We start from the raw sequence: 44,363 nt of genomic DNA, 5'->3' as shown, positions 1-44,363 counted from the left end.
AATCGTAGCCCCGCGCACCCAGGCCGCCGCCGCGCCGGGCGTCTAAAGAACCCACCCCGCACCAACGCACGCCCCCCCTCGCACCCTGCTCCTGTTGTCAGCCAAACAAAGACCGGGCCAACTCTGACCCACCCGAGCCAATTCCGACCCGCCATTTTCCGCTTTGTTTTTAAAGACTTAAAAAACCCCGAGCCACAACTGACCCGAATCCCCGCAGAAAAAATCACTTTCCCGTTTTTCGAGCAATCCGTAATCAGCGAACAGCACGAAAGCCGCCAAACAAGTCATTGATAAAAAAGAGGAAACCGGCATTCAAACAAAACCTGGCACGGACTTTGCAATTAAGCACTTGTCATCCCAGATGGCGCACCGGCCCATAAGGCCACTTCGCAAACCAAACCAGGAAACAGCAAATGCCGACTCCCGCCTATATCAGCATCCAGGGCAAGACCCAGGGCAACATCACGCAAGGCGCATTCACTGCCGACTCCGTCGGCAACGTCTATCAGGAAGGTCATGAAGACCAGATCCTGGTCCAGGAAATCGAACACCTGATCGCCACGCCCACCGACCCGCAAAGCGGCCAGCCTTCGGGTCAGCGCGTCCACAAGCCCTTCGTCTTCACCGCGCCCCTGAACAAGGCCACCCCCCTCATGTACCAGGCCCTCGCCTCCGGCGAAATGCTGCCTGAAGTCGAAGTGAAGTGGTATCGCACCTCCACCGAAGGCAAGCAAGAGCACTTCTTCACCACCAAGCTCGAAGACGCCACCATCGTCAACATCAACACCGTGCTGCCGCACGCCCAGGATCCCAGCAAGGCCGAGTACACCCAGTTGGTCAAGGTTGCCATGGCCTACCGCAAGATCACCTGGACCCACGCCATCGCCGGCACCGAAGCTTCCGACGACTGGCGCAAGCCGCAAGAAGCCTGATCCCAGGTCTCCCAACAACAAGGCCGGCGCATCACGCGCCGGCCTTGCCGGTTCTGATCTGACTTTGTTCCAAACGGGGCCCCTCAAGAGCCCCTCACGTCAGGAAGCCAAACATGAAACCCATCGTTCTAGTAGGCCATCGCCATAGCTGCCCCATCCATGGCAACGGGACCGTCGTCACTGGCGCAAGCGAAGCCATCGTGAACGGCCGCGCCATCGCCCGCATCGGCGACCGCATCAGTTGCGGCGCGATCATTCAGACCGGCTCACCCGGCACCATCATCGAAGGACAACCCGTTGCGCGCCAAGGCGACAAAACCTCCCATGGCGGCACCCTGGTCGAAGGCGAGGCCGGTTGGCTGGTTGAATGATCCATCCAGCCATAGCAGCGCTACAGCGTTGCCACGCTTCCCCCCGCATCATTGCCCCGCACGCCATCTTCCAGAAGCGTCTGCGGCAGCGCAAACCCCTTGAACAACGGCTGCGTAAACGGATTGTTCGCCTTCTCCGTACTGATGCGGTAACGCATGCCACCGTCCGGTGCGGCAAAGCTGATGTCAACGCTCGTGCTGGTCGCGCCATTCAGACGGGCTTGGCTAAGCAACCGGTACAGCGACCACGGGCCGCGATAGGCCAGTCCGCTGCTACTGCCCCCCGCATGCACCAGCGTCATGCGGCTTTCATTGCTCGACGCCAGCGTGTTCGGCCAGATCAGCGCCGTGCTCGTCGCCGGACCGTGGTTGTACGTCACCAACTGCCCTTCCACGCTAAGCGAGCTGCTGCGTTTGCTCGGCGCCATCCCCAGCGGCTCAACATGGAACTGCACACCCAACGTGCCGCGGCTATTGAAAAACGCGTCCCGGATCTTCTCGGCCGCCTCAAGCTGCGTCAACACATCCGCGCGCACCAGATAGCCGCCCAACCGCTCCGAATACAACGCCTCCAGGTTGTCCTCGATGAACAGATTCAGATACTTGTCGCGGAACTGCTGCAAACGTCCCTGCGGGCCGAAAAACGCCGTGAAATCGTCCAGCGCCACTTCCTCGCGGCTGGCCGGGTTGAACGGATAACGGTTTGCCAACCGCTCGCGGTAGAAGCGATACACGTCGATGTCCCAACGACGCTCGAGCTCACGCAGTGCCTCAACCAGAATCACCCGCGACGACTCGTCCGCCAGCTTGCCCACCTGACGATTCAACGGTTCGGGCAACCCGGCGGCAATGCGCTGCAGATTGCTGATCGGGTCCGGGCCCTTCAGCCCAAAGCGCTCCAGCACCACGCCAAGCGCCGTCTTGCCGCGGTCCGGGCTGTCGTGCACCGTGCGCACCTTGTCCTGCACGCTGCCGATCGCCACCAACGTCTCATCCAGGTACGACGCCCGATCGCCCTTCGCCTGCAGCAGTTGGCCCATGGGTGCAAACGCCCGCGCAATTCCGAACACCGCGCCCGTTTCGTCCTGACCGGCCGCCACCTTATCCGCCACGCCTGAGGCCCGCGCAACCACCGCGCCCTTCCCGTCGACCGCACCCGTGACCGCCGTGGGATCCGCGCCAAGTTCACTGTTGTCCCGCACAGTCTCCACCAGCCGGCGCAAGGGCGCCGCCGGGCTGGTCACCGTGCCCAGGACATTGACCGCCTCGGCGATGTCATGAAAATCACGAACTTCGAGCTGATTCAGGTTCCGCTGCCAGGTGTCGATGTAATCACGGCCGTAGATGGCCTGGATTCGCTCGGCCAGCGCACGCTTGTCGGCCTCGGAATAATCGATATTGCGCCGCTCGCCCAGCGCCCACTGATCGATCATCGCCAGTTCGGTCAGATCCTGGCTGTGCGGCGCGAAATAGCTATGAAACCCTTTGGCCGTCAACAGCGCGTCGATCCGGCCATCGGAAGCAAGTCGCTCTGCTTCCCCTTTACCTGCAGCCGAAGGCTGATAGACCACATCAAACGCCGGGCCGATCTCATTACGCAGGTCCAGCGGCGCCCTCAAGTACTCGCCCGCCTGCCGGCGCATCGTCATGTAAACGCGCTGCGGCAACGGGATCTGCCGGAGGTCGCGCTGCACGACGGACACGCGCTGCTGAAACTGAGGCAGCAGCGTATCGGCGTACTTCATCGCATAGTCCAGGTGCCGCATCAACGCGTGCTGCACCTGGTCTTCGCCGGGGAACGCCCGCGCCCACTGCTGCCCCATCCAACGCTCCACCACGGGCGGCCGGCGATTGGGACGGTCTTCGATCATGCGGTACACGCGCAATGCCTCAAGCTGTGCGTCGCTGTCCACCGAGGTGCCGTCAAGATGCGCCATCACCCCGTTGGCCAGCGCAGGCAGAAAGCGCTGGGACAGCAGCGTCAGATACGCCTGGTCGACCTTCGGACCGATCTGCCATCCCTGATACAGGCCCATGTCCGCCACAAGCGGCCACGCCTCGCGATAATCGCCATACACCGCCACCGCGCTGCTGATCTGATCCAGCGGCTGAAGCAGGTTGCGGCCGGTTGTGTCCAGCTTGCCGTCGATGGCGTGGGCGCTGTAAGCGCGGCTGCGCTCCAGCACACTCATGGCCTTGTCCCGGTTTACCGCGTAGTAGTGATACCAGCCGCCGACAATGACCGCGCTGCCCAACGACGCCACACCGAAGCGCAGGGCCAGCGCGCGCCGCTTTTCAGCCCGCACGCGCGGGTTGTCGCCCGCCAGGCCTGACTCGGGATAGATGACGCGCTGAAATAGCTGCTGGGCAAAATAGACCATCGCGCGGCCGCTGGGATGCGTGGCCGGCACGGGCTCGCGGATATCGTAATTCTGCGACGCAGAAGCCACGAAGGCGTTGGTCAACACACCCTGCTGATAGACCGACGACAAAAAGACGCCACGCGGCAACGCCGGCGTAATGTATCGATCGCTGCCCAGTACATCGGTCAGAAACTCCATCAAGAGCGGCCGCATGCCGGTCAGTTGCCGAACCAGGGAATACAGGGCTTCGCGTTGGCTCAATTCGCGGACATCGGCCAGCGCATCGAACACCTGCTCGTTCAGGCGCGTCAGGAACTCGTCGTATCGCGCGCCCAGTTCGTCCCGCCACGCGTCATAACGCTGCACGGAGTCCAGCGTAAAGGTGAAGCCAAAGATATCCTCGCGCGCAGACTTGGGTAGCCGTGCGAACAGCGGTTCGAAGCCTTCAAGCAAGTCGAACTTGCTCAGGACGACGTACAGCGGCGGACGCGTCCCAAGCTGACGGCTCAGTTCGGCCAACCTGGCGCGCAGCAACGAGGCCAACGCCTTGCGGTCGCTGGGCTGCTGATTCAGCAACGTGACCAGGCTGACCATCAGCACGACGCCATTCAGCGGACGGCGGCTGCGATTGCGCCCCAGCCATCCCACAAAGCTATCCCACAGGCGGGAATGGAGCTCCTGCGGCAAGAGCGCGGGTCCCGCAGCGTCTCCCGGTTGCAGCGGTTCCGTGTTTCCTGAAGCGGCAGACTGTTCAAGTTCTGCCGTCATCCGGGGCTGGCTGATCAGTTCGCCCGGCGGGTCGATAAGCACCGCGTCATCGCCAATCCACCAGTCAATGCGATAGATCCTGTCGGGATCGTCTTGCAGGCGCTGGCTGCCGGCCTTGACTTCGCCCGTCAGCGAGAACGTCTGGCTGGACCGGTTGACGAAGCTGGTCTTGCCCGCGTTCTCCTGACCCAGCACCAGATACCAAGGCAGCTGGTAAAGCGCGTTGCGGCCCTTCAGATTGGCGTGGAGAACGCCCAGGCTCTTGTCCAGATCCCGCTCCTGCGCCTGCACGTAGCGCAGGCAGGGATCGTCCTGCTGTTTCTGCGATTTCGCGCGCTCGGCTTCCAGCGTCAGATTGCGGTTGCGCAGCCCGATGGCCCAGATCAGCAAGGGCAGCGCAATCAGCACGACCGTGGCCAGCACGCGCGCGGTGATACTTGCCAGCGGGTGATGTTCCTCCCATGTCCACATCGGCCCCAGCCACCAGATGGCGGCCAAGGCGAGCGCCAGCATCAGCAGCAACGCCACTGGCATGCCCTGCTTTGCCCATTTCAGTAGGGGCTGGCCATAGCGTTTTACTTTCGACCAAATCTTAAACATGGGGTTGCTCCTGTTTCTTGTATTCGATTGCGGCGTTCACCTGCCGCTCAAGCAGGTCGAACAGACTCGGCTCCCATTGCGCAGCGCGAGCGCCCTGCATGATGTGATGCGCCCGGGCGTACAAGCCATCCGCCAGCCACGCCAAGCCACGCGCGCCAAGCAGTTCGGCGGCGATCGTGATGACATGACAGCCATGACGCGGATCCGCCGACGCCTTCTGGATGGTTTCCAGCCGCTTGAGCATCGATTCCACCCCCGTGGCTTCCAGCGCCTCGCGCAGCTCTTCGCGCAACGCGGGGTACTCGTGTCCGGCGCCCAGCTTCGCGGTGTCCGCATCCGCGCCGCTGATCCACGACTGCGTTTCGCCATCGACGAACGCGCGGCCATCGGCAAACTGCAACTTCACCAGCGCCGGCAGCTTTGCCACAAAGCGCCCGGTGGATTGGCGGATGGCCTCGGCGACGTTCTGCATTTCCAGCCGGCGCGCGATACCGGCAGCCAGGAAGCTGCCACGCAGCCAGTACGGTGACGAGGTAATGCTTCTTTCGACGCGCTGCAACAGCGCGGGATCGACCGCATTGGCTTTCAGCGCATCCCAATACGCCTCGGCGGTTTCGGCGGGAACCGCCATCAGCTCGGTGCGCATCGTGTCTTTGCGCGTCGACGGCGCAATGCTCAGATGCGCCCACAAGGCAAAGCGGCGCAGCAGGTAGCCCGTCGGGTCATAGGCGTCTTGCTGGTTGATGAGATCGGCCACGGTCAATAACGAACGGCGCGTTTCACGTTCGTTGCCGGGCGCCATGGCCACGGGCGTAAAGAAAGCCTCGGTAATCCCGGACGGCTGCGCCGCCAGCTCGAGTTGCGCATCGGCGAGCTCGGGCGCGCGTGCCGCCTCGGCCTTCAGCCGTAGCTGCGCCTCCAGGCGGGTCAGCGCCGGCACGTCTAACCTGGTTTCGTTCGCGCAGGCCTGTAGCTTGTCCAACGCATGTTGGCCGGATTTGTAGAATTCGTCGGCGTACCCCTTGCCGTCAAGTTTGGCCAGCGCCTCTTCCAGGCGCTCCAGTTGCTGAGACAGCAGACGCCGCTTGGCCATCAACCCCGCCGCGCCCGGTTTTGGGTGGCTTGTGCTCCAGTACTGGCTGGTTATGCCAGCCAACACGCCTGCCGCCTCGGCCCACCCGCGCCAGCCGCCTGAGCGCATGCGGGCCGTTGCCAATTGCGCGGCAATGCGCAGGTGCTTGCACTGCGACTGCAGATACTGGCGCGACGCCGTATCGACATAACCCCAATCGATGGTCGCCTCTTGCAGCCCGCCCAGCTTCATCATTTCGCTTTCGATGCCCTGGTAGGCGTTGTCTTCGTCGTCGAAATCGCCGGCCGGCTGTTGCGGCGATATGGGTGACAGGATGGCGTCGAGATCCAGCGCGGAAAACGTGCTCACCAATGACAAGCCTCGCGTTGTTGCACCATCAGCGCATGGAGCGCCGCCGTGTCGAACGACAGTCCGTCGAACGACGCGTGGTCGCTTTCAAGCTGAATCTGCTGGGATGCACGAGTCAGATGGCGAAGCTGTTCGATGGCGACCAGACCACGGCCTGCATCCGTTACCGTGCCGTCGTCCAGGACCTGCCAGGGCCGGCGGCCCGAAATCGGCCGTCCGTCCAGCAACACGCGGATGCTCACGCGGCTGACATCCAGCGGCTCGGCGGTAATCAGCTGCAAGCGCGAAATGTTTTGCAGGCAACTGATCGCCAGCAGCGGCCGCGGCTCGCTACCGGCCAGGGCCGGCGCGGAGATCACGACCTTGTCCTGGCCCGGTATCGCGTCGCCGACGCGCAGCAGCAGCACGCCCGCGTCATCTGCCTTGCGGCGGGACTCATTGCGTTGCACGAGCCCGACAATATCCGGCACCCGAACCAGCTCGAATGGTGCGGCGGCCACCGCGGCACCGGCCGCCGCGGCATCGGCCGCAGATGCCGAAGATTCCGCGTTGGCGGTCGGCGGCGTGCCCGCCTCGGCGTCAAAACAGGCCAGCCGCTCGATTGCCGACACGATGGTCGTGCAACGACGGCCCGCCGCTACCGCATCCGTGGCTGCGTAGCCGGCCACAAGCACGGCGGCAACGAGCAGGAGCGCCCAGAATGGCTTCATATTGCTTCCTCTCCAGTCAGATTCAGATCGAGGCACTTGCGCGCCAAGGTGCGTTTGGGGATGCCCAGACTTTGCGCGGCCACCCGGCGCGACCCCCCGGCCTGGCGCAAGCGGTCTTCCAACAGCAAGCGCTCGAACGCCGCCAGCGCTTCGGGCAGGCTTTCGGTACGCCACAAGCGCTGCAGGCTGGCTTGGCCGGTCTCATCGTTCATGGCCTTATGCGTGCCGCTTGCCAGCTCGACCAGCCGGTTGGTCTGGATGCGCTTGCCCGGCGGCGTTCGCTCTGCCGCCGCAAGCACCAGACTGCGCAGTTCCCTGACGTTGCCGGGGAACCGATGGCGTTGGAGCTGTGCAATGGCGTTGTCGGAGATGCCGGCGACGCGGCCGGGAAATGACCGGTTGTGCTCGAGCAGAATGTGCGCCACCAGGGCGGGAACGTCTTCAAGACGTTCGCGCAGGGGGGCAATGTGCAGCGTCAGTTGGCAAATGCGGAAGTACAGGTCTTCGCGGAACTGGCCGTCACGCACCAGCTCAAGCAACGGCCGATGGGTTGCGCAGACCAGCCGGAAATCGGACGGCAACTCTCGCGTAGCGCCCACCGGCCTGTATTTTTTTTCGTTGAGCAGGCGCAGCAGCGCGCCCTGCAGGCCCAACGGCATATCCCCGATTTCATCAAGGAACAACGTGCCGCCGTCGGCTTCCGCGACCAGGCCTACCCGCGCCTGCACGGCCCCGGTATAGGCGCCGCGGGTCGCGCCGAAAAGTTCTGCTTCGATCAGGTCTTTGGGAATGGCCGCGCAGTTGACCGGCACGAACTTGCCCTTGCGCGCGGACGCCTGATGGATAAGCCAGGCGGCATGGTCCTTGCCCGAGCCCGTCTCTCCGGTCACGAGCAACGACAGGGAAGAGTCGGCGAAGCGCAGCATGTCTTCGCGCAGCCGCCGTGCGGTCGGTCCTGTGCCGACAAAACCGGTGGACAGCAAACGCCGGCGTCCACGCGTCTCGGATTGCTCGTCCAGCATCGTCTGGCGCGTCTGCGTCAGCGCCTCTGAGCCGAACCGTTCAAGCAGGCCATTCAAGACAGCGTCGTACAGCCTGCAGAGCTCCTGCCACGCGGGGTCGGCCGTCCAGGCTCTGAGCCCGGGTTCAGTCCCGGCCAGAAACAGCACCGCCACGGCATTCTGGCGCTTATCAAACAACGGCGTCACCAGCCACGCATCCGCCGCCGCCAGCCGTTCGCGAAGTTCCTCGTACCCCCCGGCGACGCCGAACAAGCTGTCCAGGCGAGCCACGTGGCGTGCCTGGCCGGTGGTCAAGCAATAAACGATGGGGTTGTCGAGATCGTGCAAGGGGCAGGCGGGAAGCAGGTCCAGCGCGACGCCATGACTGGCGATCGGCCGGATGCTGTCCCCCGCCGCCTCGCGCCAGTAGCAGACCCCGTAACGTATCCCGGGCACCGAACAAACGGCTTTGAGGAACCGGTCGGCCAGGGACGCAATGCCGGTGGCCTGGACCAATGTCCGTGCGAGCGCTGCGGCGCCTTGGGCACTCAAAGACATTGCACTTACTCCACCACGGCGTCGAAGGCAGCACCGTTCCAACTGATAGTGGAACGCCGGAATCGCTGCCCGCTGGCCAGACACTTCAGCACCGCCAGCGACAACGGCGGCAGCATGTCGCCGTCAATGCTGGCATCCAGCAACCGCGCGCCGTTCTGATGACGCAGGCAACGTGCGCGCAATTCATCTCGCGCAGACGCCTCGATCGTCAATGGCGCGTTGTAGCGGTCGCTAAACTGCCTTTCGATGCGCTGCAGACGGCTTTCGACGATTTCGGCAAGCGTGGCCTCGTCGAGATAGCAGAACGGCACGACCTGCATGCGCGCCAATAGCGCCGGCTTGAAAAATTTAGCAAGATGTTCGCGCAGCGCCTCGCTGCCGAGGTCGGTAAGCGGACCGCCGTCTTGATCGAAGCCCAGATTGGATGTCAGGAAGAACAGCACGTTCTGGCAGTCGATGCGGCGCCCTTCGCCGTCGGCAAGCTCGCCTTTGTCGAAGGCCTGATAGAAGATGTTCAGCACCTCGGGATGCGCTTTCTCGACTTCGTCCAGCAGCACCACGGAGTACGGCCTTTTACGAATGGCCTCGGTCAGTACACCGCCTTCTCCGTATCCGACATATCCCGGCGGGGCGCCCAGCAACCGCGATACGGTGTGCTTCTCTTGGTATTCCGACATATTGATGGTGGTCAGAAACTGCTCGCCGCCAAAAAGCGCGTCTGCGACGGCCAAGCCCGTCTCTGTTTTTCCCACCCCACTCGGCCCCACCAGCAGGAACGCGCCCATGGGAGTGCCGGGCCGCCGCAGATCGGCCATGGCTGTCAGCAACCGGCGATGCACCGTGTCGATCGCGGCGTTCTGTCCCTTGACGCGGAGCCTTAGCGTCTCGGGCAGCTTGTCCAGCCGATGGAACTGATCGCTGCTGAGGGTGGCGGCGGGAATCCCGGTCCAGTCCGCAATCACCTGCGCAATCTGCTGGGCGCCCACGTCCGCGTGCAACAGGGCGCCGTTGCGTTGAAGGTCAGCCAATTGCGCGACCAGCGCTTCCAGCCGCAACGACGTGTCTTCCTGGGTCTCGCCCGCGCGTAGCAAGTTGATCTGGTCTATCAGCGCCTTCTGCTGCTGCCAGGCGGCCTGCAACTGTTCGATGGAATCCCGAATCTGCTGCCGCGTCACGTCCAGCGCGGCCAGCCTGGCGGTTTCCGGCGGTCGTCCGGCACGAGCATCCCGCCATAGCTGGTCGGCCTCGGCATCAACCTGCCGCAGTTCGCTTTCCAGCGACGCGAGGCTTCGCGGTGACTCGGCCAGCGCCGTTGCAACCCGGGCGCAGGCAGTGTCCAGAACGTCGATCGCCTTGTCCGGCAATTGCCGGCCCGACAGGTAACGTGCCGAAAGCGCTGCAGCAGCCTTCAGGGCATCATCGGCGATGTAGACCTGATGAGCGTCTTCATAAACGCCGCGCAGGCCGCGCAGGATGTGCACGGCCTGCTCCACGCTGGGCGCATCCAGTTTCACCAGTTGAAAGCGCCGTGTCAGCGCGGGATCTTTTTCGAAATACTTTTTGTATTCGGACCAGGTCGTGGCGGCGATCGTGCGTAGCTCGCCGCGCGCAAGAGCAGGCTTCAAGAGGTTCGCCGCGTCGCTACCGCCTGCCGCGTTGCCGGCCCCGATCAAGGTGTGCGCCTCGTCGATAAACAGGATGATCGGCTTGGCCGCGTGCTTGACCTCGTCGATGACCGCCTTCAGGCGCTTCTCGAATTCCCCTTTGACAGAGGCGCCGGCTTGCAGGGCGCCTAGATCCAGCCCCCACAACGTCACATCGCGCAGCGGCTCGGGAACGCGTTGCTCGACGATGCGCCGTGCCAGACCCTCGACAACAGCACTTTTTCCCACGCCTGCTTCACCCACCACAATCGGGTTGTTTTTGCGGCGGCGCGAAAGAATGTCGATCATCAAGTCGATTTCGGCATCCCGGCACAGAACCGGGTCGATGGTGCCCGCGCGCGCCTGGGCTGTGAAATCGTGTCCGTATTTGCTCAATGCGCTGTCGGAAGCTGCTGCCGCCGATTGGTTTGGCGATGGATCCTCTAAAACCGGGGCTTCCGAGGAACCGGCCAGCAATTCGCGAAAACGCTTGCGCAGTGTCTCGCGATTAATGGATTCGAATAACCGGATTGTGGGAAAGGGCAGGTAGCGGGCCGGGTTCGACAACGCGGCCAACAGCAGCGCTCCAGTTCGGATTTCGGTTTGCGCCAATTCCACCGAGCTCAGTAACCAGGCGTCCTGCATCAACTCAAGCAGCAATGGCGAGAACGAGGGGTATGCGTACCCTGGCCCTGCGTCGAGTTTAGGAAACGTGCTGGCAAGCGCCTCGCGCAATGCATCCGGATCCAATTCCGTGTTTGCCAAAATGCAGCGCACGTCGCATTTCGGTTGATCCATGAACTGGTATAGCAAGTGGGCAACCGTGACCTCTGCCCCATGCTGGCGGATGCAGAGACTGCCGGCTTCCTCCAGCGCGTGCCGCGCCACCGCGTGCAACCGGTCTAGCAGTGCGGACAGATCAATGGAAATCATGCCGGATTTTCCTCGTGGCCATGGGTTTTCTCACCATTTATTGTTTAAGCGCTACAGAAAACAAGCGCATTAAGAAACCATAGCCACAGACAAGTATCAATCGGACTAATTCGAATATCGGTTATCTGTCTTTCATTTCTTATGACCGCTCATATTTTCAATATGAATCCGATCAATCCGATTAGATTTTCGAACTTTTCATATGTTCGAAGCTTTGAATCGCGCATCAGAATAGGCAGCTTTTTTTGCTTCATCTCACCATGCGCTAGCGTCGTTTGATTTTTCGAAACCTTGCCAGAAGACCTGATATTCCGTTTTTGATCGGGGCGGCCTGTCATGCCTTGCGGGACGGACGCGTAAATGGCTCGAATATCTATAAGGAGTGACCCATGGCATCGAAAGTTGGTTCAGTTGCACCGAAAGAGCGGATCAATATCCGCTACATCCCCGCGACAGGCGACGAGCAGGAAGAAATCGAACTCCCGCTGAAAGTAATGGTGCTCGGAGATTTCAAGGGGCATGCCGACGAAACCCCGTTGGAAGATCGCCCTGCTGTCCAGATCAATAAGGACACCTTCAACGAAGTCATGGCCGAAGCCGGCCTGAGCCTGAAAGTCGACGTCCCGGCCACGCTCGAAGAAGGCAGCGAAAGCGACACGCTCAGCGTCAACCTGCAATTCAAGAACATCAAGGACTTCGGTCCTGACGCCATCGCCCGCCAAGTCCCCGAATTGAAGAGCCTGCTGGAACTGCGCGAAGCGCTGGTGGCGCTGAAGGGACCCATGGGCAACATCCCGGCGTTCCGCAAGCAGATCCAGACCCTGCTTGGTGACGACAGCGCGCGCGGCAAGCTGGCCCAGGAACTCGATCAACTCCTGGCGGCGCCGCAGGCGTGACGCCCGGCCCCGTCTCAACCTCTCTCTTCAGGTTTTCAAGGACGCACCGATGACCAAAGCCCAAACTGCCAAGATTCAAGAACATGCCAGCAGCCCGCCTCCGGGTGGACTGCTGGCGCAGATCATGGCCCAGACCCGCATCGAGCCCAGCCAGGAAGGCTATGCGGTTGCCGAGCGCGGTGTCGCCGCATTCGTGTCCGAGATGCTCAAGTCGGACTCCCGCGAGCAGCCGATCAACAAGCAACTGGTGGACCAGATGCTCGCCGCGATCGACCGCAAGCTCAGCAAGCAGATGGATGCCATCCTTCATCAGCCGGAATTTCAGCAGCTTGAATCCATCTGGCGCGCATTGTTCGACTTCGTGCAGCGCACCGACTTCCGGGAAAATATCCAGGTCGTGTTCGTTCCGGTCACCAAGGACGAGCTGCTGGAAGACTTTGAAAGCGCTGCCGACATTACCCGCAGCGGCTTGTACAAGCACGTGTACACGGCGGGCTACGGCCAGTTCGGCGGCCAGCCGATCGGCTGCATGATCGGCAACTACAACTTCGGTCCCTCCGCGCCCGACATCAAGCTTCTGGGCTACCTCGCGTCCGTCGGCGCCATGGCGCACGCGCCCTTCCTTGGCGCGGCCGGACCCGAAATGCTCAATCTGGAATCCTTCGAAGAGCTGCCCAACCTGAAGGAAGTCAAAGACATTTTCGAAGGCCCGCGCTTTGCCAAGTGGCGCAGCCTGCGTGAATCCGAAGACTCGCGCTACCTGGGCCTGACCATGCCGCGCTACCTGCTGCGCCAGCCGTACGATCCGCTGGAAAACCCCGTGCGCAGCTTCGCCTACGAAGAAGCCATCGATGGCGACCACCGCAACTACCTGTGGGGCAACACGGCATTCCTGATGGGCAGCCGGGTCACCAACAGTTTCGCCAAGTTCCGCTGGTGTCCGAACATCATCGGCCCGCAGTCCGGCGGCGCAGTGGAAGATCTGCCGATGCACCTGTTCGAGTCGTTGGGACAGTTGCAAGCCAAGATCCCCACGGAAGTCCTGGTCTCCGACCGCAAGGAGTTCGAACTGTCCAGCGAAGGCTTCATTCCGCTGACCATGCGCAAAGACAGCGACAACGCCGCGTTCTTCTCGGCCAACTCGGTGCAAAAGCCCAAGGTGTTCCAGAAAACGCCCGAAGGCCTGGCCGCGCAGACCAACTACATGCTGGGCACGCAGCTTCCGTACATGTTCATCATCAACCGCCTGGCGCACTACATCAAGGTGCTGCAGCGCGAGCAGATCGGTAGCTGGAAGGAACGCCAGGACCTGGAGCGCGAACTCAACAACTGGCTGCGCCAGTATGTCGCCGACCAGGAAAGCCCCACCAGCGACGTCCGAAGCCGCCGTCCGCTGCGTGCCGCCCGGGTCGTCGTGCAAGACGTCGCCGGCAATCCTGGCTGGTATCAGGTCGCGCTGTCGGTTCGCCCGCATTTCAAGTACATGGGCGCCAGCTTCGAACTGTCGCTGGTCGGCCGCCTGGACAAGGACTGAGGGAGCTGAGCCATGCCCCGGTCCCCAGGGCGCGGAAGTCTGTTCGAACGCCTCGATCCAGACCTTCCGCCACGGCGCAATCGCACCCGCCAGGAAATGGCGGCCGAGCGTATCCGCGCCATCAAGCGCCAATTGGAATGGATCCTCAATTCCCGCCAGGGCAGCTCGCAGAGCAGCCCTGGTTTGGGGTTGCGCGATCTGAACGACGCGGCGATCGGCGCCGTGGACCTGCGTCGACAGGCCTGCCTGGACATTCATGCCGCGGTGGCCGAGTACGAGCCCCGCGCGCGCGTTGTCGAGGTCAGACCGCTGCCCGGGACGGATGCATCGTTGAATCTCGGCTTTCGGCTGGTCTGCCGGGTGCCGGTGAACAACCTGGAAGAGCAGGTGGAAATCAGCCTGCTCTTTCACCATCAAGGCCGACAGGTCAGGGTGACCTAGTACGAAGCCAAGGGAGGCTGACCGGATGCCACTGAAGGGAAAATTCCGCGAGGAACTGGACTACCTGCGCCGCTTGCGGCGCGTCTTCGCACGCAACAACCCGCAGTTGGCGCCGTTTCTGGGTGAGGAGGCGACGGACCCCGACGTGGAGCGCCTGATGGAAGGCTTTGCCTTCCTGACGGCAAAACTGCGCCTCAAGATCGAGGACGATTTTCCTGAGCTGACCCACTCACTGCTGCAAATGCTGTGGCCCAACTACCTGCGGCCGTTGCCCAGCGCCACCATCATGCAGTTCGAGCCCACCGACCATTCCATCACCGGCCGCCAGACCGTGCCACGCGGCACCAGTATCCAGTCGCGCCCCGTGGACGGCGTGCAGTGCCAATTCCGTACCTGCCAGGACGTCTCGATATTCCCGTTGGAGATCGCGGACGTCAATGACGGCCATTCGCTGGAGAAGTCGATTGTCCGCGTCGACCTGGCCACCCTGAGCCAGAATCCGCCCAACACCTTTGGCTGCGACAAACTCGAGTTCTACCTGAGCGGCAGCGACTACACGGCGCAGACGCTCTACCTGTGGCTGGCGAAGTACCTGAGCGAGATCCGCCTGGAATCCTCAGGCGTGGTTCGTCACATACCGGTCAACCAGATTGGTTTTCCGGGGTTCCAATCCGACGCCGCACTGCTGCCGTATCCCAAGAACGCCATGGATGGATACCGCATCCTCCAGGAATACTTTCTCTTTCCCCGGCGCTTCTACTTCTTTTCCCTGACGCATCTGCTCGGGCTCTGGCCGGACCAGCCCACGACAGGCGTGCGCCTCGAATTTCACTTCAGCCGGCCCATGCCGTCGGACGTGCGCGTGCGCAAGGGAGATATCGCGCTGTACTGCACGCCGGCGGTCAACCTGTTCGAACACGATGCCGAGCCCATCCGCCTGACCGGTAAGGCCGCCGAACACCGTCTCATGCCGGGCGGCCAGCGGGCCGATGCGTACGAGATCTTCAGCATCGACAAAGTCGATGGGTGGAAGAACGGCGACAGCGCCCAACCCGGGGAATGGCTACGCACCTACGAGCCCTTCGAGTCCCTGCGCCATCAGATCGAACATGAACGTGGCCGGACCACGCTGTATTACCGCACGCGATTGTCCTCATCCCTGGTCGATTCCGGCGTCGAGCACCGCATCGCATTCGTGCGGGGGGACGATCACCACTACATCGGGCGGGAAGAGACGGTGTCGCTCGCGCTGACCTGCACCAACCGCGATTATCCGCTGGCGTTGGGCGTTGGAGATATCCGAGAGGGATTGCGGGACACCCCCGCGTTTGTTCGCTTCAAGAACCTGACCACACCCACGCCGCCGTACCGTCCGGTTCTGGATGGCGATCTGCATTGGAGCCTGATCTCCAACCTGTCGCCGACTTACCTGTCATTGCTGTCGGCCGAACCCCTGAAAGCGATCATCGGCAATTACGACTTCTCGGCGCATCACGACATTCAGCGCGCCAGGACGACAAAAAAGCGCCTGGACGGCCTGCAGGAAGTCGTCAGCAAACCCATTGACCGGATGTACAAGGGCTTGCCGATTCGAGGCACCCGCACCCTCTTGAAGCTGGACCAGGAAGGCTTCGCCTGCGAAGGCGATCTGTACCTCTTTGGAACGGTGCTCAGCCACTTCCTGTCGTTGTACGCCAGCCTGTCTTCGTTCCACGTGCTGGAAGCGATCAACACCACCAATCAGGAGCACTACGCATGGCCCATGCGCAGCGGTACGCAGCCCCTGATCTGAGCGACACCCTGTTGGCCGAGGCCAAGAGGCATGACTTCTTCTGCCTTCTGGAACGCCTGCACGCGCTGCACGAGGACGATCTGGAATCGCCCGACAGCTTCGATGCAGACCACCAGCGCGTTCTCCTCGGCAACCACGCCGGCCTGGGCTTTCCGGCGTCTGACGTCGCGCTGGCCGAACGCCTGGACGATCACGTTCCGCATCAGTACCGCGTGCAGGCAACGTTCTTCGGCATGCACGGCACGGATTCTCCCCTGCCCAGCTATTACCTTGATCGCCTGGCCTACGAGGCCGGCCAAGGCGTCGGCATCCGCCCGGCGTTTCTGGATTTCTTCAATCACCGCCTGTTGACGCTGCTGCATCAAGCGTGGCGCAAGTATCGGTATTACATCCGCTTTCGGCGTGGCGCGGACGACCAGTTCTCGCGCCGGATCTTCGCGCTTATCGGCCTGAAGCACGACGCGACCCGGGGTGACACGCCCATCGCCTGGAGCCGCCTGCTGAGCTTTGCCGGCGCCGTGGTTCTGCGCAGCCGCTCGCCCACCATGCTGGCCGGACTGATCGCGCATTGCTTCGACCTGAAGGACGTGCAGATTCGCGACTTCGAGCTGCGCTACGCGGTTATCGACGAATCCGATCGGATCCGGCTGGGCCGAAACAACGGCCAGCTTAGCGAAAGCTTCCAGATCGGCGACAGCGTCCGCACGCGGCACTGCAGCTTCGTCATCGTGATATCGGGCCTGAGCCAGTCGCGCTTCCGTGAGTTCCTGCCGGAAGGCGAGAACTTCGAGCGCCTGCGCCAGCTCGTCGTGTTTCTGCTCCGCGACCCGGTGCCCTGTGACCTCGAACTTGGCCTGCGTCAGGACGAAGTCCCTCCCTTCAATCTTCGGCACGCCGACGGCACTCAATTGGGGTGGACCAGCTTTCTTGAACAGCCGGCCACAACCCTTCCGCCGCCCGTCAGAGTTTCCCTGCGTACATGAATCCGACATCTTCCACTCCTCGCCTCGCCCTGGTCGTCGACAATCCCCAAGCCCTGCAAAAGGGCAGCCAGCCACGTTGCATGTTTGACACCGCTGGCGGCACGATCGGCGCCCACGGGGCGGACTGGATCCTGCATGACCGGTCCGGCGGCGTGCAATCCATTCACTGCGAAATCCGCCATGAAGACGGCCGCTACTTCGTCATTGACCGCAGCGGCCAGACGCGCGTGAACGACCAGATGGGCCCGCTGGGCTCGCTCGTCAGCGTCCAGCTTCGCGGGGGAGACATCCTCCATGTCGGCCCCTACCGCCTGACCGTCAACCTGGATGACGAGGCATACACCCTGCCTGACCCTGCCCGGCATCTGGCTGAACATGATGTGGCCGAACTGCTGGGTACGTCGAACGAGCCTATCGAAGGCCTGCCCCATGAGCGCGATGGCGTTCCTGCGCCAAACCTGTCGCCCGAGCGCGGTTGGCACGAGTTCAACGCCTTGTCCGAGCCCTCATCGCAAGGCCGGCTTGACCCCTTGCTCGCACTCGAAGAGGCCGGCCGCGCGGATTCAGCCTTATCCGGCAACGCGGCTGTGCTGGATTCCCGGCACTACGGGCAAACCCAGTTGGCCGCACAGGCCGATTTGTCCACCACCCGATTCGAAGCCGTTTCCGGCTCCCCTTTGCATGCCTTCGGAGATCCCCCCATGTCGGGACACCCCCCCTCTTCTGCAGCCCCTGGCGCATCCGCGCAATGGATCCAGGAACAGTTCAATCAACGTGGCGATGCAGCGGGCCTGGTGGCGCCCCTGGTCGAGGGTCTGGGCGCGCCGGTGGGCGCTTTGGACCCGCACGCCGCTCACACTTTGCTGTTCGAGGCTGGCACCACCCTGGCCGCGCTCATTCGCGGACTCGCCGCACTGAACCGCGCGCCGGAAGGCCAAGGAATGGCGTTGGCCAAACGCACCCTGCAGCCCATCGAAGACAACCCGCTGCGACTTGCGCAGTCCTATCCCGAAACCGTGCGCGCGCTCTTCTCCCGCGATCGCAGCATGGTTCACCTGTCTCCCACTGCCGCGGTCGAAGAATCGCTTGAGCAGATTGGCGAACAGCATCGGGCGATGATCGAGGCCGTGGCCGCGGGACTCAATGCCCTCTTGCAAGCATTCGCGCCCGATCAGCTCGAACGCCGCTTTTCCCGCTACCGGTCCGGCCAGCACCCCGAGGCACTGCCCGGAGACTGGGCCTGGCAGATGTACCGGCATTACTACGACGAGCTGAAATCCAGCCGGCAACAGGGTTTCGACAAGCTGTTCTGGGAGGTCTTTGACCAGGCCTACGACCAGGCGCTGCGCAAGGAAGCGCCATGAGGCCAACCGTTGCACTGCTGTGCGGCGCGGCGTTGCTGTCCGGCTGCAGCACCGTGGGCAACGTGCTCACCAAGACGGGTCAGGTCCTGATGGATCCCGGCATTCAGGTGGGTCCGCCCGAGGATCAGCCCACGCAGGTGGCGTTGAGTCTGTACGCCGCCAAGGACGTGAATCCGAATCCCGTTGCCGAGCCGGACGTGGATCCGGATCCCGCGGCGCCAGATGAACGCGCGTTCACCGTCAATGTGCATGGCGAATCCCGCGAAGACCTGGTCCACAGCTTGCACGCGTTGCTTGAGCACCTGCATCAGGAGGCCTCGCCGGCACAGGACTCTGAAGACGGCTCAAGCACGTCGGTCAGACCCGCCTTCACCAAGGTTTTCAAGCCTCGTTCCATCGCCGTTAGCCCCGCGTTTGACCGGCTGCGGGCGGCCAGCGTGGCGACGAGCCGGGCTCCCTTTCCGGTGCCGTGGCAACTACGCCAAGGTGAAACCGCGCAAGGCTCGGCCTCCGCGGCTGGCGATGCGTCTGGCGATACCGCGGGCAGCCACGGCGAGGGTGTGGCGCTGGGCCAATATCGCGATGGCGTTCCGTTGGCCCCCGCCGCCGCGCTTGCCGCCCAGAATCATGTCAACGCCACGCCGATTGCATTTCGCGTGATTCAGCTCAAGGACGATTCGCTGCTGGAAAACGCCGATCCCGATCTGGTCCGCAGTGCTCCCAAGAAGGCGCTCGGAAGCACGTACATCACGGCCGACGACTACATGCTCGCACCCGGTCAGTTCAAGTTCATCAACTATCACGACCTGGACGAAGACACCCATTACGTCGCCGTCGTGGCCGCCTTCAACGCGCCCAACGCCGACCGCTGGTACGACATCTTCCGTGTGGAACCGAGAAGCCGCAAATACGCTTTGCTGGTGACCTTGCAAGACACGCGCGTTGCCATCACCGACGAACACTACCGGCCAGAAAAGGTCACTCAACGCGCCCGCAACCAAGCGAGAAAATAGCCATGACCAGCCGCAATCCCGTCGTTTGGGGCGAAGGGCAATTCGTCAAACCCCAGCATTTCCAGCAGACCGACCGATACCTTGAGCACTACATCAATGTGCGCATGGGCAGCCGGTACTGCTATGGATTTTCCGAACTGGAGCTGAATCAGGAGTTTCTGTCGTTCGGCAAGATCTCCATCGTGCGCGCCCGCGGCATCATGCCCGACGGCACCGCCTTCAACATTCCGCACGACCAGCCGCCACCCGAACCCCTGTCGATTCTTGACGCAACCGCCGCCAACCAGACGGTTTACCTGACCTTGCCGCTGCGTTCGGACGGAATTTCCGAGGTGCGTTGGCCCGATATGCTGGGGAACACGCGCTACATCCATCGCACCGAAGACATCCGCGATACCCATAGCCATCAAGGCAATCACACACCCATCGCCTTGGCCGTGCCCAACCTGCAACTGGCGCTGGACCGCGACGACCGCAGCGCCTTCACCGGCTTGGCGCTCAGCCGCATTCTTGATCGGCGCCCCGACGGCAGCCTGCTTCTGGACAGCGACTTTCACATCACGGGCATGTATTTGCAGGCCATCCGTCCGCTGGCGCATTTCATGGAAGAAATCGCCGCGCTGATGCACGAGCGCGCGAAAAGCATCGCTCACCGGATCGGGTCTCCTGGCCAATCCGGGGTCGCGGACATCACCGACTTCAACCTGTTGCAGGCGCTGAACCGATGGCAACACCTGTTCCGCCATCTGGCCCGTGATGCGGATGTGCGTCCGGTCGATGCGTATCTGGCCTGCGGTCAGGCGTGCGGCGAACTCACCACCTTCACCGACGAGGGCCGGTTGCCGCAGGACTACCCCGCCTATCAGCACGACTCGCCGCAGACCTCGTTCCGCATGCTGAAGGAGACGCTGCGCCGCGTGCTCAGCACCGTGTTGCAGCCACGCGCCGTGTCGCTGCCCTTGGACATGCAGGGTCACGGCGTGTACACCGCGCAGATCCACGACCCCAGCTTGTTGCAGAGCGCCGACTTCATCCTGGCGGTCCGCGCGCGCATGCCCTTGGAACAGATGCGGCAACAGTTCGTGCGTCAGGCCAAGGTGGCGTCGCATCAGCTGCTGCAGGAGCTGATCCGCCTGCAATTGCCGGGGGTTCCGTTGATGACGTTACCCGTCGCACCCCGCCATCTGCCGTTCCATGCCGGTTTCACCTACTTCCAGCTCGACCGGTCGCATCCCCATTGGCAGCGCTTGATGCCACAAGGGTCAACCGGCTTCGGCTTCCACATCACCGGCGACTTCCCAGAGCTGGACTTGCAGTTCTGGGCCATTCGGAGTCAATGAGATGAGCCAAACCGTGTTGGTCGGCAACGACCGTATCGACAATCCTTCCAAGCGTTCCGCCCTGCCCGCCGTGCCCGACGATTTCATGCGCGCGCCGCGCGAACCCGTTGTGCATGACCCCGAACGTGTCCTATACGACGGCGTCTTCCGCATCAACGCGGACGAGGACCTGCGGTTTCAATTGCGCGGTCATAGCATCAATCCGCTGGTAGACATCGCCCAGCCGCTCTTCGGCCTGGTGATGCGCCTTCGCCGCATGATGGACCTGCCGCAAGAAGATGTCAGCCGGCTCTACGAGAACGTCCGCGACCACATCACCGCTTTATCCGAAGAGGTGCGGCAGCTTGGCTACGACGGGGCGACGCAGTTGTCATTTCGCTACGCCTTGTGTGCGTTCATCGACGAGGCGGTGATGGCCACGCCGTGGGGTGTGGGATCGCGCTGGAAGGGCCGGTCACTGCTCAGCTACCACCACAACGAAACCTGGGGCGGCGAAAAGTTCTTCACGGTGTTGGCCCGAATGCAGATGGATGCAGCCAAATACCGTGATGCGCTTGAGTTCAAGTATCTGTGCCTGTGCCTGGGTTACCAGGGAAAGTATGGCCAGCAGCACAACAACAAGGACATGCTCAACGCCATCATCACCAAGCTTCACGAGCAATTGCGCCAACTGCGAGGAGACGCGCCAGAGCGGCTGGTGGACGCACCCGCGAACATAGCCCGGCTGCGCCGCAAGCTTCACCGGCAATGGCCGCTGTGGACCCCTTGGGCGGTGGCGGCGGTCGTTATTGTCGGCGCGTATATGTACTTCTCCCTGAAACTTGGCGCTGCCACACAGATGGTGCTGGATTCGCTAGAGAGCATTCTCAAGCAGTGACCCGACTCGCTACGAATTGAGATAAAGACATCATGCCCACGCAATCCGATCTGCGCTTTACGTTTTCCATTGGCGGCGAGTCCTTCGAAGTCGTTGAGTTCACGCTGCAGGAAGGGCTTTCCGAGACCTTCCTGCTTGACGTAGACCTTGCCAGCGCCAACGCCGCCATCGACTTCGGCACGGTGCTGGACCGGGCCGCCTTGCTCACGATCTGGCACGGCTCGGCGCCCGTGCGCTACGTGCACGGCGCCGTCTCGTCGTTCGTGCAAGGCGACACGGGGTTTCGCCGTACGCGCTACTCGGCCGTCGTCGAGCCGCGTCTGGCGCGTCTCAAGCTCAGTTCGGATTGGCGCATCTTTCAGGCGGTCACTGTTCCGCAGATCGCCGAGACTGTGCTCAAGGCGCATGGGCTTACCCAGGATTACGAGCAACGCAGCACTACCGAGCATCAGGCGCGTGAATACTGCGTGCAGGCCGGTGACACCGATTACCACTTCGTCGAGCGCATCATGCGCGAGGAAGGCTTCTTCTATTCCTTTCGCCATACCGCCGAGGGCCATCAATTGGTCCACAGCGACCGCCTGTTCATCCATGGCCGCGTCGGTGATGAACCGGTGCAGTACAACCCCACCCCCGGTGGCGACCAACCGCAGCCCGCATTGCGGCGATTCGCCTATATCGAAAACGTGCGCACTGCGCGCCAGACGCAGCGCGACTACACGTTCCACAATCCGCGATACACCCACCAGCACAGCCGCGACGGCCAGGACCTTGACCATCAAGGCCGCCGCTACGAGCGCTACGACTATCCGGCACGCGCCAAGTTCGACGAGGCCGGCAAGCCCTTCGCCGAGAACCGCCTGCGCGGGCACCGGCAGGATGCGCGCATCGCACGGGTCGAAGGCGATGACCCGCGCTTGCAGCCGGGCATTTCATTCACGCTGGCCGGTCATCCCCGCGAAGACATGAACCGCGGCTGGCGCCCGGTCCGCATCGTCCACCGCGGCACACAACACACCAGCCAAGCCGAGGAAAGCACGGAGGCCGCGCTGGGAACCCACTACCAGTACGAGGCTGAGCTGGTGCCGGACGACGCCGAATGGCGCGCCGAGCCGCTGTCCCGGCCACACATCGATGGACCGCAGAACGCCGTCGTCGTCGGCCCGCCCAATGAAGAAATCTATACCGATGAATATGGCCGCGTGAAGGTCCAGTTTCCGTGGGACCGCCTGGGCAAGCAGGATGAGTTCAGCTCCTGCTGGATCCGCGTCTCGCAGAACATCGCCGGGGCGACGTGGGGCCACATCGCCATCCCGCGTATTGGACAAGAGGTCATCGTCTCGCATTTCGACGGCGACCCCGACCAGCCCGTGATCACCGGCCGCGTCTACAACCGCCTGCAATTGCCGCCCTACGAACTGCCGCGCCACAAGACGCGGATGACGATCAAGAGCAAGACGCACAAGGGCGAGGGATACAACGAACTGCGCTTCGAGGACGAGAAGGACCAGGAGGAGATCTACGTCCACGCGCAGAAAGACCAGAACATCCACGTCAACAACGACGAAACCACGTTTGTGGGACATGACCGCAGCGAGCAGGTTGAAAACGATGAAACCATCACCATCGGCCACGACCGCAAGGAGACCGTTGGGAACGATGAGCAGGTGAACATCGGCCAGGACCGGCGGCACGACATCGGGCGAGATGACTTTTTAACAGTGGGGCGTAACCACACCATCTACACCACCAAGGACCGCACTGAAGAAGTGGGCAACAACCGCCGCGACAAGACTGCGGCGAATCATTGGGTGAATATCGGCGGACATCAGGAGCATACGGTCGAGGGGCATTCGGAACTGCAGGCGGGGCAAGCGATTCGGCAGCGCACGAAGGTTTATGAGGTGCAGGCGGCGGAGAGCCTGACCATCAAGGGGCCTGGCGGCACGATACGTATCGATGGGTCTGGAATCACGCTTGATGGGGTCGCTATTTTGATCAAGGGGCCGATGAGTCAGAAGGGGGGTGGCGCGAGCAACCCGTTTTCCATCCCGGGTGAACCCGCGATCGGCAAGCCCATCGATCGCCTATGCGGACGCCGTCCGGACGGCACCTGCCCGTTGGAGGATTGCCGCTGCATCGGGGGGCTTGCGCGATGACTCTGCCCAAAGCGCCGCGTTGGGTCACATCCCTGGGCAAGGACATCACGCAGAACGCACTTGCCCGCACGCCATTTCGGTATCTGTTGCTGATGACGGTGCCATTACAAAACTGGGCCTACCGCCCTGTCCCGCAAGAGGGCGAATATCGCCCGGCGTATGCGCCGGGAGCATTGGATATGGTGAAGGAGTTCGATCCCCTGCCCTGGCATGCCTGGGTCTGGCAAGGCACGTCACTGGATGAACAGTTTGACCGTGGCCCGCTGCTGGTTGACGCAACGAACCAGCCTGGGCTGATGAATCAGGCGCTCACACACTGGGCGCCCGCGGGCGGCGCGATTGTCATCGGTTCGGCGGCCGATCTCGGCGCTCTGTCGGCACACCTCAGGGGTCTGGTGCAACTTGACCTGCCTTGTGAGGGCGAAGCCACCCTCAACGTCCAGCCGCATCACCTTGCCGCCTGGCTGGAGGCGTTGGACAACGACCAGCGGGATGCGTGGCTCGGCCCGATCAGCGCCTTGCTTTGGCGCGCCAGTTGGGGTCCAGTTCACGACTGGCGCCGCGTGGACCGGGAGGTCTCCGGATATGTTGGCGGTAAGACGGATGTGCTGATGCTGCGCCCTCACGAACTTGAACGCTTCGACGCCAACACAAGAGAGCACTTTGTGCTTAGGAAAGCGTCTCGACAAGGCCATGTACCAGCGGTTCCTGGCCGAGCGCGATGAGGTGGAGAGCCGACTGGGACATCTCCACGCCATCGTGGCCAAGGCCAGCGAAGATCATGATCAGTGGCTTGCCACTGCCGAAAACGCACATGAGAACGATCCGAACAGCCTGGCGGTGGCTCTGACCGCATACGATCGCAACAACCGAATATCAGCGATAGGGCTGGAAGTGTCCCTGTCCATGCTGATTCATCCCATGAGCCAATCGTTGCCCGGCACCGAGGACGACGACCCTCGTTTCATGCGGTTGAATGCGTGGCTCGACAAGGATGACAGCCCGATCTACACGGCGTTGGCGCCATTCAACCCCTTCAAGGAAAAAGCCGATGCGGTAGGGTCCTTGCTGGGCGCCGCGGATTACATCATTGAGGATCTGGCGGGACGCTTTCCCGCCACAGCGGGCGTCACGGACCTGACAGCACAAACGGTGACCACCGTGGTGCTTAAACGCATGCGCGGAAAGACCCGCTGGGATGCCAGCCGCACCCTGCGGCAGCAGGTACTTGCCGCCGCTGAAGAGGCCAACGCAAGCAAGGCCATGGGCTTGCTGAACGGTCGCTACCGTATCACCAACGAGGCTGTGCGCACGGATGCCTTTAGCAGAGAATTCGACAGGCTCATCAAGTCTGGCATGGCGAACGTCGAGGAGATAAAGAAGGTTCGAGTCCACGGCAGACGCACGGTGACCATCCAGGAAACTCTGACGCGGCGTGTGAAGCCGAATGTTGCATCGCTGCTCAACACGACGGGCGGAGGAGCGCTAAACGTTGGAATGCTCTGGTTCAACATCGTGAACATTAAGTCCGCCTACGCCTACATGCTGAGCGATCCGTCTTTCGAATACGCGGCTGGCTTCGCGTCCGCAATTTTCGGGTTGGCGGGCGCCGCAGCGGCGGTACTGGTCAGCGCGCGGGCCTCTCACAAGGTCATTATGTTGCGAGTCAGTGCGACTGCGCCCGGCTTCGCCTTTGGCAATGGATTTCTCCGCTTGATTAGCAGCAATCTGTTCACCCGACTGACGGGCTATCCGGCAATAGCGTTCGGATTGATCCCCGATTTATTCAAGGCACATCGGCAGCGAGCAAACGGCGACTGGGTCGCCGCAGCCCTGACGGCAACTGGCGGCCTTGCTGTCGTAGTCGGCTCGGCCGCGATTATGGAAGGAGCCCTTGCTATTGCTGGCCCCACCGCTGTTATCCCGCTAGCGGGTTGGGCAGCGGCAGCAATCGCACTGATTGGGGCAGGAATTCTCGCTGGCGGCTTGGCGCTACATTCCCAAGCGAAAGCTCGTGTCCATCGACCAATTGAGCTATGGGCTGCGCGAAGCATATTCGGAACGCTCGAAAACGACGGAGAGAAGCGAGAAAACATCACGTTGGACCAGCGCAAAAAGCTGCCCCCGTATTCCAGCGTGAGCGAGGAAATCAAGAGTTGGTATGCCGCTTTCTTTGCGCCGGCTTTATTAGATGAGGAACAAGCTCGAGCCTTTGGAGTACCTGGTGTAGACAGCCGTTGGCACGACGACACCGCATGGAGAATGCCCAACTGGGGAAAGATCACAACGAACTCCGTGCCTGAAGAACCGAGCGTAGCGGAATTTACGATTTTGCTGCCTGACTACGTCCTGGGACAAAGTGATTGGAAATACGAGCTTAGCGTATCGCTGTCCGATCAAAACAAAGTCTCTATCGCTGGCGAACCGACAATTCATATCGTCGAGAGAGGGCTGATCGCACATTTCAAGAATGACATGCGGACCTACTCGAACTTAATTTTGGATGTCATCTTTAAACCTAACGAAGGCCTCGACGAGGACGCCGAAGCCCCTGCGAAGTTTGTATTGGAGCGCTGAACGATGGCAATTACCTGGACCTATTCTCGAGAACGAAAAGCAGGCATCGTCCCGGCAATTCATGATCAGTTTGTCAGTGCTGATTGCAATGTATTGACGTTGCGAAACCCATGGATTGGCGATTCCGTTTTCATGGCAAAGATGTACACATCGCTGACTATGGTTCTCCTCTGCGTCAACACGTATATCTGGACAGGCTCAGAAATATTCGCATTTGAGCACCCACTTGATTACTACTTGGCTTTTATAGTGATCATCAGTTCTTTTGTCCTTGCCCCATTTCTTTGGTACCGAATTTTTTTGATCAAGCGCTTGACTAATTTCTACTTCAACCGAAAGCTCAAGAAAGTCATTTATCTGCGCAACAAGACCCTTATCCAGTTTGACTGGACGCAAACTGAGGGCGGCGTATTCGTGCGCAATGAATTTGGCGGCGCTGGATTTTCCACCAACTTCGCCCTCGCCTTCGGCCCCAAGCCTGCCGCCGATCAAGAAAAAGACCGCATCGTCCTCTGGGTCGACAGTAACAACAGCAGTGATCCAGACCCAAGATACGTCGCGCAGGTGTGGGGGTACATCCGGCAGTTCATGGAAGAAGGCCCCGACAGGTTGCCCCCTCCAGGCGAGCCCAACTGGTGGTATGCCCCGCTTCACCGTATCTGCATGACCCCAGCCGAAGCCTGGCGCCACTACGCGCCTTGGCGCACGGGCGAACCGGGCGAGCTGCAAGGCAAGAAGAACTGGCTGTTGCCCATGTGGCTCGTGCTCTTTCCCTACAACCTGTTCTCCGCGTTGTGCTGGTACGCGGTGTGCCGAGTCTTCAACGTGCGCGGTGCGCCGCCACCGCCGGAAGCGCTTGGGCGCTAGGACATGCCGCGCGTTGCGCGGCGCCTTTCAAGCGCTACACAGACGACGCGTGATCGTTATCCCCTCCGAGCCAAACACCGCAACGCCACCCGATACCCCACAAACACATAAAACCCCGAAGAATTCATCACCAGCCAGGCCCCCAGCCCGCCAAGCACCGCGACCACGGGTCCCACGGCCCTGACGTCGCCCTGCGTCCAGGCGATCCCGCCAAAGCTCCCCACAACAATCAACCCGATACAGACCCGCTTCAGCAGCACCACGCCCTGCACTCGCCCGGCCATCATCAGCACCATCCCGATCGACAGCGCGAGCGCGGTTCCCGCGCACACCGCCACCAGCGCAAACGCCGCCATTGCTGGCCCCACGAATCGCAGCAGCAGGCTCAGCAGCTCGATGCCGACGCCCAATCCGCCCGCCATCACCAGCACGGATAGCACCAGCGGCGACCAGGTTCCGGGCGGCGCGCGGCCTTCTTCCGCTTCCATTTCCGCCACGAACCGGTGCATCGACGCGGCCGTCCCCGGGTCCTTGCCTGCGGTCAGCGCCGCCTCCAGCCTCTGGCACTGTTCGATCAGGGCATTCAGGCCGGAGGCGGGCGCGGGTGTCATAGCCGGGTTACTCCCGGCGCGTGCTCGGCCACGGTGTTTCGTAGCGCCGCCATCGCCTCCTCGACCGCCACCGGCCGGAATGCATCCTCGCGCCAGTACATCGCCACCGAGCCGAACCCTGACAGCCGGACGGGGATGATGCGCATTGCGCGCATCTGCGAGAACCGCAGCGCGGCGCGGTGTGACGCGACGCCGATCATGTCGCTGTTGTTGATGAGGGTCAGGTTGACCGTCACCGAGTTCGACTCCACGTGGTCGGGTGGCGGCGCCTGTCCCGCCGCGGCGAGCGCGGCGTCTACGGCGTTGCGGATGGGCGTGCCTTTGGGCCACAGAATCCAGCGATAGGACAGCAGATCCTGCCAGCTTGGCTGCTCCACCGCGAATAGCGGATGGCGGGGCCGCGCCACGAGGTGGATGGGCTCCAGATAAAGCGCCTCGAAGCGGATCGCCGGGTCGTGATGCTCGGGCGCCGAGCGCCCCACGACGATGTCCAGATCCCCTTGCGCCAGTTGCGCCAGCAGGCGATCCGTCGTGCCCTCCACCAGCTTGACCCGCGCCTGCGGCATGCGCTCAAGCAGCTTCATGACCGCCAGCGGCACGGTGTCGGACGCCGACGCGCCGGATGCCCCGATCACCACGCGTCCGCCGCCGCCCTCGCGCAGCGCGGCCATGTCGGCGCTGGCGCGATCCAGTTGCGATTCCACGCGCTGGGCATGTGCGATCAGCACGTCGCCGTGCGGCGTGGGGCGCAGGCCGCGCGCGTGGCGCTCGAAGAGCGGTAGTCCAATATCATCTTCCAGATCCTTCAGCCATTTCGACAGGCCCGGCTGCGTCGTGTTGAGCATGGCGGCCGAGTGGCTGATGTTGCGGGTCTGGGCCAGGCTGAGCAGCATCTTGAGATTGCGCAGCCGCAGGCGGTGGGTCCAGTCCATGCAGGCCCTCTTGGTGGGAGGTTTGTCTCGTATGTATATGGTTATTGGTATGGATAATAAGATAATTTCATTTCAAACCGCATAGCTCCTTCTCGCATAATCGTCTCCATATCAGGACCAGCCGCGAACTCACGCGGCGGCCGCCCGTAGAAGCCAGCATTAGCCGGACATACAGGAGACAACCATGCACGACGGTCAGCCCACCGGCGCGGATAGCGCTGCCACGGACCGCGCCCTCTATTACGCGCGCATCGCCAAGAAACACATGGCGCCCCTGTGGGAGTCGCTGCACAACCTGGTGCCGCGCCAGCCCGCGCCGCGCTGCGTGCCGGCCCTTTGGAAATACGACGACGTGCGCGACGACGTCATGGCGTCGGGGTCGCTGATCACGGCGGAAGAAGCCGTGCGCCGGGTGCTGATTCTGGAAAACCCAGGTCTGCCGGGCCAAGCCAGCATCACGCAGAGCCTGTACGCGGGCCTGCAGCTCATCCTGCCCGGCGAGATCGCGCCGAGCCATCGCCACACGCAGTCGGCCCTGCGCTTCATCGTGGAAGGCCGCGGCGCCTACACCGCCGTCAACGGCGAGCGCACGACGATGCACCCCGGCGACTTCATCATCACGCCGTCATGGACCTGGCATGACCACGGCAATGCGGAAACCGTCGAAGGCGGCGAACCGGTGGTCTGGCTGGATGGCCTGGATATTCCGCTACTGCGCTTTCTGGACGCGGGCTTTGCAGAGAACTACCCGTCCGCCACGCAGCCCGTCACGCGCCCCGAAGGCGACAGCATGGCGCGCTTTGGCCACAACATGGCGCCCGTGCGGCATCAGGTTTCCAGCGGCACGTCGCCGATCTTCAACTATCCCTACGAGCGCAGCCGCGAAGCGCTGGATGCGCTTTACCGGCACGGTGAACTCGACCCGTGGGACGGCGTGAAGCTGCGCTACCTGAACCCGGCCACGGGCGGCTATCCCATGCCCACGATGGCCACGTTCATGCAGTTTCTGCCGGCGGGCTTTCAGGGCAAGACCACACGCACGACCGACTCGACGGTCTACAGCGTCGTCGAGGGCCGGGGCACCGCGCGCATTGGCGACCAGGAATTTCATTTTGGCCCGCGCGATGTGTTCGTGGCGCCGTCCTGGATGCCGGTGCAACTTGCCGCGCTGGAAGACGCCACGCTCTTCAGTTATTCGGACCGCCCGGTGCAGGACGCGCTGGGCCTGTGGCGCGAAGAGCGCGTCGGCTGACCGCCGCGCGCTGTTGCCTTTCAAATTTCCCTCCGCCTTCAAAGGGTGATCCATGTCGTTTGTGTTTGCTCCCGCCGCGCCCGTAGCTGTGCCCATCGCCGGCAGCCAGGACAGTTTTCCCGTGCGACGCGTGTACTGCGTCGGCCGTAACTACGCCGCCCATGCGCGCGAGATGGGCTTTGACCCTGACCGCGAGCCGCCGTTCTTCTTCTGCAAGCCGGCCGACGCCGTGGTGCCGGTCGCCGAAGGCAGCACGCTCTCTCTGCCCTACCCGCCGGAAACGTCGAACCTGCATTACGAGATCGAGCTGGTCGCGGCCATCGGCAAGGGCGGCGCCAACATCGCCGTCGATGAGGCACTGCAACACGTGTGGGGGTATGCCGTCGGCCTGGACATGACGCGCCGCGATCTGCAGATGTCGATGCGCGAAGCGGGCCGGCCGTGGGAACTAGGCAAGGCTTTTGACCAGAGCGCGCCCATCGGCCCGCTCCATCCCGCGCAATCGGTCAAGGACATTGAAAAGGCCAACATCTGGCTGCAGGTCAACGGCGCCGACAAGCAGCGAAGCGACGTCGGCAAGCTGATCTGGTCCATCGCCGAGACCATTGCGTACCTCTCCAAATACTTCCGTCTGGAAGCCGGCGACCTGATTTACACCGGCACGCCCGAAGGCGTGGGGCCGGTGGTGCGCGGCGACAGGATGGTCGGCGGCGTGGACGGGCTGGGCACGCTGAGCGTGCAGATGGCTTAAGGCCGGGAGACTTGCATGCAACTTCACAACTTCTTCAACAGCTCCACCTCCTACCGCGTGCGCATCGCGCTTGCGCTCAAGGGCCTGTCCTACGAATACCTGCCCGTGAACCTGCGCAAGCAGGAGCAGCGGGCGCCGGACTACGTGGCGCGCAACCCGTCGGCCGGCGTGCCGTTGCTGGTCGATGGCGAGGAGGCGCTTTCGCAATCGCTTGCCATCATCGACTATCTGGACGCCACGCATCCGGAACCGCCACTGATCCCTGCCGGCACGCTGGCGCGCGCCCGCGTGCTGGAGCTGTCCCATGCGATCTCGTGCGACATCCATCCGGTCAACAACATGCGCATCCTGCGCTATCTGCAGGACGTGCTGGGCGCGACTGACGCGCAGAAGAACGCCTGGTATCACCACTGGATCCGTGAGGGCCTGACGGCGGTGGAGGCGCTGCTGGCGCGTCACGGACATGGCGCGTACTGCTTTGGCGACGCGCCCACGCTGGCGGACTGCTGCCTGGTGCCGCAGGTGGCCAATGCGCAGCGCATGGGCTGCGACCTGTCCGCCTATCCGCGCATTCTGCGCATCGTCGAACACTGCAATGCGCAACCCGCCTTCCAGCAGGCTGCGCCCGCGCAGCAACCGGACTACACCCAGTGAGCAAAGAACCCGACACCCATGGCGCGCCGCTGCGCGAGTACACCGATCCGGCCTATCGCCCGCTTTGCGCCAATCTGGCCGACGTGCGCGCCAACATCGACCGGCTGGACGACGAGATCGTGCGGCTGATCGCCGAGCGCGCGATGTACGTGAAAGACGCCGCGCGGTTCAAGCGCGACGCCTTTCAGGTCAGCGCGCCCGCGCGGCAGGCCCAGGTATTTGAAAAAGCCCGGGCGCTGGCCGAGCGCCACAACCGGGGCTTTGCCAATCTGGAGCAGGTTGTGGACGCCACGTATCGCGCGATGGTTGCCGCCTTCATCGCCAATGAACAGACCTACTTCGACACCATGAAGGACGTGGGAGACACGCATGCTTGAAGCTTCGACCTTGCAGCCGGGCCGCGCGGTTGCGCGCCGCCTGGCGGCACTAAGCGTCGCCGTGCTGGCGCCGCTGGCCGCGACGGCGACCGCGACCGCCGCCGACGTCTGGCCGGCGCAGCCGCTCAAGGCAGTCGTGCCATTCGGCCCGGGCTCCAGCCCTGATCAGGTGGCCCGCATCGTCAGCGAAAAGGCCGGCGCGATTCTGGGCCAGACCATCGTTGTGGAAAACAAACCGGGCGCCAGCGGCAACATCGGCACGTTCGCCATCGCCAACGCCAAGCCCGACGGCTACACCTTCGGTGTTTCGATCACCGGGCCGCTGGTGAACAACACGCTGCTGTTCGACAAGCTGCCGTATGCACCCGCCACGGACCTGGCGCCGCTGACGCTGGCGGTGCATCAGCCCAACGTGCTGGTGGTGCCCGCCGCTGCCGGCATCGGCAACGTCGAACAGCTGCTGGACGCGCTGAAAAAGAACCCGGACAAGTTCAACTTCCCGTCGCCGGGCGCGGGCACGGTGTCGCATCTGGCGGTCGAACTGCTACTGCAGCAGATCGGTGCGCGCGCCACGCATGTTCCCTACCCGTCGTCGCCGGCGGCGCTGACGTCGCTGCTGTCGGGCGACACGCAGTTTGCCGCGCTGCCGCCCATTGCGGTGATGCCCATGGTGAAGGATGGCCGGCTAAAGGCGCTGGCGGTGACGTCGTCCAAGCGGTCCGCGCTGCTACCCGACATTCCGACGCTGGCCGAAGTGGGTGTGCAGGGGATCGAAGGCTCGGCGTGGATCGGCTTCGTGGTGTCGTCCAAGGCACCGGCGGACGTGCAGAAGAAGCTGTCGGACGCGCTGATCCAGGCGATTCGCGATCCCGAGGTCGCGAAGCGGCTACAGGCGCAGTTCATGGATCCGGTGGGCGATACGCCCGCGCAATTCCGCGCCTACATGGATGACGAGTTGAAACGCTGGGAGCCCCTGATCAAGAAGCTGGGCATCAAGGGCCAGTAAGAAGGCCAAAGAGGGCCAATAAGGACGCCGCGCGCCGGCTGCAATGAAAGCAAGGAGAGTCAGATGGTCATCACCGAACCCGCCCGTCAGGTGCCGCTGTATGGCGAGTACGAGGTCGTCGTCCTGGGCGGCGGCCCAGCCGGCGTGCTGGCGGCCGCCAGCGCCGCGCGCAATGGCGCGAGCGTGCTGCTGGTGGAGCGATACGGTTTCCTGGGCGGCATGGGCACCGCCGCCGGCGTGTCCAACTTCTGCGGCTTGCACGCCAACATACACGGCGACATCCGGCAGGTGGTGCACGGCATGACCAATGACCTGCTGGACCGCATGCGCGCGATGGACGGACTGAACGATCCGCACCTGATCCTGGGCAAGATTCACGCGCAGGCCTACGACATCTCGGCCTTCAAGTGCGCGGCCGACGGCCTGGTGCAGGACAGCGGCGCGCAGGTGCTGTTCCATGCGCTGGCCACGGGTCTGACGCGCGACGAGCAGGGCCGCGTGGACGCGCTGTTCCTGGAAACCAAGTCCGGCCGCTGTGCCGTGCGGGCAAAGATCTTCATCGATTGCTCGGGCGACGCCGATATGGCGCAGTGGGGCGGCCTGCCGTTTGAAAAGGGCGACGCCCACGGCCACATGCTCTACCCCACGCTGATGTTCAAGGTGGGCAACGTCGACGGCGCGCGCGCGCAAGAGGCCTGGAAGACCATCCCCGCGCTGATGGACGAGGCCGCGGCCAGCGGCGAATTCACGTTTCCGCGCAAAGGCGCCATCGTTCGCCCGCAAAAGCACGATTACGAATGGCGCGTCAACGTCACGCAGCTGGCCAACGCGGACGGCAGCGCGGCCGACGGGACGGACGCGGATTCCTTGTCGGCAGGCGAGCTGGAAGGCCGCCGGCAGATCATGAACTACCTGGCGTTCCTGCGCGCCAAGGTGCCTGGCTTCGAACAGGCTTATGTGCTGGACATCGCCCCGCAGCTGGGCATCCGCGAGACGCGCCGCATCCTGGGCGAGGCCGTGCTGACGCAGGAGCATGTGCTGGGCTGCGCGGACTTTCCCGACAGCATCGGCGTGAACGGCTGGCCGCTGGAGATGCACATGGCAGGCGACGTGAAGTGGGTATGGCCGCCCATTCCCGAATCGCGTGGCTACAACCAGCTGCCGTTTCGCATGATGGTGCCGCGGCGCGGTGCGGGCGTGGCCAGCAATGTGCTGGTGGCCGGCCGCTGCGCGTCGATGACGCACGAGGGCCAGTCCGCGGCGCGCGTCAGCGGTAGCTGCTTCGTCATGGGCGAGGCCGCGGGGACCGCATCCGCGATGGCGCTACGCGACGGTATCGCGCCCGGCGACGTTTCCATCCCCGCGCTGCAGGCGCAATTGAAGCAACAGGGCGCCTTCCTGGGCGGCCACGACTGATCCCGCGAGATTCCGACATGACTAAGAACCAGGCTGCAAAGCCGAAGACGCAAACCGTGATCGTCGTGGGCGGCGGCATCGGCGGGCTGGCGGCCGCGCTGGCGTTGACGCGGCAGGGAATCGCCGTGCAATTGCTGGAGCAGGCGGCGCACATCGGCGAGATCGGCGCCGGCATCCAGCTCGGCCCCAATGCCTTCGCGGCGCTGGATGCGCTGGGCGTGGGCCGTACGGCGCGCGAGCGCGCAGTCTTCACCGACCACATCATCATGATGGATGCGGTGGACGCCAAGGAGGTCGTGCGCATCGACACCGGCGAGGCGTTCCGCGCGCGGTTTGGCGGCCCGTACGCGGTGATCCATCGCGCAGACATCCATCTGTCGATCCTGGAGGCCGTGCAGCGGGACCCGCTGATCCAGTTCCGCACGTCCACGCAGATCGCCAGCATGGCGCAGGACGATCACGGTGTGGAAGTCGTGGACACGCAAGGCAACCGGTACCGGGCCGATGCGGTGGTGGGCGCCGACGGCGTCAAGTCCGTGATCCGCGAGCGCATGGTGGGCGATCCGGCGCGCGTCACGGGCCACGTCGTCTACCGCGCTGTGGTTGACGAGGAGAACATGCCTCGTGAGCTGCGCATCAACGCCCCGGTGCTATGGGCCGGGCCGCATTGCCACCTGGTGCACTACCCGCTGCGCGGCGGGCAGCAATACAACCTGGTCGTCACCTTCCATAGCCGCGAACAGGAAGAATGGGGCGTGCGGGAAGGCAGCAAGGAAGAGGTGCTGTCGTACTTCCAGGGCATCCACCCCACGCCGCACCAGATGCTGGACAGACCAACTTCATGGAAGCGCTGGGCGACCGCCGATCGCGAACCCGTGGAACGTTGGGGCGAGGGCCGCGTCACGATCCTGGGCGACGCCGCCCATCCCATGACGCAATACATGGCGCAGGGCGCCTGCATGGCGCTGGAAGACGCCGTGACGCTGGGCGAGGCCATCAGGCAGTGCGAGCACGACCTGCCCGCCGCCTTCCGGTTGTACGAATCGGTCCGCATCCCGCGCACTGCGCGCGTGGTGTGGTCCACACGCGAAATGGGCAGGCTCTATCACGCGCGCGGCGTGGAACGCACCGTGCGCAACATGCTGTGGACGGGGCGCAGCCAGGCCCAGTTCCAGGACGCACTGCAGTGGCTATATGGGTGGAGGGTAGAAAACTGCCTGGCGGGAGGCATGCCGCAGTAATCGACGCAGCAATAGACGTCTCAGCAGACGCAACACGTAAAACGCCGATTGCCAAAGCGCATCCGGCATACAAGCATCAGTACAAGAGGAGACAACCATGCACAAAAGCACCATCCGCGGCGCGGCCGCCGTCATGCTGTCATTGGCCTCGTACGCGGCCAGCGCCCAGCAGAAACCCGTGGACATCGGATTCATCGGCACCCTGTCCACGCCCGCCGGCTACATCGGCGAAGACGAGCGCGATGCCTTCATGCTGGCCGTCAAGGAAGGCGGCGGCAAGCTGGGCGGCGTGCCGGTCAACGTGCGCGTCGAGGACGACGCGCTCAAGCCCGCGAACGCCAAGCAGATCGCCGACAAGATGGTGCAAGGCGGCGTGCGTCTGTTCACCGGCATCAATTTCTCGAACGTCATGGCCGCCGTCGGGCCTACCGTGCTCAACGCCGGCGCCTTCTACGTCAGCCTGAACGCCGGCCCGTCCAACTTCGCGGGCAAGGCCTGCAACCCCAATTATTTCTCGGTGGCGTTCCAGAACGACTCCTACGCCGACACCGCCGGCATGGCCGCCAACGAGCTGGGCGCCAAGCGCGTGGTCATCATGGCCCCGAACTACCAGGCGGGCCGCGACGCCATTGCCGGCTTCAAGCGCACGTACAAAGGCGAGATCGCCGACGAGATCTACACCAAGCTCGAGCAGGCCGACTTCTCGGTGGAGCTGGCGCGCATCCGCTCGCTCAATCCCGACGCCATCTTCCAGTTTCATCCGGGCGGTGCGGGCATCAACCTGACCAAGCAGTTCGCCAACTCGGGGCTGGCCGACAAGATCAAGATGATCACGCCCATCTACTCGATGGACGACCGCATGCTGGCGGCAACGGGCACCGCGGGCAAGGGCTTTTACCTGAGTTCGCTGTGGAGCGCTGACCTGGACAACCCGCAGAGCAAGCACTTCGTCGAGGCCTTCACCAAGGCCTACAACCGCCCGCCCACCGCCTACGCGGCCCAGGCCTACGACACAGCCAATCTGATCGGTTCCGCCTTGAAAGCCGTGAACGGCGACATCACCGGCAAACCCGACGACTTCCGCAATGCCCTGCGGCGCGCCGACTTTCCCAGCGTGCGCGGCAAGTTCAAGTTCGGATCGAACCAGCATCCGATTCAGGACTGGTATCTGCTGCACATTGAAGCGGGCCCCGACGGCAAGCTGGTCTACAAGAACCTGAAGGTGCTTGCGCGCGACCACACTGACGTGCACGCGGCGGACTGCAAGATGCCATGACGCGGCACAAGGTGCGCGGCGCCGGGCTCGCCGGCGCCGCGCGGCCTCGCCAAACAGGCTCTCCCAAGAAGGAGTCGTAATGCTGATGTTCCTGGAGCAGGTCCTGAACGGCCTGCAGTACAGCGCCTTGCTGTTTCTGTTGTCGGCGGGTTTGACGCTGGTTTTCGGCATCATGAACGTCATCAACTTGACGCACGGCTCGTTCTACATGGTGGGCGCGTTCTGCGCGGCCAGCGCGGCGGCCTCCACGGGCTCGTTCGCGGCCGCCCTGCTGGCCGCGCTCGCCGGCGCGGCGCTGTACGGACTGGTGATCGAACTGCTGGTCATCCGCCACCTTTACCGGCGCGACCACCTGGATCAGGTGCTGGCCACGCTGGGGCTAACCCTGTTCACCAATGAGCTGGTCACCGTGCTGTTCGGCCGCAGTCCGCCCTTCATGGATATCCCGCCCTTCCTGTCCGGGTCCGTCGCGCTCCTGCCCGGGTTGAACTATCCCATCATGCGGCTCGCCTTCATCGGCGCGGGCGCGCTGGTGGCGGTGGGCCTGTGGCTGCTGATCTCGCGCACACGGGTCGGCATGCTGGTGCGCGCTGGTGCAGACGATGGCGAAATGGTCGACGCGCTGGGCGTGAACATTCAGCGCCTCTTCACGCTGATCTTCACGCTGGGCGCCCTGCTCTGCGGCTTTGCTGGCGTCATGGCCGCGCCCCTGTTGGCGGTGGAGATCGGCATGGGCGAGCGCATCCTCATCACCACGTTCGTCGTCATCGTGGTGGGAGGCGTGGGCTCCGTGCGCGGCGCGCTGGTCGGGTCGCTGATGATCGGCATGACCGATGCGCTGGGGCGCGCCTACATCCCCTTCTGGATGTCGCGCCTGCTGCCGCCCGAGCTATCGGACTCCGCGAGTTCAAGCCTCGTGTCCGCCAGCATCTACATCCTGATGGCCATCGTGCTGCTGTTCAAGCCGCGCGGACTGGTGCCGGCCCAGCGATAGGAAAGATATTCATGACCAGATCAATTCCACCGTCTGCCGCAGTTGCCCCGGTGTCTGACACCCCTGACGCAAACGCCACATGCCACGACCGTGCATCGGGGGTGTCAGACACCTACACCGCAGGCGGACCGCGCCTGACCCGCGGCGTCATCGTCAACGCCATCGGGCTGCTGCTTTTCGTGCTGGTGCCGGCCATCGCGCAGGCCACGGGCGAGAGCTTTCTCGTCAACCTCATGACGCGCTTTCTCATCTACGCCATCGCGGCCGTCAGCCTGGACCTGATCCTGGGCTACGGCGCCATGGTCAGCTTCGGCCACGCCGCGTTCTTCGGTCTGGGCGGCTACGTCATCGGCATCGCCGCCTTTCACGTCAACCAGGGCGAGACGCTGTTCGGCTGGAGCGGCAGCAACGCCGCGCTCGTCATGTGGCCGCTTGCCATCGCCGTTGCCGCGCTGGCCGGACTGGTGGTGGGCTTTCTGTCGCTGCGCACCACCGGCGTGCAATTCATCATGATCACGCTCGCCTTCGGGCAGATGCTGTACTTCATCCTTGTCGGGCTGATGGTGTATGGCGGCGACGACGGCCTGTCCATCGATGCGCGCAACACGCTGCCCGGGCTGAACCTGAACGATCCAACCACCTTCTACTACGTGTGCCTGGCGCTCATGACCGTCTGGATCATCGTGTGCCGGCGCATCGTCAATTCGCCCTTCGGCATGGCGCTGCAAAGCATCAAGCAGAATCCCCGCCGCAGCATCGGACTGGGCTTGGCGCCGCTGCGCTACCGCCTTACGGCGTTCGTACTGTCAGCCGCCGGCACCGGACTTGCCGGCGCGCTGTGGGCCAACTACGCACTCTTTGTCAGCCCCGACATGTCGGCCTGGCAGAAGTCCGGCGAACTGATGGCAATGGTCATCCTGGGCGGCATGGGCTCGATCTTCGGCCCCGTGCTCGGCGTGGCCGTATACCTGGGCCTGGAGCAGGTTGCCACCGGCTGGACCGAACACTGGATGCTGATCCTGGGCCCCGTGCTGGTGCTGGTGGTGCTCTTCGGAAAACGCGGCGTGTACGGCTGGTTGGCGGGAGGTAAACAATGACGAGCCCCAAACTGGAAATCCGCGGCCTGCAGAAATCCTTTGGCGCGGTGCACGCCACCCAGGGCGTCGACCTGGCGGTCCGCCCCGGCGAACTGCACGCCCTCATCGGCCCCAACGGCGCGGGCAAGACCACCCTGCTCTCGCAGATCAGCGGTGAAATCCTGCCCGACGCCGGCAGCATCTGGCTCGACGGCGCCGACATCACCCGCATGCCCGCCCACCGGCGTCCGGCCGCAGGCCTGGCCCGGTCATTTCAGATCAGCCAGCTCTACCCAGACTTCACCGCCGAAGACAACGTCGCCATGGCAGTGCAGGCGCACAGCCCCGGCGGCTTCAACCTGTGGCGCAACGCGCGGCGCATGGCCCGGCTGCGCGAACCGGCGCGCGACGCGCTCGAACGCGTCGGTCTGGCCGGACGCGCCAGCGTGCGCGTGTCGGCGCTGGCGCACGGTGAGAAGCGCCAGCTGGAACTGGCCATGGCGCTGTCGCTGGACGCGTCCGTGCTGCTGCTGGACGAGCCCATGGCCGGCATGGGCGCCGAGGAATCGCAACGCATGACCGCGCTGCTCCAGACCCTGAAGGGCCGTTACGCCATCCTGCTGGTCGAACACGACATGGACGCCGTGTTCGCGCTGGCCGATCGCGTCACCGTGCTGGTTTACGGCAAAACCATTTTCACCGGCACGCCCGACGAGGTGCGCCGCCATCCCGACGTGCGCGCCGCCTACCTGGGCGAGGAGGACTGATGCTGCAAGTGAACCAACTGCTGGGCGGCTATGGCGCCAGCAAAGTGCTCTTCGGCGTCGACATGGATATCGCGCCCCGGCAGGTCGTCTCGCTGATCGGCCGCAACGGCATGGGCAAGACCACTACCGTCAAGACCTTGATGGGCATGCTGCCCGCGCAGGGCGGCGCCATCCTGCTCGACGGCAAGCCCATCACCGGCATGGCCCCGCACCGCATCGCGCAGCTAGGCATCGGCCTCGTTCCAGAAGGCCGCCGCGTGTTCGGGTCGTTGTCCGTCGAGGAAAACCTGGTCGCCACCGCCCGCAACACCCGCGCCGGCTGGCACGTCGGCCGCGTCTTCGACCTGTTCCCGCGCCTGAAGGAACGCCGCACCCAATCGGCCCGCACGCTTTCCGGCGGCGAACAGCAGATGCTGGCCGTCGGCCGCGCCCTGCTCATCAACCCGCGTCTGCTCATCCTGGACGAAGCCACCGAAGGCTTGGCGCCTTTGATCCGCCAGGAAATCTGGAACTGCCTGCGCCGCTTGAAGGAAGAAGGCCAGACCATTCTTGTAATCGACAAGAACCTCAAGGAAATGGCGACCCTGGTGGACCGGCACCACGTTCTGGAAAAGGGTCGCGTTGTCTGGCAAGGCAGCCCCGCCGAACTGGCCGCGCAGCCCGACCTGGCGCACCGCTATCTGGGGGTTTAGCCGCCAGCCGCTAGTCCTGCGATTCGCAAAAGCTCAGCCGATTGCCAAACGGATCGATCACCGCCATCACGCGCCCCCACGGCATCTCCTGGACGCCGGGCCGCATGTAGGCATACTTTCTGGCGCTGACTTCCGCGTGGAATTCATCCACGCCCTGCATCCGCACAAACACCGCCGACCCCGGCGTCGCATCGCCATGATGCTCGGACAGATGCAGCACCAGATCCCCGCGATGCACCTGCGCGTACAGCGGAAACCCCGCTTCGAAGCGATGCTCCCAATCCCAGGTGAACCCAAGAAAATCCAGGTAAAAGTCGCGCGCCTTTTCCACGGAGAAAATGCGCAGGATAGGAATGGCGGCTTGAAGGTGCATGGCGCGGCCTTGGTAGTATGCGAGGGATTCAGCATAGAACAGAAGCACCTACATGCCCATCGCCACCCAAGACTCCTGGAAGCACCTGCCTGCGCCGGCGCAGCGTGAACCGCTGCATTTTCAGGGGCGTTATACCGCCGACGAGTACGCCCGCTTGCAGCAAGGCTTCGTGCCGAAGGAAATGGAAGACAAATGGTTCATCTACCTGCACGACGGCTGGCTGCGTTTGCATCGGAGTTGGACCGGCAATTGGATTTATGCACTTCGGCTGGAGCAGGACGGCGATGCATGGACGGTGACCGATTCATGGGTGAACCGCGATCCGGAGCAATACCGGCTTACCGATGCGGAATATGACCGGGATTCGCTGCAAAGGATGTTGCAGTGGCTGATCGAGGGGCCGGCGGTTTGATGCGCATCGGTTGAACGACGTTTCCGCGGCGCACGTTCGGCGCCTTACCAGGCGCGTGGCGATGCGCCGTATCGCGCCTTGAAGATCTTGCTGAAATGACTGAGGCTTGAATACCCCAAGTCGCCGGCCACCTGCGTCACGCTCATGCCGCTGCGCAGCAGGTCCGAAGCGCGAACCAGCCGCGCGTCGCTCAGATAGGCGTGAACCGAACGGCCGACGTTTTCGCGCATCAATTCCTGAAGCCGTCTTTCTGACAAACCCACCGCCCGCGCGACACGCCCCGGCGGCCAATGTTCCGAGCAGCGTTCCCGCAGCAGACGGCAAGCTTGCTGCACCTGCTGACGCTCCTCTGCGGCGGGCCCCTTCAGCACTTCCGGCACTGAAAGCAATTCCACAAAGGCAGCCAGCATCTCGAGCGACTTGGCGCGATACCAGATCCGGCGCGCCTCGGGAGCCGTCGGCGCGTCGCGTGAAATATCGGTAGCCAACGTCAGCAGGCTGGCGGGCGCGTCCAGCGATGCCACCAACGATCCGTGGGTCGGCACGCTGACGTCTTGGCGAAACCGCCGGGTCAGCAGGGTGATGGGTGCCGAGTCGCCTGCACGTGCCAGGGCATCGGGGGTGTATCGGATATCCAGCATCCGGACGCGCCGCTTCGCGTAAAGGTGCGTGGTCCAGCCCACTGGCTGCTCGTGGTTGAAGAGCAGCGCCACGCCCCCGGACACTTTCAGTGGCTTGCCGCCGTCCAGCGCCAGCACTGCGTCGCCCTCCAGCCATACCTGCATGCCGAACACGGGTGCGCCCGGCGCCGGAATCGTCAGCGCAGCCGATGGGCAGCCGTCCAGCACCACCACGCTGACGCCTTCCTCGACGCGCACCACGCACTGGATAACGTTTTCCCAGTCCTGCGTCGCGGGCACCGTGGGAAGTGTGCCTCGCCACCATTCGTGAGGCTTGACTGGAGCGGTATACGGGTCGAGCGAGAGCACAGCGGGCATGGGTAACAAGCGCAATTGCGTTGAGTGCAGCAAAACCGTCAATTGGCGCCGCAAAATCGTCAGACATCCGGCGGCGCTTCTGGAATCATGCCGTCGCACAGGAATGATTCTTGTTAATTATAAATTGATCAGGTGGTAACCCCCGTGTTCTTCTCCGTCAAGCCGTTGCCGTTGGCATTGCTCGCAGCCTTTGCGGCGTCCGCGTCCGTCGGCGCGCAACCCGCTCCATCGGCGGCCGCCGGTGTTTCCACGCTGTCCCCGGTCGTGGTGCAAGGATCGAGCGATGCGTCGCCGACCTCCGGCGCCGACTTCGTCGCCACGCGCAGCCGGTCCGGCACCAAGTCGGACGCGGCCCTGATCGACACGCCCCAGACCATCAACGTCATCACCCGCAATGAAATGGACTGGCGCGGGGTGACCTCGCTGGCGCAGGCCGTCCGCTACACGCCGGGCATCTTCGCCCAGTACGGCGACAACGACGTGCGCTATGACTGGCTGACCATCCGCGGGTTCACCCCGGCGCGCTATCTGGATGGCCTGCTTCTGCCCTTCGGCGCGCGGGGATATGCGCAGCCGCGCATCGACACCTATGGCCTGGAACGGATAGAGATCCTGAAGGGACCGTCGTCTGGCCTCTACGGCCAGAGCGCCCCGGGCGGGCTGGTGAACATGACCAGCAAGCGTCCCACTGCCGAGCCGATCAATGAGGTCGTCCTGCAGGCGGGCAGCTTCAACCGGTACCAGGGATCGTTCGACTTTTCCGGGCCGGCTGACGACGAAGGCAAATTCCTGTATCGCCTGACCGGCACCTTGCGCGATAGCGACACGCAATACCAGCACGTCGACGATGAACGCCAGTTCATCGCGCCCAGCTTCACCTGGCACCCGTCATCTGACACCAGCCTGAATCTGAATGTGCAGTATCAGAAGATCACCAGCCACGGCGGCGGCGGCGCGCCCGTGCTGCCGGTCATCGGGACGCTGGAAAAGAGCAGCGCCGGCTACATTCCGCGAGACCGCTTCGTGGGCGAACCCGGCTACGACATCTTCACCAACGAGCAGACCATGGTGGGCTACACGCTGGACCACCGTCTGAACGACACCTGGAGCGTACGGCAAAGCGCCCGGTACACGAACGTTGACACCAACACCCGCCGCGTGCAGATCGGCGCGATGACGTCGGAAACCCAGGCGATCCGGTACGCCTGGGCCTTCCCCGAGACATCGCATGCGTTCCAGGTCGACAACCAGTTGAACGCCAAATTCACGGCCGGCCCCACACGCCACGACCTCACCTTCGGCCTGGATTACCTGAGGGAAAAGTCGCGCTACAACGAAAGCAGCCTGGGGCTGATGCTGCCGCCGGCTTCGCCGCTGTTCGACGTGTTCAACCCTGACTACGGAACGCCCGTGACGCGTCCGCCCACGGCCACCAAGATCAACATGACGCGCAACCAGTTGGGGGTGTACGCGCAGGACCAGATCGAACTTGACCGGCTGCTGTTCACGCTGGTGGGCCGTTACGACTGGACCGAAGGCACCACCGATACCGGCGCACGCGGCAGCGCCGGGCAGTGGGCGTGGACCTCGCGCGATGCCGACGCCAACCGCTTCACCGGCCGCCTCGGCGTCACGTATCGCTTTGACAACGGCCTGGCGCCCTATCTCAGCTATTCCACGTCTTTCCAGCCCGTGACGGGCGTGCTGCGCGACGGATCCCCGCTCAAGCCAACGACCGGTGAGCAGTATGAAGCCGGCATCAAGTTCCAGCCCAACGGCTACGCCAGCTTCGTGACGCTGTCGGCGTTCCAGATCAACCAGAACAACGTCAGCACGCCGGACCCGGTCAATACCAGCTTTGTCGTGCAGACCGGCCGGGTTCAGGTGCAGGGGCTGGAGCTGGAGGGCAAGGCCAGTTTCGAGAACGGCCTGGATCTGACGATGTCTTACGCGCTTAGCGACAGCGAGATCACCAAGAGCAACAATCCCGCGCAGCGCGGCAATCAGCTCAACTTCGTGCCGCGCCATCAGGCCGCCCTGTGGGCAGACTACACGCTGCGCGACGGCCCGTTGCAAGGCGTGGGCCTGGGCGCCGGCGTGACGTACCGCGGCGGATTCTATGGCGATCTGAACAACAACTACGCCATTCCGGCCGTGACGTTGGTCGATGCGGCGATCCGCTACGACCTGGGTCGCGCCAGCCCGGCTCTCGCCGGCGCGCAGGTCGCGTTGAACGTGTCCAATCTGTTCGACAAGCGTTACGTGGCCAACTGCCTGGGCACGGCCGTGAGCTGCTATTGGGGTGCGGAGCGCACGGTGATGGCGACGTTGCGGTATCGCTGGTAAAGGCCGCGAGCCACGGTGTGGCTCGC

39 protein-coding genes are annotated in these 44,363 nt (G+C 63.4%); 30 read left to right on the top strand and 9 right to left on the bottom strand.

Going from position 1 to position 44,363, the window contains the following annotated elements:
- From AC6LJW_RS22905 to AC6LJW_RS22895, 3 genes are all read left to right on the top strand, one after another.
- The coding region (locus AC6LJW_RS22905) for a hypothetical protein (RefSeq protein ID WP_498088336.1) at positions 1–291 on the top strand (291 nt) is incomplete at its 5' end.
- Positions 292–413: 122 nt separating this feature from the next.
- Positions 414–932, top strand: coding sequence for an Hcp family type VI secretion system effector (locus AC6LJW_RS22900; protein ID WP_008167163.1), 519 nt, complete (start codon positions 414–416; stop codon positions 930–932).
- Between the two features lie 113 nt (positions 933–1,045).
- Positions 1,046–1,303, top strand: coding sequence for a PAAR domain-containing protein (locus tag AC6LJW_RS22895; protein WP_056559652.1), 258 nt, complete (start codon positions 1,046–1,048; stop codon positions 1,301–1,303).
- A 20-nt stretch (positions 1,304–1,323) separates the two neighbouring features.
- Here the strand turns inward: AC6LJW_RS22895 and tssM are convergent, their stop codons facing one another.
- Genes tssM through tssH form a run of 5 tightly spaced genes read right to left on the bottom strand, consistent with a single transcriptional unit; the run spans position 1,324 to position 11,320 of the window.
- A complete protein-coding gene (gene tssM, locus AC6LJW_RS22890) occupies positions 1,324–5,034 on the bottom strand; it encodes a type VI secretion system membrane subunit TssM (protein WP_498088335.1) in 3,711 nt (1,236 codons plus the stop codon).
- Positions 5,027–6,475 carry a type VI secretion system protein TssA gene (gene tssA / locus AC6LJW_RS22885; RefSeq protein ID WP_498088334.1) on the bottom strand — a complete coding sequence of 483 codons (1,449 nt, stop codon included), beginning with the start codon at positions 6,473–6,475 and terminating at the stop codon, positions 5,027–5,029. The genes tssM and tssA overlap by 8 nt, the downstream gene beginning before the upstream one ends.
- Entirely contained in the window at positions 6,472–7,185 is a 714-nt protein-coding gene (gene vasI, locus AC6LJW_RS22880; protein WP_498088333.1) for a type VI secretion system-associated protein VasI, read from the bottom strand. Before vasI ends, tssA begins: the two co-directional genes overlap by 4 nt.
- The gene (locus AC6LJW_RS22875; RefSeq protein ID WP_498088332.1) at positions 7,182–8,702 is read right to left on the bottom strand and encodes a sigma 54-interacting transcriptional regulator; all 1,521 of its coding nucleotides are present in this window, start codon (positions 8,700–8,702) and stop codon (positions 7,182–7,184) included. Before AC6LJW_RS22875 ends, vasI begins: the two co-directional genes overlap by 4 nt.
- A gap of 47 nt (positions 8,703–8,749) precedes the next feature.
- On the bottom strand, positions 8,750–11,320 hold the full coding sequence (tssH, locus tag AC6LJW_RS22870; RefSeq protein ID WP_498088331.1) for a type VI secretion system ATPase TssH: 2,571 nt from the start codon (positions 11,318–11,320) through the stop codon (positions 8,750–8,752).
- Positions 11,321–11,709: 389 nt separating this feature from the next.
- Between tssH and tssB the strand changes: the two genes are divergently transcribed.
- Genes tssB through AC6LJW_RS22805 form a run of 13 tightly spaced genes read left to right on the top strand, consistent with a single transcriptional unit; the run spans position 11,710 to position 27,163 of the window.
- Entirely contained in the window at positions 11,710–12,216 is a 507-nt protein-coding gene (gene tssB, locus AC6LJW_RS22865) for a type VI secretion system contractile sheath small subunit (RefSeq protein ID WP_105240884.1), read from the top strand.
- Between the two features lie 49 nt (positions 12,217–12,265).
- On the top strand, positions 12,266–13,750 hold the full coding sequence (tssC, locus tag AC6LJW_RS22860; protein WP_498088330.1) for a type VI secretion system contractile sheath large subunit: 1,485 nt from the start codon (positions 12,266–12,268) through the stop codon (positions 13,748–13,750).
- Between the two features lie 12 nt (positions 13,751–13,762).
- The gene (gene tssE, locus AC6LJW_RS22855) at positions 13,763–14,191 is read left to right on the top strand and encodes a type VI secretion system baseplate subunit TssE (protein ID WP_498088329.1); all 429 of its coding nucleotides are present in this window, start codon (positions 13,763–13,765) and stop codon (positions 14,189–14,191) included.
- A gap of 25 nt (positions 14,192–14,216) precedes the next feature.
- Positions 14,217–15,983, top strand: coding sequence for a type VI secretion system baseplate subunit TssF (tssF, locus tag AC6LJW_RS22850; protein WP_498088328.1), 1,767 nt, complete (start codon positions 14,217–14,219; stop codon positions 15,981–15,983).
- Complete coding sequence (gene tssG / locus AC6LJW_RS22845; RefSeq protein ID WP_498088327.1) at positions 15,947–16,966, top strand: type VI secretion system baseplate subunit TssG; 1,020 nt, start codon at positions 15,947–15,949, stop codon at positions 16,964–16,966. The genes tssF and tssG overlap by 37 nt, the downstream gene beginning before the upstream one ends.
- Entirely contained in the window at positions 16,963–18,330 is a 1,368-nt protein-coding gene (gene tagH / locus AC6LJW_RS22840) for a type VI secretion system-associated FHA domain protein TagH (RefSeq protein WP_498088326.1), read from the top strand. Before tssG ends, tagH begins: the two co-directional genes overlap by 4 nt.
- Positions 18,327–19,343 (top strand): type VI secretion system lipoprotein TssJ, encoded by a 1,017-nt coding sequence (gene tssJ / locus AC6LJW_RS22835; RefSeq protein ID WP_498088325.1) that lies wholly within the window; start codon positions 18,327–18,329, stop codon positions 19,341–19,343. The genes tagH and tssJ overlap by 4 nt, the downstream gene beginning before the upstream one ends.
- A gap of 2 nt (positions 19,344–19,345) precedes the next feature.
- Positions 19,346–20,683 (top strand): type VI secretion system baseplate subunit TssK, encoded by a 1,338-nt coding sequence (gene tssK, locus AC6LJW_RS22830; RefSeq protein WP_498088324.1) that lies wholly within the window; start codon positions 19,346–19,348, stop codon positions 20,681–20,683.
- Between the two features lies 1 nt (position 20,684).
- Positions 20,685–21,560 carry a type IVB secretion system protein IcmH/DotU gene (gene icmH, locus AC6LJW_RS22825; RefSeq protein WP_498088323.1) on the top strand — a complete coding sequence of 292 codons (876 nt, stop codon included), beginning with the start codon at positions 20,685–20,687 and terminating at the stop codon, positions 21,558–21,560.
- A gap of 32 nt (positions 21,561–21,592) precedes the next feature.
- Positions 21,593–23,719: a type VI secretion system Vgr family protein gene (locus AC6LJW_RS22820; RefSeq protein ID WP_498088322.1), complete on the top strand. Its 2,127-nt coding sequence runs from the start codon at positions 21,593–21,595 to the stop codon at positions 23,717–23,719.
- Positions 23,716–24,444: a DUF4123 domain-containing protein gene (locus tag AC6LJW_RS22815; protein WP_498088321.1), complete on the top strand. Its 729-nt coding sequence runs from the start codon at positions 23,716–23,718 to the stop codon at positions 24,442–24,444. Before AC6LJW_RS22820 ends, AC6LJW_RS22815 begins: the two co-directional genes overlap by 4 nt.
- Positions 24,413–26,296 carry a T6SS effector BTH_I2691 family protein gene (locus AC6LJW_RS22810; RefSeq protein WP_498088320.1) on the top strand — a complete coding sequence of 628 codons (1,884 nt, stop codon included), beginning with the start codon at positions 24,413–24,415 and terminating at the stop codon, positions 26,294–26,296. The genes AC6LJW_RS22815 and AC6LJW_RS22810 overlap by 32 nt, the downstream gene beginning before the upstream one ends.
- 3 nt (positions 26,297–26,299) lie before the next feature.
- Positions 26,300–27,163: a DUF6708 domain-containing protein gene (locus tag AC6LJW_RS22805; RefSeq protein ID WP_498088319.1), complete on the top strand. Its 864-nt coding sequence runs from the start codon at positions 26,300–26,302 to the stop codon at positions 27,161–27,163.
- A 56-nt stretch (positions 27,164–27,219) separates the two neighbouring features.
- Here the strand turns inward: AC6LJW_RS22805 and AC6LJW_RS22800 are convergent, their stop codons facing one another.
- Positions 27,220–27,774, bottom strand: a complete 555-nt coding sequence (locus AC6LJW_RS22800) for a hypothetical protein (RefSeq protein WP_498088318.1) — start codon at positions 27,772–27,774, stop codon at positions 27,220–27,222.
- Entirely contained in the window at positions 27,771–28,706 is a 936-nt protein-coding gene (locus AC6LJW_RS22795) for a LysR family transcriptional regulator (protein WP_056559673.1), read from the bottom strand. Before AC6LJW_RS22795 ends, AC6LJW_RS22800 begins: the two co-directional genes overlap by 4 nt.
- A 184-nt stretch (positions 28,707–28,890) precedes the next feature.
- Here AC6LJW_RS22795 and gtdA point away from each other — a divergent pair, with 184 nt between their 5' ends.
- The 12 genes from gtdA to AC6LJW_RS22735 all read left to right on the top strand — a co-directional run bounded on the left by gtdA (position 28,891) and on the right by AC6LJW_RS22735 (position 40,208).
- Positions 28,891–29,958, top strand: coding sequence for a gentisate 1,2-dioxygenase (gene gtdA, locus AC6LJW_RS22790; RefSeq protein WP_498088317.1), 1,068 nt, complete (start codon positions 28,891–28,893; stop codon positions 29,956–29,958).
- A 52-nt stretch (positions 29,959–30,010) separates the two neighbouring features.
- Entirely contained in the window at positions 30,011–30,709 is a 699-nt protein-coding gene (locus tag AC6LJW_RS22785; RefSeq protein ID WP_056559681.1) for a fumarylacetoacetate hydrolase family protein, read from the top strand.
- Between the two features lie 15 nt (positions 30,710–30,724).
- On the top strand, positions 30,725–31,363 hold the full coding sequence (maiA, locus tag AC6LJW_RS22780; protein ID WP_056559684.1) for a maleylacetoacetate isomerase: 639 nt from the start codon (positions 30,725–30,727) through the stop codon (positions 31,361–31,363).
- The gene (locus AC6LJW_RS22775; RefSeq protein WP_056559687.1) at positions 31,360–31,740 is read left to right on the top strand and encodes a chorismate mutase; all 381 of its coding nucleotides are present in this window, start codon (positions 31,360–31,362) and stop codon (positions 31,738–31,740) included. The genes maiA and AC6LJW_RS22775 overlap by 4 nt, the downstream gene beginning before the upstream one ends.
- A complete protein-coding gene (locus tag AC6LJW_RS22770; protein WP_498088316.1) occupies positions 31,733–32,746 on the top strand; it encodes a Bug family tripartite tricarboxylate transporter substrate binding protein in 1,014 nt (337 codons plus the stop codon). Before AC6LJW_RS22775 ends, AC6LJW_RS22770 begins: the two co-directional genes overlap by 8 nt.
- Before the next feature lie 63 nt (positions 32,747–32,809).
- Positions 32,810–34,162: an FAD-dependent oxidoreductase gene (locus AC6LJW_RS22765; RefSeq protein ID WP_498088315.1), complete on the top strand. Its 1,353-nt coding sequence runs from the start codon at positions 32,810–32,812 to the stop codon at positions 34,160–34,162.
- Between the two features lie 17 nt (positions 34,163–34,179).
- The gene (locus AC6LJW_RS22760; protein WP_498088314.1) at positions 34,180–35,403 is read left to right on the top strand and encodes a 3-hydroxybenzoate 6-monooxygenase; all 1,224 of its coding nucleotides are present in this window, start codon (positions 34,180–34,182) and stop codon (positions 35,401–35,403) included.
- Positions 35,404–35,500: 97 nt separating this feature from the next.
- On the top strand, positions 35,501–36,679 hold the full coding sequence (locus tag AC6LJW_RS22755; protein ID WP_498088312.1) for an ABC transporter substrate-binding protein: 1,179 nt from the start codon (positions 35,501–35,503) through the stop codon (positions 36,677–36,679).
- Between the two features lie 79 nt (positions 36,680–36,758).
- Positions 36,759–37,673, top strand: coding sequence for a branched-chain amino acid ABC transporter permease (locus AC6LJW_RS22750; protein WP_082578766.1), 915 nt, complete (start codon positions 36,759–36,761; stop codon positions 37,671–37,673).
- A gap of 134 nt (positions 37,674–37,807) precedes the next feature.
- Positions 37,808–38,770: a branched-chain amino acid ABC transporter permease gene (locus tag AC6LJW_RS22745; protein ID WP_498088337.1), complete on the top strand. Its 963-nt coding sequence runs from the start codon at positions 37,808–37,810 to the stop codon at positions 38,768–38,770.
- A complete protein-coding gene (locus AC6LJW_RS22740; protein WP_056559703.1) occupies positions 38,767–39,516 on the top strand; it encodes an ABC transporter ATP-binding protein in 750 nt (249 codons plus the stop codon). Before AC6LJW_RS22745 ends, AC6LJW_RS22740 begins: the two co-directional genes overlap by 4 nt.
- Complete coding sequence (locus AC6LJW_RS22735) at positions 39,516–40,208, top strand: ABC transporter ATP-binding protein (RefSeq protein WP_427984251.1); 693 nt, start codon at positions 39,516–39,518, stop codon at positions 40,206–40,208. The genes AC6LJW_RS22740 and AC6LJW_RS22735 overlap by 1 nt, the downstream gene beginning before the upstream one ends.
- Before the next feature lie 10 nt (positions 40,209–40,218).
- Here AC6LJW_RS22735 and AC6LJW_RS22730 read toward each other — a convergent pair whose 3' ends face one another.
- A complete protein-coding gene (locus AC6LJW_RS22730) occupies positions 40,219–40,581 on the bottom strand; it encodes a glyoxalase superfamily protein (protein WP_427984252.1) in 363 nt (120 codons plus the stop codon).
- Positions 40,582–40,633: 52 nt separating this feature from the next.
- Between AC6LJW_RS22730 and AC6LJW_RS22725 the strand changes: the two genes are divergently transcribed.
- Positions 40,634–40,993 carry a hypothetical protein gene (locus AC6LJW_RS22725; RefSeq protein ID WP_427984254.1) on the top strand — a complete coding sequence of 120 codons (360 nt, stop codon included), beginning with the start codon at positions 40,634–40,636 and terminating at the stop codon, positions 40,991–40,993.
- Positions 40,994–41,037: 44 nt separating this feature from the next.
- On the opposite strand, the gene AC6LJW_RS22720 is transcribed toward AC6LJW_RS22725, so the two are convergent.
- Positions 41,038–42,033, bottom strand: a complete 996-nt coding sequence (locus AC6LJW_RS22720) for a helix-turn-helix transcriptional regulator (protein ID WP_235512012.1) — start codon at positions 42,031–42,033, stop codon at positions 41,038–41,040.
- A gap of 102 nt (positions 42,034–42,135) precedes the next feature.
- Here AC6LJW_RS22720 and AC6LJW_RS22715 point away from each other — a divergent pair, with 102 nt between their 5' ends.
- Positions 42,136–44,337, top strand: coding sequence for a TonB-dependent siderophore receptor (locus AC6LJW_RS22715; protein WP_498088311.1), 2,202 nt, complete (start codon positions 42,136–42,138; stop codon positions 44,335–44,337).
- The last annotated feature ends 26 nt before the right edge of the window (positions 44,338–44,363 follow it).

The sequence above is a fragment of the Achromobacter sp. 1012554356 genome, assembly GCF_059760815.1.
The sequence above is the reverse complement of the archived record's forward strand: the minus strand, read 5'-3'. Positions and strand labels throughout refer to the sequence as shown.

What these genes read in the sequence shown, in the direction of transcription:
- tssG (WP_498088327.1), top strand. Translation starts at nt 15,947, where the DNA reads ATGGCCCATGCGCAGCGGTACGCAGCCCCTGATCTGAGCGACACCCTG.
- AC6LJW_RS22785 (WP_056559681.1), top strand. Translation starts at nt 30,011, where the DNA reads ATGTCGTTTGTGTTTGCTCCCGCCGCGCCCGTAGCTGTGCCCATCGCC.
- AC6LJW_RS22750 (WP_082578766.1), top strand. Translation starts at nt 36,759, where the DNA reads ATGCTGATGTTCCTGGAGCAGGTCCTGAACGGCCTGCAGTACAGCGCC.
- AC6LJW_RS22900 (WP_008167163.1), top strand. Translation starts at nt 414, where the DNA reads ATGCCGACTCCCGCCTATATCAGCATCCAGGGCAAGACCCAGGGCAAC.
- AC6LJW_RS22755 (WP_498088312.1), top strand. Translation starts at nt 35,501, where the DNA reads ATGCACAAAAGCACCATCCGCGGCGCGGCCGCCGTCATGCTGTCATTG.
- AC6LJW_RS22730 (WP_427984252.1), bottom strand. Translation starts at nt 40,581, where the DNA reads ATGCACCTTCAAGCCGCCATTCCTATCCTGCGCATTTTCTCCGTGGAA.
- AC6LJW_RS22740 (WP_056559703.1), top strand. Translation starts at nt 38,767, where the DNA reads ATGACGAGCCCCAAACTGGAAATCCGCGGCCTGCAGAAATCCTTTGGC.
- icmH (WP_498088323.1), top strand. Translation starts at nt 20,685, where the DNA reads ATGAGCCAAACCGTGTTGGTCGGCAACGACCGTATCGACAATCCTTCC.
- tssM (WP_498088335.1), bottom strand. Translation starts at nt 5,034, where the DNA reads ATGTTTAAGATTTGGTCGAAAGTAAAACGCTATGGCCAGCCCCTACTG.
- tssB (WP_105240884.1), top strand. Translation starts at nt 11,710, where the DNA reads ATGGCATCGAAAGTTGGTTCAGTTGCACCGAAAGAGCGGATCAATATC.
- AC6LJW_RS22805 (WP_498088319.1), top strand. Translation starts at nt 26,300, where the DNA reads ATGGCAATTACCTGGACCTATTCTCGAGAACGAAAAGCAGGCATCGTC.
- AC6LJW_RS22815 (WP_498088321.1), top strand. Translation starts at nt 23,716, where the DNA reads ATGACTCTGCCCAAAGCGCCGCGTTGGGTCACATCCCTGGGCAAGGAC.
- AC6LJW_RS22795 (WP_056559673.1), bottom strand. Translation starts at nt 28,706, where the DNA reads ATGGACTGGACCCACCGCCTGCGGCTGCGCAATCTCAAGATGCTGCTC.
- maiA (WP_056559684.1), top strand. Translation starts at nt 30,725, where the DNA reads ATGCAACTTCACAACTTCTTCAACAGCTCCACCTCCTACCGCGTGCGC.
- tagH (WP_498088326.1), top strand. Translation starts at nt 16,963, where the DNA reads ATGAATCCGACATCTTCCACTCCTCGCCTCGCCCTGGTCGTCGACAAT.
- AC6LJW_RS22895 (WP_056559652.1), top strand. Translation starts at nt 1,046, where the DNA reads ATGAAACCCATCGTTCTAGTAGGCCATCGCCATAGCTGCCCCATCCAT.
- AC6LJW_RS22820 (WP_498088322.1), top strand. Translation starts at nt 21,593, where the DNA reads ATGCCCACGCAATCCGATCTGCGCTTTACGTTTTCCATTGGCGGCGAG.
- gtdA (WP_498088317.1), top strand. Translation starts at nt 28,891, where the DNA reads ATGCACGACGGTCAGCCCACCGGCGCGGATAGCGCTGCCACGGACCGC.
- AC6LJW_RS22760 (WP_498088314.1), top strand. Translation starts at nt 34,180, where the DNA reads ATGACTAAGAACCAGGCTGCAAAGCCGAAGACGCAAACCGTGATCGTC.
- AC6LJW_RS22810 (WP_498088320.1), top strand. Translation starts at nt 24,413, where the DNA reads ATGTACCAGCGGTTCCTGGCCGAGCGCGATGAGGTGGAGAGCCGACTG.
- tssC (WP_498088330.1), top strand. Translation starts at nt 12,266, where the DNA reads ATGACCAAAGCCCAAACTGCCAAGATTCAAGAACATGCCAGCAGCCCG.
- AC6LJW_RS22800 (WP_498088318.1), bottom strand. Translation starts at nt 27,774, where the DNA reads ATGACACCCGCGCCCGCCTCCGGCCTGAATGCCCTGATCGAACAGTGC.
- vasI (WP_498088333.1), bottom strand. Translation starts at nt 7,185, where the DNA reads ATGAAGCCATTCTGGGCGCTCCTGCTCGTTGCCGCCGTGCTTGTGGCC.
- AC6LJW_RS22765 (WP_498088315.1), top strand. Translation starts at nt 32,810, where the DNA reads ATGGTCATCACCGAACCCGCCCGTCAGGTGCCGCTGTATGGCGAGTAC.
- AC6LJW_RS22725 (WP_427984254.1), top strand. Translation starts at nt 40,634, where the DNA reads ATGCCCATCGCCACCCAAGACTCCTGGAAGCACCTGCCTGCGCCGGCG.
- tssE (WP_498088329.1), top strand. Translation starts at nt 13,763, where the DNA reads ATGCCCCGGTCCCCAGGGCGCGGAAGTCTGTTCGAACGCCTCGATCCA.
- tssJ (WP_498088325.1), top strand. Translation starts at nt 18,327, where the DNA reads ATGAGGCCAACCGTTGCACTGCTGTGCGGCGCGGCGTTGCTGTCCGGC.
- tssK (WP_498088324.1), top strand. Translation starts at nt 19,346, where the DNA reads ATGACCAGCCGCAATCCCGTCGTTTGGGGCGAAGGGCAATTCGTCAAA.
- AC6LJW_RS22770 (WP_498088316.1), top strand. Translation starts at nt 31,733, where the DNA reads ATGCTTGAAGCTTCGACCTTGCAGCCGGGCCGCGCGGTTGCGCGCCGC.
- tssF (WP_498088328.1), top strand. Translation starts at nt 14,217, where the DNA reads ATGCCACTGAAGGGAAAATTCCGCGAGGAACTGGACTACCTGCGCCGC.
- tssH (WP_498088331.1), bottom strand. Translation starts at nt 11,320, where the DNA reads ATGATTTCCATTGATCTGTCCGCACTGCTAGACCGGTTGCACGCGGTG.
- AC6LJW_RS22735 (WP_427984251.1), top strand. Translation starts at nt 39,516, where the DNA reads ATGCTGCAAGTGAACCAACTGCTGGGCGGCTATGGCGCCAGCAAAGTG.